At 69.7% G+C, this 57,671-nt stretch carries 44 protein-coding genes, 1 tRNA gene and 2 pseudogenes (1 of these 47 running past the window's edge); 23 read left to right on the forward strand and 24 right to left on the reverse strand.

The annotated features are described in order from the left end of the window. Positions 1-88: 88 nt before the first annotated feature. Entirely contained in the window at positions 89-2,605 is a 2,517-nt protein-coding gene (lon, locus tag ABH935_RS37410; RefSeq protein ID WP_370382710.1) for an endopeptidase La, read from the reverse strand. Between the two features lie 216 nt (positions 2,606-2,821). On the opposite strand from lon, the gene ABH935_RS37415 reads away from it, so the two are divergent. Beyond that, positions 2,822-3,514 (forward strand): class I SAM-dependent methyltransferase, encoded by a 693-nt coding sequence (locus ABH935_RS37415; RefSeq protein WP_370382711.1) that lies wholly within the window; start codon positions 2,822-2,824, stop codon positions 3,512-3,514. 9 nt (positions 3,515-3,523) lie between these two features. Here the strand turns inward: ABH935_RS37415 and ABH935_RS37420 are convergent, their stop codons facing one another. Then, positions 3,524-4,024, reverse strand: a complete 501-nt coding sequence (locus tag ABH935_RS37420; RefSeq protein ID WP_370382712.1) for a cupin domain-containing protein — start codon at positions 4,022-4,024, stop codon at positions 3,524-3,526. Positions 4,025-4,202: 178 nt separating this feature from the next. On the opposite strand from ABH935_RS37420, the gene ABH935_RS37425 reads away from it, so the two are divergent. Both ABH935_RS37425 and ABH935_RS37430 read left to right on the forward strand, forming a co-directional pair. After that, positions 4,203-4,289 carry a putative leader peptide gene (locus ABH935_RS37425; RefSeq protein ID WP_370353282.1) on the forward strand — a complete coding sequence of 29 codons (87 nt, stop codon included), beginning with the start codon at positions 4,203-4,205 and terminating at the stop codon, positions 4,287-4,289. Between the two features lie 118 nt (positions 4,290-4,407). Further along, entirely contained in the window at positions 4,408-5,787 is a 1,380-nt protein-coding gene (locus tag ABH935_RS37430; RefSeq protein WP_370382713.1) for an LLM class flavin-dependent oxidoreductase, read from the forward strand. Between the two features lie 195 nt (positions 5,788-5,982). On the opposite strand, the gene ABH935_RS37435 is transcribed toward ABH935_RS37430, so the two are convergent. Further along, complete coding sequence (locus tag ABH935_RS37435; RefSeq protein ID WP_370382714.1) at positions 5,983-6,606, reverse strand: LuxR C-terminal-related transcriptional regulator; 624 nt, start codon at positions 6,604-6,606, stop codon at positions 5,983-5,985. Positions 6,607-6,674: 68 nt separating this feature from the next. After that, complete coding sequence (locus ABH935_RS37440; protein WP_370382715.1) at positions 6,675-7,343, reverse strand: LuxR C-terminal-related transcriptional regulator; 669 nt, start codon at positions 7,341-7,343, stop codon at positions 6,675-6,677. A gap of 216 nt (positions 7,344-7,559) precedes the next feature. Here ABH935_RS37440 and ABH935_RS37445 point away from each other — a divergent pair, with 216 nt between their 5' ends. The 8 genes from ABH935_RS37445 (at position 7,560) to ABH935_RS37480 (ending at position 14,332) form a co-directional block, all read left to right on the forward strand. Then, positions 7,560-8,432, forward strand: a complete 873-nt coding sequence (locus ABH935_RS37445; RefSeq protein ID WP_370382716.1) for a choice-of-anchor P family protein — start codon at positions 7,560-7,562, stop codon at positions 8,430-8,432. Next, positions 8,429-9,109: a PIG-L deacetylase family protein gene (locus ABH935_RS37450; RefSeq protein ID WP_370382717.1), complete on the forward strand. Its 681-nt coding sequence runs from the start codon at positions 8,429-8,431 to the stop codon at positions 9,107-9,109. The genes ABH935_RS37445 and ABH935_RS37450 overlap by 4 nt, the downstream gene beginning before the upstream one ends. 85 nt (positions 9,110-9,194) lie before the next feature. After that, positions 9,195-10,523, forward strand: coding sequence for a glycosyltransferase family 2 protein (locus tag ABH935_RS37455; protein ID WP_370382718.1), 1,329 nt, complete (start codon positions 9,195-9,197; stop codon positions 10,521-10,523). After that, a complete protein-coding gene (locus tag ABH935_RS37460; RefSeq protein WP_370382719.1) occupies positions 10,520-11,074 on the forward strand; it encodes an exosortase/archaeosortase family protein in 555 nt (184 codons plus the stop codon). The genes ABH935_RS37455 and ABH935_RS37460 overlap by 4 nt, the downstream gene beginning before the upstream one ends. Then, entirely contained in the window at positions 11,064-11,474 is a 411-nt protein-coding gene (locus ABH935_RS37465; protein ID WP_370382720.1) for a hypothetical protein, read from the forward strand. Before ABH935_RS37460 ends, ABH935_RS37465 begins: the two co-directional genes overlap by 11 nt. A gap of 1 nt (position 11,475) precedes the next feature. Next, positions 11,476-12,411, forward strand: coding sequence for an ATP-grasp domain-containing protein (locus tag ABH935_RS37470; RefSeq protein ID WP_370382721.1), 936 nt, complete (start codon positions 11,476-11,478; stop codon positions 12,409-12,411). Continuing rightward, a complete protein-coding gene (gene wecB / locus ABH935_RS37475; RefSeq protein WP_370382722.1) occupies positions 12,408-13,583 on the forward strand; it encodes a non-hydrolyzing UDP-N-acetylglucosamine 2-epimerase in 1,176 nt (391 codons plus the stop codon). The genes ABH935_RS37470 and wecB overlap by 4 nt, the downstream gene beginning before the upstream one ends. Further along, positions 13,580-14,332, forward strand: coding sequence for an HAD family hydrolase (locus ABH935_RS37480; protein WP_370382813.1), 753 nt, complete (start codon positions 13,580-13,582; stop codon positions 14,330-14,332). The genes wecB and ABH935_RS37480 overlap by 4 nt, the downstream gene beginning before the upstream one ends. A 59-nt stretch (positions 14,333-14,391) precedes the next feature. On the opposite strand, the gene ABH935_RS37485 is transcribed toward ABH935_RS37480, so the two are convergent. The 4 genes from ABH935_RS37485 to coaE all read right to left on the reverse strand — a co-directional run bounded on the left by ABH935_RS37485 (position 14,392) and on the right by coaE (position 18,348). Beyond that, entirely contained in the window at positions 14,392-15,147 is a 756-nt protein-coding gene (locus ABH935_RS37485; protein WP_370382723.1) for a decaprenylphospho-beta-D-erythro-pentofuranosid-2-ulose 2-reductase, read from the reverse strand. A 103-nt stretch (positions 15,148-15,250) separates the two neighbouring features. Then, positions 15,251-16,645 carry an FAD-binding protein gene (locus ABH935_RS37490; protein ID WP_370382724.1) on the reverse strand — a complete coding sequence of 465 codons (1,395 nt, stop codon included), beginning with the start codon at positions 16,643-16,645 and terminating at the stop codon, positions 15,251-15,253. A gap of 53 nt (positions 16,646-16,698) precedes the next feature. Continuing rightward, entirely contained in the window at positions 16,699-17,673 is a 975-nt protein-coding gene (locus tag ABH935_RS37495; RefSeq protein WP_370382814.1) for a decaprenyl-phosphate phosphoribosyltransferase, read from the reverse strand. Between the two features lie 45 nt (positions 17,674-17,718). Beyond that, complete coding sequence (gene coaE, locus ABH935_RS37500; protein ID WP_370382725.1) at positions 17,719-18,348, reverse strand: dephospho-CoA kinase; 630 nt, start codon at positions 18,346-18,348, stop codon at positions 17,719-17,721. Positions 18,349-18,442: 94 nt separating this feature from the next. Between coaE and ABH935_RS37505 the strand changes: the two genes are divergently transcribed. Beyond that, the gene (locus tag ABH935_RS37505; RefSeq protein ID WP_370382726.1) at positions 18,443-20,197 is read left to right on the forward strand and encodes a N,N-dimethylformamidase beta subunit family domain-containing protein; all 1,755 of its coding nucleotides are present in this window, start codon (positions 18,443-18,445) and stop codon (positions 20,195-20,197) included. A gap of 562 nt (positions 20,198-20,759) precedes the next feature. Further along, entirely contained in the window at positions 20,760-22,259 is a 1,500-nt protein-coding gene (locus ABH935_RS37510) for a N,N-dimethylformamidase beta subunit family domain-containing protein (protein ID WP_370382727.1), read from the forward strand. 40 nt (positions 22,260-22,299) lie between these two features. Here ABH935_RS37510 and ABH935_RS37515 read toward each other — a convergent pair whose 3' ends face one another. The 4 genes from ABH935_RS37515 to rpsA all read right to left on the reverse strand — a co-directional run bounded on the left by ABH935_RS37515 (position 22,300) and on the right by rpsA (position 27,132). Continuing rightward, positions 22,300-23,196 (reverse strand): hypothetical protein, encoded by an 897-nt coding sequence (locus tag ABH935_RS37515; protein ID WP_370382728.1) that lies wholly within the window; start codon positions 23,194-23,196, stop codon positions 22,300-22,302. A gap of 61 nt (positions 23,197-23,257) precedes the next feature. Continuing rightward, entirely contained in the window at positions 23,258-24,319 is a 1,062-nt protein-coding gene (locus tag ABH935_RS37520) for a TolB family protein (protein ID WP_370382729.1), read from the reverse strand. Then, on the reverse strand, positions 24,312-25,574 hold the full coding sequence (locus ABH935_RS37525; protein ID WP_370382730.1) for an MFS transporter: 1,263 nt from the start codon (positions 25,572-25,574) through the stop codon (positions 24,312-24,314). Before ABH935_RS37525 ends, ABH935_RS37520 begins: the two co-directional genes overlap by 8 nt. A gap of 76 nt (positions 25,575-25,650) precedes the next feature. Continuing rightward, on the reverse strand, positions 25,651-27,132 hold the full coding sequence (gene rpsA / locus ABH935_RS37530) for a 30S ribosomal protein S1 (protein WP_370353253.1): 1,482 nt from the start codon (positions 27,130-27,132) through the stop codon (positions 25,651-25,653). A 321-nt stretch (positions 27,133-27,453) separates the two neighbouring features. Between rpsA and ABH935_RS37535 the strand changes: the two genes are divergently transcribed. Both ABH935_RS37535 and ABH935_RS37540 read left to right on the forward strand, forming a co-directional pair. Beyond that, on the forward strand, positions 27,454-28,356 hold the full coding sequence (locus ABH935_RS37535) for a class I SAM-dependent methyltransferase (protein WP_370382731.1): 903 nt from the start codon (positions 27,454-27,456) through the stop codon (positions 28,354-28,356). 1,022 nt (positions 28,357-29,378) lie between these two features. Further along, positions 29,379-29,732 (forward strand): annotated as a pseudogene (locus tag ABH935_RS37540) (class I SAM-dependent methyltransferase); the annotation flags it as partial. Positions 29,733-29,968: 236 nt separating this feature from the next. Here the strand turns inward: ABH935_RS37540 and ABH935_RS37545 are convergent. Beyond that, positions 29,969-31,147, reverse strand: coding sequence for a glycosyltransferase family 4 protein (locus ABH935_RS37545; protein ID WP_370382732.1), 1,179 nt, complete (start codon positions 31,145-31,147; stop codon positions 29,969-29,971). Positions 31,148-31,417: 270 nt separating this feature from the next. Between ABH935_RS37545 and ABH935_RS37550 the strand changes: the two genes are divergently transcribed. Next, the gene (locus ABH935_RS37550; RefSeq protein ID WP_370382733.1) at positions 31,418-32,917 is read left to right on the forward strand and encodes a hypothetical protein; all 1,500 of its coding nucleotides are present in this window, start codon (positions 31,418-31,420) and stop codon (positions 32,915-32,917) included. A gap of 449 nt (positions 32,918-33,366) precedes the next feature. Here the strand turns inward: ABH935_RS37550 and polA are convergent, their stop codons facing one another. After that, a complete protein-coding gene (gene polA, locus ABH935_RS37555) occupies positions 33,367-36,084 on the reverse strand; it encodes a DNA polymerase I (RefSeq protein WP_370382734.1) in 2,718 nt (905 codons plus the stop codon). Between the two features lie 136 nt (positions 36,085-36,220). Between polA and ABH935_RS37560 the strand changes: the two genes are divergently transcribed. The 3 genes from ABH935_RS37560 to ABH935_RS37570 all read left to right on the forward strand — a co-directional run bounded on the left by ABH935_RS37560 (position 36,221) and on the right by ABH935_RS37570 (position 38,551). After that, positions 36,221-36,652 carry a hotdog fold thioesterase gene (locus tag ABH935_RS37560; RefSeq protein WP_370382735.1) on the forward strand — a complete coding sequence of 144 codons (432 nt, stop codon included), beginning with the start codon at positions 36,221-36,223 and terminating at the stop codon, positions 36,650-36,652. A 51-nt stretch (positions 36,653-36,703) separates the two neighbouring features. Next, positions 36,704-37,810 carry a hypothetical protein gene (locus ABH935_RS37565; protein ID WP_370382736.1) on the forward strand — a complete coding sequence of 369 codons (1,107 nt, stop codon included), beginning with the start codon at positions 36,704-36,706 and terminating at the stop codon, positions 37,808-37,810. A 111-nt stretch (positions 37,811-37,921) separates the two neighbouring features. Next, on the forward strand, positions 37,922-38,551 hold the full coding sequence (locus ABH935_RS37570) for a hypothetical protein (RefSeq protein WP_370382737.1): 630 nt from the start codon (positions 37,922-37,924) through the stop codon (positions 38,549-38,551). Positions 38,552-38,761: 210 nt separating this feature from the next. Here ABH935_RS37570 and ABH935_RS37575 read toward each other — a convergent pair whose 3' ends face one another. The 6 genes and pseudogenes from ABH935_RS37575 to ABH935_RS37600 form a co-directional block, all read right to left on the reverse strand. Next, entirely contained in the window at positions 38,762-39,532 is a 771-nt protein-coding gene (locus ABH935_RS37575) for an ABC transporter ATP-binding protein (RefSeq protein ID WP_370382738.1), read from the reverse strand. 380 nt (positions 39,533-39,912) lie between these two features. After that, a pseudogene (locus tag ABH935_RS37580) lies at positions 39,913-40,830 on the reverse strand (ABC transporter ATP-binding protein); the annotation flags it as partial. Beyond that, positions 40,827-42,260 (reverse strand): branched-chain amino acid ABC transporter permease, encoded by a 1,434-nt coding sequence (locus ABH935_RS37585; RefSeq protein ID WP_370382739.1) that lies wholly within the window; start codon positions 42,258-42,260, stop codon positions 40,827-40,829. The gene ABH935_RS37585 and the pseudogene ABH935_RS37580, both read right to left, overlap by 4 nt. Further along, positions 42,257-43,207: a branched-chain amino acid ABC transporter permease gene (locus ABH935_RS37590; RefSeq protein ID WP_370382740.1), complete on the reverse strand. Its 951-nt coding sequence runs from the start codon at positions 43,205-43,207 to the stop codon at positions 42,257-42,259. The genes ABH935_RS37585 and ABH935_RS37590 overlap by 4 nt, the downstream gene beginning before the upstream one ends. Before the next feature lie 211 nt (positions 43,208-43,418). Beyond that, complete coding sequence (locus ABH935_RS37595; RefSeq protein ID WP_370382741.1) at positions 43,419-44,630, reverse strand: branched-chain amino acid ABC transporter substrate-binding protein; 1,212 nt, start codon at positions 44,628-44,630, stop codon at positions 43,419-43,421. A gap of 447 nt (positions 44,631-45,077) precedes the next feature. After that, entirely contained in the window at positions 45,078-45,713 is a 636-nt protein-coding gene (locus ABH935_RS37600; protein ID WP_370382742.1) for an ANTAR domain-containing response regulator, read from the reverse strand. A gap of 138 nt (positions 45,714-45,851) precedes the next feature. Between ABH935_RS37600 and ABH935_RS37605 the strand changes: the two genes are divergently transcribed. Beyond that, positions 45,852-45,926: transfer RNA gene (locus ABH935_RS37605), tRNA-Leu, on the forward strand. A 33-nt stretch (positions 45,927-45,959) separates the two neighbouring features. Further along, positions 45,960-46,799, forward strand: coding sequence for a helix-turn-helix domain-containing protein (locus ABH935_RS37610; RefSeq protein ID WP_370382743.1), 840 nt, complete (start codon positions 45,960-45,962; stop codon positions 46,797-46,799). Between the two features lie 134 nt (positions 46,800-46,933). On the opposite strand, the gene pyk is transcribed toward ABH935_RS37610, so the two are convergent. Next, complete coding sequence (gene pyk / locus ABH935_RS37615) at positions 46,934-48,415, reverse strand: pyruvate kinase (RefSeq protein WP_370382744.1); 1,482 nt, start codon at positions 48,413-48,415, stop codon at positions 46,934-46,936. A 138-nt stretch (positions 48,416-48,553) separates the two neighbouring features. Between pyk and ABH935_RS37620 the strand changes: the two genes are divergently transcribed. Then, positions 48,554-49,156, forward strand: a complete 603-nt coding sequence (locus ABH935_RS37620) for a DUF4190 domain-containing protein (protein WP_370382745.1) — start codon at positions 48,554-48,556, stop codon at positions 49,154-49,156. 103 nt (positions 49,157-49,259) lie between these two features. Here the strand turns inward: ABH935_RS37620 and ABH935_RS37625 are convergent, their stop codons facing one another. The 3 genes from ABH935_RS37625 to ABH935_RS37635 all read right to left on the reverse strand — a co-directional run bounded on the left by ABH935_RS37625 (position 49,260) and on the right by ABH935_RS37635 (position 56,281). Next, a complete protein-coding gene (locus ABH935_RS37625; RefSeq protein ID WP_370382746.1) occupies positions 49,260-50,720 on the reverse strand; it encodes a glutamate synthase subunit beta in 1,461 nt (486 codons plus the stop codon). Continuing rightward, positions 50,713-55,413 carry a glutamate synthase large subunit gene (gene gltB, locus ABH935_RS37630; RefSeq protein WP_370382747.1) on the reverse strand — a complete coding sequence of 1,567 codons (4,701 nt, stop codon included), beginning with the start codon at positions 55,411-55,413 and terminating at the stop codon, positions 50,713-50,715. Before gltB ends, ABH935_RS37625 begins: the two co-directional genes overlap by 8 nt. A gap of 325 nt (positions 55,414-55,738) precedes the next feature. After that, positions 55,739-56,281, reverse strand: coding sequence for a PadR family transcriptional regulator (locus ABH935_RS37635; RefSeq protein WP_370382748.1), 543 nt, complete (start codon positions 56,279-56,281; stop codon positions 55,739-55,741). A 124-nt stretch (positions 56,282-56,405) separates the two neighbouring features. On the opposite strand from ABH935_RS37635, the gene ABH935_RS37640 reads away from it, so the two are divergent. After that, positions 56,406-57,671, forward strand: partial view of an MATE family efflux transporter gene (locus tag ABH935_RS37640; protein ID WP_370382749.1) — the 5' portion only. It continues 429 nt past the right edge of the window; the window shows 1,266 of its 1,695 coding nt (coding positions 1-1,266); its start codon is at positions 56,406-56,408; its stop codon lies beyond the right edge, outside the window.

The following is a 57,671-nucleotide window of genomic DNA, read 5'->3' on the forward strand; positions in this document are numbered from 1 at the left end:
AGCTCACCGGTCCACTCACCCTGCATAGAAGCAGTCTGGCCCCGTCAACAAAACGACGAGGCCAGAACCAAACATCTTCAGCAGCCTTCTAGACGGCAGCCACAGCGACAGGGCGCTCCGCGGGCTCCAGGGCGAGGTCCAGGACCTCGCGCACGTCGCCGACCAGGTGCACGGTCAGCTTGTCCAGCACCTCGTCCGGGACGTCGTCCAGGTCCGGACCGTTGCGCTTGGGCAGCAGCACGGTCGTCGCACCGGCCTGGTGCGCGGCCAGCAGCTTCTGCTTCACGCCGCCGATCGGCAGGACCCGGCCGGTCAGGGACACCTCGCCGGTCATCGCCACGTCCTTGCGGACCAGGCGGCCGCTCAGGAGCGAGGCCAGGGCCGTGGTCATCGTGACGCCGGCGCTCGGACCGTCCTTGGGCTGGGCCCCGGCCGGCACGTGGACGTGCACCGCGCGCTTGCTGAGGTCCGCCACCGGCAGCTCCAGTTCGGCGCCGTGCGAGCGCAGGTAGCTCAGCGCGATCTGCGCCGACTCCTTCATCACGTCGCCCAGCTGGCCGGTCAGGGACAGGCCGGTGCCGCCGGTCTCCGGGTCGGACAGGGAGGCCTCGACGAAGAGCACCTCGCCGCCGGCGCCGGTCACCGCCAGGCCCGTCGCCACGCCGGGCACGGCCAGGCGGTCGGCGGTCTCCGGGGTGTGGCGGGGACGGCCCAGGTAGTCCTTCAGGTTCTCGACCGTGATGGTGAGCTCGGTCAGTGTACCCTTCGAACCCTCTGGGGTCGCCTCGGTGGTCACCTCGATGTCAGCCGCGTCCGCAACACGTGCGTCGTCGGATGCGACTTCAGCGTCCTGATCCAGAACCGTCGCCTGGCTTTTGGCCGCGGCTTCAGAATCCGCCAGGGCCGTCTTCGCAGCGACCTTGCGCAGCACCCGGGAGATGGCGCGCTCCAAATCACGCACACCGGCCTCCCGCGTGTACTGCTGAGCCAGCAGCCGCAGCGCCTCGTCGTCGAACGCCACCTCGTCGGTGGACAGCCCGGCGCGGTCGATCTGGCGCGGCAGCAGGTGGTCGCGGGCGATCAGGACCTTCTCGTCCTCGGTGTAGCCGTCGAGCCGCACCAGCTCCATGCGGTCCAGCAGCGGGCCCGGGATGGACTCCAGGACGTTGGCCGTGGCCAGGAACACCACGTCCGACAGGTCGAGCTCGACCTCCAGGTAGTGGTCGCGGAACGTGTGGTTCTGCGCCGGGTCCAGGACCTCCAGCAGAGCCGCCGTCGGGTCGCCGCGGTAGTCGGCGCCGACCTTGTCGATCTCGTCGAGCAGCACGACCGGGTTCATCGTTCCGGCGTCCTTGATCGCCCTCACGATCCGGCCGGGCAGCGCACCGACGTAGGTACGCCGGTGACCGCGGATCTCGGCCTCGTCCCGCACGCCGCCGAGGGCGACGCGCACGAACTTGCGACCCATGGCGCGCGCCACTGACTCGCCGAGGCTCGTCTTGCCGACGCCGGGCGGGCCGACCAGGGCCAGCACCGCGCCGGAACGACGTCCGCCGACCAGCTCCAGGCCCTTGTCCTGGCGCTTCTTCCGCACGGCCAGGTACTCGACGATCCGCTCCTTGACGTCGTCCAGACCCGCGTGGTCGGCGTCCAGGACGGCGCGCGCGCCGGCGATGTCGTAGGAGTCCTCGGAGCGCTCGCTCCACGGCATCTCCAGGACGGTGTCCAGCCAGGTGCGGATCCAGCCGGCCTCGGGGTTCTGGTCCCCGGAGCGCTCCAGCTTGTCCACTTCCTTCAGCGCCGCCTCGCGGACCTTGTCGGGAAGGTCAGCGGTCTCGACGCGGGACCGGTAGTCCTCCTCTTCGGAGGCCTCCTTGCCGTCGAGTTCAGCCAGTTCCTTACGGATGGCAGAAAGCTGGCGGCGCAGCAGAAACTCGCGCTGCTGCTTCTCCATCCCGTCCTCGACGTCCTTGCGGATAGACTCGTTGACGTCCAGCTCCACCAGGTGCTCGCGACCCCAGGTCAGCAGCTTCTCCAGCCGCTCGTCGACGCTCAGCGTCTCCAGCAGCTCGACCTTCTGCACGGCCTTCAGGTACGGCGCGTAGCCGGCGGAGTCCGCCAGCTGCGAGGGGTCGGAGATCTGCTGCACCATGTCGACGACCTGGAAGGCCTCGCGGTGCTGCAGGATCTCGATGGCCAGGTCCTTGTACTCCTTGGCCAACTCGCGGGTCTTGGAGGTGATCGGCGGCTCTTCGAGCACGATCGCCTCGACCCACAGGGCCGCGCCCGGACCGGTGGTCCCGACGCCGATGGTGGCCCGGTGCGTCCCGCGCACCACGGCGACCATGCGCCCGGAGCCGGCCATCCGGCCGGTCTGCTCGATGATGCCGACGACGCCGGACTTGGCGTAGTTGCCGTCCAGCCGCGGCACGAGCAGCACCTGCGGCTTGCCCCCGCGTGTGGGGCCGTTGGCGGCGGCGTCGACGGCCGCACGGGTCTCGGAGTCGGACAAATCCAGCGGCACGACCATGCCCGGCAGGACGACCGCGTCGTCCAGCGGGATGACCGGGAAGGCCTTGGTCGCGCCGGTCATGTTCTCACTCATTCGCTGTGGCTCCCTACAAGAAGTAAGTTGAGTCTGACTCACTCAATGTCTGAGGGCCGCGCGGTGTTCCCGAGGGATTGTTCGCTGTGAGCGATCGCATACCCAGTGGCGGAAGGCAGCGGGGTTTGCGCAGGTCGGCGTCTGCTGTGAGCAGATGAGTGATCGCTCGAAGAGAACCCGGGGACGGCGGGCCGGGCGGTAGGCAATGTGGAAGACATGCCGAACTCCACGCCTGCCCCGTACGACGCGATCGCCGACTGGTACGAGACGGAATTCCTCGCCGCGCAGGGCGATTCCGATCCGATCGGTGTCGATGCCGCCATCACCACGCTGCTCGGAACAGCACCCGAGGGAACGGGCCCCGCCTGTCTGGAGATCGGGTGCGGCACTGGAGCGCACGCCGCGACGGTCCGTGCGCTCGGCTGGACGCCGGTCGGCGTCGACCTCTCCTCGGGGATGCTGGCGTACGCCGCCGGCCGGCTTCCGGTCGCGCGCGCCGACGCCGAACACCTCCCGATCGGGACGGGGGCGCTCGACGCCGTGATCGCGGTGATGGTCCACACCGACATGCCGGGCTACGCGCGCGTCGTCGCCGAGGCCGCGCGGATCCTGCGGCCCGGCGGGAGGTTCGTGCACGTCGGCGTGCATCCGTGCTTCTGCGGCGGGTTCGCCGACCGCGGCGATCCGGCGGCGGCGGTCATCCGCCCCGGCTACCTCGACGCGGGGCGGTGGACGACGGACTCGTGGACGTCGAACGGCGTACGCGACAAGGTCGGGGCGACGCACTGGCCGCTACCCGACCTGCTGCACATGGTGACCGCCGCGGGCCTGGTCCTGGAACGCTTCACCGAGGGCGGGACGCCGGTGCCGATCACCTTCTCACTTCGGGCTTCCAAGCCAGATGCCTGATCTCCTCGATCAGGTCATGAACTGGTCGTGCCGCGCGTAGAGCTCGGTCCACTCCTCCGGCGACAACACCCGCCCCGCGTTCCGGATCTCCGCCAGTTCCTCGAAATACGGCTCGCGCGGCGCCCCCGGCGCGAACAGCACCAGCATCGAGGCCGCCTCCCCCGAGGTGTTCGCGAAGCTGTGCACGCCGCCCGGCGGCACGAACAGGTAGTCGCCGGCGTTCGCGTCGCGCCACGTCTCGCCGTCGTAGAGCGCGACGCTGCCGTCCAGGATGAAGAAGGCCTCGGAGAACGTGCGGTGGTAGTGCCCGCTCGGCGTCGTGCTCTGCGGCTTGCCCGGGAGCAGGTCCCAGCGGTACAGGCCGTACAGACCGCCCGTGGTCTCGCCGGTGGACAGCAGGCTGACGCGCGAGGCGACCCCGATGTTCAGCTCGGGCTCGGCGTCGGAGGTCCGGAACGTGGCGCTGACTTCGCCCTGCTCGGCGAAGTAGCGAGGTGAGGGGTAGGACATGCCCCGAACACTACGGCCGGGTGGTCGCGGGCCGGTAGAGCCGATCTTGGCTCGCTTGTCTGGGCCACTTGGCCGAACCGCGGCGATTCACCGCCGAATCACGCCGTATCGCGCCGAATACTGAGACGGATATCCCGCGATATTGACGTTCCCTGAGATTTGCTGTCATTCTCAGAACATGAGACGCGCCACTGTTCTCGTGGCTCGCCGTCACGTCGATCTGCGCCGGACCGCGAGCGCGATCTGTCCTGCGTGCGCATACTGACTCGACGCCCCTGAGCTGGGCCCCAGCCAGTCTCCAGGCACATTAGTTTCTGCCTCCGAAATATTCGGACCCCACTAATCTTCGGCCACCGAAGAATCCCATTCCGGGGAGCCACTTCATGCCCGCACGCAATGTCCGCCCGCTCCACCTGAACGCATTCCTGCACGCCCCCGGCCACCACGACGCCGCCTGGCGCCACCCGGCCAGCGGCGGCGACCGGACCCTGGACGTCGACTACCACATCGAGCTGGCCCGCACCGCCGAGCGCGGGCTGTTCGACGCGGTCTTCCTGGCCGACAGCCTGGCGGTCCGCAGCCGCCCCGACGCCACCGTCGCCGCCGGCCTGGAGCCGCTGACCCTGCTCACGGCGCTGGCCACGGCCACCGAGCACATCGGCCTGATCGCCACCGCCTCGACCACCTTCTACGAGCCCTACATCCTGGCGCGCACCCTGGCCTCGCTGGACCACATCTCGCACGGCCGCGCCGGCTGGAACGTGGCCACCGGCGGCGACCTGGCCGAGGCCGCCAACTTCAACCTGGACGAGCCGGTCGAGCACGCGGTGCGCTACGAGCGCGCGGCGGAGTTCCTGGACGTCGCCACGCAGCTGTGGGACAGCTGGGCCGACGACGCCGTGGTGCACGACCGCCGCGCTGGCCGCTACGCCGACCCGGACCGCATCCGCGAGGTCGAGCACACCGGCCTGTTCTTCAAGGTGCGTGGCCCGCTCAACGTGCAGCGCACACCGCAGGGCTGGCCGCTGCTCGTGCACACGGCCTCCTCCGCCGACGGCCAGGAGTTCGCGGCACGGTACGCCGAGGTCGTGCTCACGGCCCAGCAGAACATCGCCGACGCGACGGCATTCTCGCACGAGGTGAAGGCGCGCGCCGCCGCCTACGGCCGGGAAGCCCACGTCCCCGTCATCTTGCCGGGCATCGCGCCGGTGATCGGCTCCACGGAGGCCGAGGCCCGGCGGCTGGCGCGGGAGCTGACCGAGCTGCAGCTCGCGGAGCCGGGCGTGAGCCAGCTGTCCGACCTGCTGGACGTCGACGTGTCAGGGCTCGACCCCGACCGGCCGATCCCCGCCGGCCTGCTGCCGCGCGAGGAGGACCTGACCGACCACCGGTTCGCGCTGATTACCGACCTGGCGATCCGCGAACGCCTGACGGTGGGCCAGATCGTCGCGCGCCTGAGCGGCGGGCGCGGCCACCGCGCGGTGGTCGGCACGCCGGACCAGATCGCCGACTCGCTGCAGGAATGGTCGCAGGCCGGGGCGGCCGACGGCTTCACCGTGGCGCCGCCGATCCTGCCGGGCGGACTCACGGCGTTCGTGGACCACGTGGTGCCGGTCCTCCAGCGACGCGGACTGTTCCGCACCGAGTACGACGTCGGCACGCTGCGGGAACGCTTCAACGTGGCCCGCCCCGAGGACCATTTCCCGGAGCCGGCGCCGGCCGCCGTGCGACGAGCGGCGCGGCCGCCGCTGGCCCGCGTCTGAGCGTTCATCCAGAGGCCGACGGGCCGTGTGCAGACACCTCCAGACTCCGCGTCCTGATCGCTGCCGGTAGGACGCGGACCCGCCGGGGTGGCCGAGCTGTGGGAGGATCGGCTGCCCCGGCGCCTTTTGGGTGGCGCTTGGCGGTTCACGGTTGGTGTTGGTGCTGGTGCTCTGGTGCTGGTGTCTTGCGCCGCCTCACGCAGTCGGCTCCACAAGCCCGTAGCTCACCGCACAAGCCGCCGCCTGCAACCGCGAGTTCACTCCCAGCTTGTTCAGCACCGCCTGCGTGTGACTCCGCACCGTCGTCACCGAGATCCCCATCGCCGCGGCCATCCCGCCGGTCGAGGCCCCGCCGACCAGCTGCCGCAGCACCTCCAACTCCCGCGGAGTCAACGCCCCGGTCAGCCGCCGCGCCGCGGACTCCGTACCGGGCCGCCGCGTCGTCACCGCGTGCCGCACCAGAACCGGGTCGTAGTACCCGGCGCCGGCATGCAGTCGCTCTATCGCCGCCACGATCTCCTCCAGCGTGCGCCGCTTCGACATCAGCCCGTCCACGCCCGCAGTGATCAGCGCGTGCAACGGCGCGGCGTCCTGCTCGGTGGTCAACGCCAGGACCTTCGCGCCGCGGAGGTTCGCCGCGTCCGCCAACGCCGCCAGCTCGGGCGTCGGCGGCCCGAAGTCGACGACGCAGATGTCTGCTTCATGGCCACTGCTCGCCAAGGCACGCGGATCGAAGCTGACGTCGACCACGTCATGACCGCGCTGCCGCAACGCCGACGCGAACGCCTCAGCGAACAGCCGATACGCGTCGCAGAGCATGACTCTCACACCACGTCAACGAGGCCCCGGAACGTCCGGTCACTCGATGACACTAAAAGGTGAAGATCTCAAGTCCCGCCGCCCAGCCCCGCCTGCCGGCCGATGGCCGCCGCCTCCAGCATGCTGTGCGCGTCCAGCTTCTTCAGGATCCGCCTGACGTGGGTCCTGACCGTGTGCTCGGAGACGGCCATCCGCCGCGCGATGGCGCGCCGGTCCAGCCCCTCGACCAGGCATTCGAGCACGAGCTTCTCCCGCTCGCCGAGCGCCGCCACCCGCACATCCGAGTCCGTACTCTCCGGGCCTTCGCCACGCAGGTCGGAGAGGGTATAGGTGCGCAAGACCTCCGTCACCAGCTCAAAAGACACCCAGTACTCGCCGACCAGCGCGCCGCGGATCGCCCTCACCATCTCCGTACTCGACGACTCGGTCAGAATCCACCCCTGAACGCCGTCCTGCATCGCCTCCACCGCCTCGTCCACCGCCGTCGTCGGCCCGAGAATCAGGACCTTGGCATCTCCGACCCGCGCCAGGGACCTGATCAGACGTCCGGGATGGCTGCGGAAGACCGCGACGTCCACCAGCACCACCTCCGGCCGGTGTTCGGCGACCGCAGCGAGCAGTTCTTCCGACCCGGACACGGTCGCGACCACGGTCAGCCCCTCCCCCCGCAGGTAGGCAGCCAGCGCGTCGGCCACGGCGCGCAACGCGTCGCAGACCACGATCGTCCCCTCGGCCATGACCCGCTCCCCTGGTCACCTGATCAATCCTGATCAGTCAGTACTCCCGATGAATGAGACCGAAGTGACGGCGCCTGCACGATCTCATTCCCGCGCCGGAACACGAGACTACGGGTGATCAGGCCGACGCCACACGCGGTTCGGCCCATCCGCCACGAGCTTCGACCCGTTCGAGTCAGGCGATTTCGAGTCATGAGATGAGGAGCAGACCGCACTATGAGGGCACATCAACGAGGTCTGACCCCCCGGGGCTGGGGGATCGCCGCGGCGGGCACGGTCGTGTGCGCGGCGGGCCTGGCCTTGTGCCTGGGCGGCACCACGGCCGCCCAAGCCGCGCCGGCGGCGGTGGCCGGCGGCGCGTTCGGCGTGGCCGCGGACGTCAGCCTGGCCGGCGTCCACGTGCACGTCCCGGCCGCACCCGCGGTGACGCTGCCGTCGCCGGGCGGCAGCGCGACGACGATCACCGGGCACGCCGTCGGCCTCGGCGTCGGGGACCTGGCCACGCTCGGCGTCCTGGACGTCAGCACGGTTGGCACGCCGCCGGGCGGCAGCGTGCACAGCACCGCCGAGGTGCAGGGGCTGCGCGTGGACGCGGTGCTCGGCGGCGACGATTCGGCACTGCACGGCCAGGAGAACGCGATCAAGTCACAGTGCACTGCGACGGGCTCGGGCGCGTCGGCGAGCACTGATCTGGTCCACGTGATGATCGCCGGGCAGACCGTGGCCGCGAACCCCGCGCCGAACACGCACCTCACCGTCCCGGGCATCGCGGACGTCGTCCTCAACGAGCAGACCCAGACCGGCAGCGCCGGGTCTCCGGGCATCACGGTCAACGGCGTGCACATCCGCCTGCTGCCGGGCCTGGGCGCCCTGGGCGGCGGCGACATCTACCTCGCGCAGTCCCGCTGCTCGATCACCGGCGGGACCGGCATGCCGGTCGGCGCGGTCGGCGGCGTGGTGCTGACCGGGGTGCTCGGCGTGCTGTTCACCGGCTACCAGTTCCGCAAGCGGCGCTCGAACCGGGGTTCGTCCGGCGGCGGAAACGGTGATGGGCTCGGCGGCGGGATCGGCGACGGGGCCGGCGCGTGAAGGTGCTGGCCGTCGGGGCGCACCCGGACGACGTGGAGCTCGGGTGCGGCGCCGCCCTGCTGGCGCACCGCGCCCGGGGCGACAGTGTCGGGCTGCTCGTGCTCACCGGTGGTGAGCACGGGCCGCAGGGCCAGTCGTCGCGGGTGTCGGAGCAGGAGATCGCCGCGTCCATCCTCGGAGCCGACCTGTTCTGGGGCGGCTTCGAGGACGGCGCGGTGCCGGAGGGGCGCGCCGGGGTAGCGGTGGTCGAGGACGCGATCCGGGCCACCGGCGCGGACGTCGTCTACACGCACTCGCCGCGCGACAGCCACCAGGACCACCGCTCGGCGGCGGTGGCCACGCTCGCGGCCGGGCGGCTGGTCAGCAGGATCCTGATGTACGAGACGCCGTCGTCGCTCGGGTTCGCGCCGACGGTGTTCGTGGACGCCGGCGAGCACCTGCCCGGGAAACTGAAGGCGTTGCGGGCACACGTATCGCAGGTGTTGAAGAACCAGATGGTGGACCTGGACGCGGTCGCGGCGCAGGCGCGCTTCCGTGGGTTTCAGGCGCGGTTACGGCACGCTGAGGCGTTCGAAACCGAGCGATTTGCTTGGGATCTGAGCAGCGCGGGCCTTTCCGGTCCTCGTGTTGATCAGCACGTCTCAGGTATCGAATACGCACCGTCCGCGGGCCGGTGAACGCGTGAGCCGCGCCAGCCATCGCCGTGCCTCGGCCGTCCGGCTTCCGTCCGGATGGCCGAGACACGCGTTCATAGTCGGTGCGGTGCTCGTGCTGTGGTCAGTACTGGGCACTGCGGTCCTGACGGCGGGCGTCGTGTATCTGCTCGATGCCGTCTTCCTGTGCTTCTTCGTCCGACACACCGCTTTCGCGGTCTCCGCGCTACGACATGCGGACCCTGATTCGCTCGCGGCCGCGCGGTCCGATTCGCTGGTCTTCGGTGATCTGACGGGCTACCGGCCGGCGGTGTCGGTGCTGGTGTCGTGCAAGAACGAGCGGCTGGTCGTCGATCGGCTCGTTTCGGAGTTGCTGGCCTTGGACTACCCGGCTGAGCTGCTGCAGATCGTCATCGTCGACGACGGCTCCGACGACGGGACCGGCGAGATCCTCGATCGTCGGTCCGCTGCCGAATCGCGGTTGCTGGCGCTGCATCGGCCCGCGGGTTCCGGCCCTCCGGGCAAGTCCGCTGCCTTGAACTACGCGCTGCCCCGGCTGACCGGGGAGATCGTCGTGGTCTTCGACGCCGACCACCGGCCGCACCGCGACAGCCTGGCACTGCTGGTGCGGCACTTCGAGGATCCGAGCGTGGGCGCGGTGCAGGGCCGATGCCGGATCCGCAACGCCGCCGACGCGCCGCTGACTCGGCTGATCACCGTGGACTACCTGGCCGGCTACCTGGTCAACGAGTTCGGGCGGCAGTCGGTGTTCGGGTTGCCGGCCTACGGCGGGGCGAACTGCGCGATCCGGCTCGCGGCGCTGCGGGATCTGGGCGGGTGGAACGTGCACAGCGTCACGGAGGACACGGACGTGACGCTGCGGCTGCTGCTGTCGGGACTGCGTGTGCGGTACGAGCCGGGCGCCGTGGACGACGAGGAGGGCGTCACGACGGTGCAGCGGTTCTGGAAGCAGCGGTATCGGTGGGCTCGGGGGCATCAGCAGGTGTGCCGGGACTATCTGCGGCATGTGTGGCGGGCTTCGCACTTATCAGTGCTCGAACGTGTCGAGACGGTGATGTTCCTGCTGATCTACCACGTGCCGGTGGCTTCGTTGCTGGCGTTGGGATTGCTGGTGCTGTCGGCGGCTGGGCTGGTGCCGGCGGCGTCGGTGCCGGGCGGGTTCGTGTTGTGGACACTGCTGTTTCTGGGGCCGCTGCTGGAGATCGGCGGCGGGATGTTGTTGGCGCGGACGCGGCGTTCGGATGTGCTGGCCCTGGTGTGGTTTCTGCCGATGTTCCTGGTGTCGGCGGTGTTGTGCGGGAAGGCTTGGTTCGACGGGCTGTCAGGGTCCTCCTATACGTGGGTGCGGACGGATCGGTCGGAGGCGGGATCGGGGCCAGGGGCGTCGGGTTCTTCGGCGCCGCAGGTGGCGTCGTGAGGCCGGAGCCGTGGCGGGTGTTCGTGCGCATCGGGGTGCTGCTGGCCCTCACGATCGCCGGTTTCGTCCTGTTGCAGCAGTGGATGCGGGGCGTGGAGACCACGGCGACCGTGGACGTCTTCCACGCGCTCGGCGTCGACGACGTGTCCCGCGGTTATCAGGCTTCGATCATCGTCGACGCCCGGTCACGCGGATCGTTCGCCGCGATCCTGACACCGGCGTGCTCGTCGCTGGCCTCGCTGTTGGCGCTCGGCGGACTCGCGGTGCTGCGCCCGACAGGGGCTCGGGGTCGCCTGGCACTCGCTGTCGGATCCGCGATGGCGGTGGTGTTCGTGGGAAACATCGCACGGATCGCGGCATCGATCGGTGTCGGGCTGCTGACCGGGCCTTCGGCGCTGGTGCTGTTCCACGACTGGGTCGGATCTCTTTTCGCTTTCGCTTACACGCTCGGAGGGTTTGTGTTGATGATGTGGTTCCTGCTGCCCAGGGACGGGGTGGCTTTGGACGACCTCTGTCTTGCCACCGCGGATGGGGTACGCCATGAGTCCTGAACCGGTGGCATTGGCGATCGGCGGCTCACTGGTCGCCGCCGCGGCCGTCCGCAGCGCTGTGACCAGGATCGGAGTACGTCGGCAACTTCGCGTCGCCCTCGTCGCCCCGGACCCTGCGGCACGCGTCGCAGCGGTACAGACAGCCGGCGAGAACGGCGTGGGACGCAACGCTCGGCTGCTGCTGGAGATCGCCGAGGCCGAGGAGGACATCTGGGTCCGGCAGGCGTTGGCGCAGACGGTGATGCGGCATCGGTGGGAGCCGGCGTGCACAGTCGCTTTGGTGCGGCTGCGGGTGTGGGCCAAGCAGGAGTTGCTGTGGGGGCGGCTGGAGGTGCCCGCCGCGTCGGTGGTGGGTGAAGGTTCGCAGGCGTTGGTTTCGACCGGCTGGTGGGAGGAGTGACATGACGGAAACAGTGCTGGTCACAGGGGTCGGTGGGCCTGCCGGAGTCTCGGTCGTCAATGCGCTGCTGCGCGCTGGCGTGCGTACAGTCGCAGTGGACTGTGATGCTTCCGCTGCAGGGCTCTCGTTGGGTGACGTGTCAGGGATCGTGCCGATGGCAGGGGACCCCAAATTCATCGAGACTTTGTGCGATCTCGCAGTGTCCCAGGGTGCTGACGCGGTGGTCTCGACCGTCGCTGAAGAGCTCGTCGCGCTGGGAACACGCGCTGAAGACCTTGCCGGCAACGGGATCGCGGTGTGGGTTCCTTCACAGAAGGCCGTGGAGCAGTGCTCTGACAAGGCCGTCTTCGCGGGGGTCTTGGCCGAGGCCGGGATCGCGACGCCCGCGACCGGTTTCGCCGCGTCCGACGTGCCAGGGCCCTGGATCGTGAAGCCGCGGTTCGGGCGTGGTTCGCGTGACGTGTATCCGTGCGACTCGATGGACGAGGTGGCGTGGGCGCTGCGGCGCGTCGTGGATCCCATCGTGCAGACGCGGTTGTCGGGGCTGGAGTTCACGGTCGACGCGCTGGTCGACCGCGACGGACGGTTCGCCGGCGGCGTGCCGCGCTGGCGGTTGGAGACGCGCGGCGGGATCTCGACGAAGGGCGAGACGTTCGCGGATGACAGGGTGCTCATAGGGGCCGCGGCGGTGCTGGAGGCCGTCGGGTTGTGCGGGGTGGCGTGCGTCCAGGGTTTCGTGACGGACGCGGACGAGGTGGTGTTCGTCGAGTGCAATCCGCGCTTCTCCGGCGGGCTGCCCCTGTCCCTGGCCGCCGGCGCGGACCTGGTGGGCGAATACGTGCGGGGAATCAGGGGATTGCCGATCCGGAGCTCGCGTCTGGGGTATCGGCCGGGTGTGCGGATGTCGCGACTGTTCTGTGAGGTGTTCGAAGGGTGAGACTCACCATCCCGTTCGGCACCCGGCCGGAGATCGTGAAGCTGGCGCCGGTCGTCCGCGAGCTGCGCCGCCGCGAGTGGCCCACCCGCCTGGTCTTCACCGGCCAGCACTACGATCCGGCGCTCGGCGAGGAGTTCCTGCGCTCGCTGGATATGGAGCCTGATTCGCGCTGGGCCCTCCCGCCAGACCCCGCGGCGGCCCTCGGCGCACTGATGGAGCGCGCGGTCGAGGAGGTGTCGGCGTTCGCCGCAGACGCCGTGCTGCTGATGGGCGACACGATGACGGTGCCGACGTTCTGCCTGGCGGCACGGCGCGCCTGCATCCCGCTGGTGCACCTGGAGGCGGGGCTGCGCTCGTTCAACGAGACGTCGATGGAGGAGGTCAACCGGCGCATCGCGGCCACGACGGCTTCGCTGCACCTGGCACCGACGGCCCTGGCCGCACGCTTCCTGACCGCCGAGGGCGTCGACCCGGCCCGGATCCGCGTGGTCGGCAACACGGTGGTGGACGTGGTGCGCGAGTCGGGCGTCGGCCGCGTGCCGGTGGAGTCGCGCGCCGGCGTCCTGGTGACGGCGCACCGCGCATCGACGGTCGACTCCCCCGCGCGCCTGCGGACGCTGGTGGAGCTGCTGGTCCGCATCGCCGGCCTGGCCACCTCGGACCCCGCCTTCGGCCCGGTGCTGTTCCCCGCGCACCCCCGCACCCACGACCGTCTCGTCACGGCCGGGCTGCTCACCGCGCTGACGGACGCGGGCATCCGGGTCGTCGGGCCGCTGCCGTACCAGGAGATGCTGACAGCGCTCGCCGCGTCCCGCGTGGTGGTGACGGACTCCGGCGGCCTCCAGGAGGAGGCGTCGTGGTTCGGCATCCCGGCCGTGGTGCTCCGCCGCTCGACACCGCGTTGGGAAGGCGTGGCCGCCGGCGCATCGGAACTCGTCGGCCTCGACGGCGACGCGGCCCTGGCAGCCGTCGCCCGCTTCGGCCACCTGGCGGAGCTGAAGCGCGTGGACGCCTTGGAGTGCCCGTATGGGGACGGCTTCGCATCCGCACGCGCAGTGGACGCGCTCGCCGAGGCCGAGGCGGCCGGGCTGCTGCAACTCCGGGAGCCGGACTTCGTGGGCCGCGCGGCGCCGGGGAGCGAGGAGCGCGAGGTGGAAGTCTCGTGGAAATGAACGGCGGCGGCATGCATCGAAATCTCGCAAGTGGGGCCAGCTATCTGAGCACCGCTGGCACCACCCACGTCGAGGCAGTCCTATGCGATCTCGACGACACCCTCTACCCCCAAGCCTCCTGGCTCGACGGCGCCTGGCGCGCAGTAGCAGCGGAGGCCGCACGCCAAGGAATCGACGAGCCCGCATTCCTCGCCGCTCTCCAAGCCGACTCAGCACTCGGATCCGCCCGCGGCGGCATCATCGACCGCGCCCTGGCAGTCGTGGGGGTCGGGGTATCAACCGACCCCGACCTCATCGCCCGCCTGGTAGCAGTCTTCCGCGCTCATCGCCCGGGGCGGCTGGAGCCGTATCCGGGGGTGCGCGAGGCGCTGGCCCGGCTGCGGATGGCGGGGGTGCGGCTCGCGGTGGTCACTGATGGGGACGTTGATGTGCAGGCTTGGAAGGTGCGCGCGTTGGGGTTGTCTGCGTTCTTCGAGTGCGTCGTCGTCTCTGATGCGGTGGGGGGACGTGCGGTGCGCAAGCCCCATGCCGCGCCGTTTCTCTCCGCTCTGGAGGGGCTCGGTGTCGGGCCCGGGCGGTGCGTTGTTATCGGCGATCGTCCTGAGAAAGATGTTACGGGGGCTTTGGGGGTTGACATCAGGGCTATTCGGGTGAAAACCGGCGAATATCAGCGGGCTGCCGATGTCGCTGGGACCTGGCATACGGCTGCTGATTTTCCCGCCGCCGTCGACTGGCTGCTCCAGAAGTGAAGCGGCGCGCGCCGGGAAAGTTCCCGACGCGCGCCGCCCATGAAAACGCAGTCAAGCGCTTACAGCGGCAGCTTGCGGAACAGCGGGCGCGGCACGTGCCGCAGGCCCGACATCACGTAGCGGAACGCGCCCGGCGCCCACACTGTGTGCGAGCCACGGCGCAGGCCAGCGATGATCGCGTCGGCGACCGCGTCCGGGGTGGTGGACAGCGGCGCCTTCTCCAGGCCGTGCGTCATCTTCGTGTCCACGAAGCCGGGGCGTACCACCATCACGTGCACGCCGGTGCCGACCAGGCTGTCGCCGAGGCCCTGCGCGAAGGTGTCGAGGCCGGCCTTGGAGGAGCCGTAGATGAAGTTCGACCTGCGCGCGCGCTCGCCCGCGACCGAGGACAGCACTACGAGCGCGCCGTGCCCCTGCTTCTTCAGTGCCTGCGCGACCACGATGCCGCTGGACACCGCGCCGGTGTAGTTCACGTGCGCGACCGCGGACGCGCGCGCCGGGTCCTTCTCGTCCTCGGCCTGGTCGCCGAGGACGCCGAAGGCCATCAGCACCACGTCGACGTCGCCGGTGGCGAAGACCTGCGACAGGACCTTGTCGTGGTCGTCGGTGGCGGCGGCGTCGAAGGCGACGACGTCCACCGCGGCGCCGAGGCGGCGGAGTTCGGCGGCGTTGTCCTCCAGGCGCTGGGAGGGGCGGCCGGCCAGGTAGATCTTCTTGGTGCGCGCGGCGGCCATCTTGCGGGCCGTCGCCATGGCGATGTCCGAGGAGCCGCCCAGCACCAGCAGCGACTGGGCCGCGCCCAGGGAGTCCTTCATATCCGTTGTTCCAATCCGTTGTGGCTGCGGGGCCCTAGAAGAGCTAGAGGAGCTACTGCGAACTCTAGAGAAGCCTCTCTGCAGAGCTCCGTATAGCGGGCCTCTACAGGTGCAGGCGGCGCGCCTGGTCCGACATGAACACCTGGTGCGGGTCGATCTCCGCGCGAAGCTTGCGGAACGCCTCAAGGCGCGGGTACATGTCCGCCATCAGCTCGGGCCGCATACGGGAGTCTTTCGCCAAGTACAGGCGGCCGCCAGCCTCCAGCACCTTCTCGTCCATGTCGTCCAGCAGCTGCGCCAGGCCTGCGGTGTTGGTCGGGAAGTCCAGCGCCAGAGTCCAGCCCTTGGAGGGGAACGACAGGTAGCCGGGGCTGCCCTCGCCGAAGCGCTTGAGGACGGTCAGAGCCGCCGGAGCGCCGTGCGCGGAGATCTGCTCGACGATCTGACGGAGTGTGTCCTCAGCGCCGAACGGAATCACGAACTGCCACTGCAGGAACCCTGCGGGACCATAGACGCGGTTCCACTCCATAATCCCGTCCAGAGGGTGGAAGAACGCACCCACGCCCTGGATCACGCCCTCCTTACGGACCGGCGCCTTACGGAACCACATCTCATTGAACGCGCGGCCGGTCATCTTGTTCAGCAGACCGCTGACCGGTACCGGGGGAACCTTGCCCAGGGACAACGGAGCGAACTTGCGCGGGTCCTTGCGGACCTTCGCCGGGAGCTCGTCCAGCTTCGCGAAGTCGCCGCAGGTCAGCACCGAGCGGCCGAGGTTGCGCCCGGTGGACAGGCAGTCGATCCAGGCCACCGTGTAGGGGTACTTCTCGTCGGTGGCGGCGAGTTCGGCCAGGACGCCGTCCAGGTCCGGGGCGCGCCAGATGTCGGCCTTGATGCGGGCCGTCTCGACCTTCTTGAACGCGATGGTGGCCTGGGTGACGATCCCGGTCAGGCCCATGCCGCCGGCCGTGGCCCAGAACAGCTCCGGCTCGGTGGCCGGGGTCAGCGTGCGGATCTGGCCGTCCGCGCCGAGCAGGTCCATCGACAGCACGTGCTGGGCGAAGGTGCCGGCGCTGTGGTGGTTCTTGCCGTGGATGTCCGCGCCGATCGCGCCACCGACGGTGACGTAGCGGGTGCCCGGGGTGACCGGCACGAACCAGCCCAGCGGCAGCATGGTGTTCATCAGCTGGTGCAGGCTGACGCCGGACTGCGCGGTGACGATCCCGTTCTCGATGTCGATGTTGAGGATCTTGTTGAGCGAGGTGGTGCGCACCACCCGGCCGCCGCCGTTCTGCGCCGGGTCGCCGTAGGAGCGGCCCAGGCCCCGGGCGATGACGCCGCGCGGGCCTGCGCCGGCGACCAGTTCGGCGAGCTGGTCGATCGCCGTGGGGTCGGCGACGTCGGCGACCGAGGGGCTGGTCATGCCCCAGCCGTAGAGGCGCTCGGAGTGCACCTCGCCGCCGGTTGAACTCTGCTGTGGCACAGCCACGTCTCTCACGTCCCTATATTCATTTCGACTTCAATACTGCCGCCCCCGAGCGGCGGGGCGGCTCAGCCGCGCGCGCCGACCAGGATCACGCCGGTGGCGAACACCGCGAGCCACACGGCGCCGATACCCATGATGACGCGGTCCTTCAGGACGACGTCCTCGGGCTCTCCGGCGCGGCCGGAGTCGATGAACATCGAGTAGCGCAGGAAGATGAAGACCCAGGGGATGACCGAGATCTCCAGCCACGGCTTCGCCGACTTGTGGGCCACGACGCCGTTGGCGGTGGTGGCCAGCTGGAAGGCCCACAGCGAGTAGGTGATCATGGTGACCGTGGCCGCGGCCTGCCACACGAACCGCAAGTACGTCTGGGAGTACTCCGAGAGCGACTTGCGGGAGGCGGCGGCGTCCTCCCCCATCAGCACCATCTCCGAGTAGCGCTTGCCGGCCACCATGAACAGCGAGCCGAAGCCGGTGGTCAGCAGGAACCACTGCGACAGCTCCAGGTTGGCCGCCACGCCGCCGACGATGGCGCGGAGCAGGAAGCCGGAGGCCACCATCGCCAGGTCCAGGACCGGCACGTGCTTGAACCACATCGAGTACACGATGTGCAGCGCCATGTAGACGGCGACCACCAGGACCGTGGTCCAGTTCGCCGTGGCCGCGACCGCCAGGCCCGCGACGCCGCAGACCGCGCCGGAGACCAGGGCCAGCGGGATCGGGACCCAGCCGGCCGCGATCGGGCGGAAGCGCTTCTTGGGGTGGCGCCGGTCGGACTCGACGTCCATGACGTCGTTGATGAAGTAGATGCAGGACGCGGCGAAGCAGAACGCGACGAAGGCGATCGCGGAGGTACGCAGCACATCGGCGTGGCCGAGCTTGGCCGCCGACAGCGGAGCGGCCAGGACCAGGACGTTCTTGACCCACTGCCGCGGCCGCGCGGCGAGCAGCAGAGCGACCGGCATGGGGGGACGCTTGCGCAGGTCAGCCGGGGCATTGACGGTGCTGGAGGAACCCGTCGCGGGCTGGGGCTCGGACACCTGCGGCTCAGCAGACTGCGTGGGAAGGGATGTCACCGGGCAAACCTATCGGATGGTTGAATCGCGGAGGGTGAGCAGCTCGGACCAGACTCGATCCGTTTCCTGATCGAGGTCTTCGAGCGACCCGTTGTTTGCGATGACGTAATCCGCCGCCGCCAGTCGGTCCTCCCGCGACGCCTGCGCCGCCATCCGCGCGGCGGCGTCCGCACGGGACATACCACGGTTGGCAAGCAGTCGCGCATAACGGACTTCCTCATCGGCGTCGACCACGATCACGGCCGCATACCCGCGGTCCGCCCCACCCTCGACCAATAGCGGAATATCGTAGACGACAATGCCGCCTTCCGGGGCGGCATCGGCCCATTCGGCCATCAGCGCGCCGACCCGCGGATGCACGATGGCGTTGAGCGCGGCCAGCCGCTCGGGGTCGGCGAACACGATGGCGCCCAGCTTGGCACGATCCAGCGCCCCGTCGGGCCCGACCACCTCGGAACCGAACTCTTTGACAACCGCGTCATAGCCGTCGGTGCCGGGTTCCACGACCCGGCGCGCGGCCAGGTCGGCGTCGACGACGGTGGCGCCCCGGGCCTTGAGCCTGTTGAGCACCTCGCTCTTGCCCGAGCCGATGCCACCGGTGAGGCCGACGCTTAGCGTGGTCGGCTTGTCCTTCTCCATGGGGCTCCGTTCGGCTGGGGACGTTCGCGATCGCCGTCTCCAGAAGGCTAACGTGGCGCTGCACTCTTTAGGTCACTGTCTGGGACGGGAGCGAATGGACAAGCGGGATTCCGCGGCGGGAAACGCTATGGGGACGGCGCGCTGGAAGGCCGTCACCGGTTCCGCCGCCTTCGCCGCCGCGGTGTTCGCCCTCGGGTACGGCTGCACCGGCAACTCGGCCCCGGCCGCGGTCAGCGCCGGTCCCCCGGTGAAGGTGACCTCGCAGACCCCGGAACCGGCGAACCCCACCGGCAAGCTTCCCGCGGACCGCACCAAGCCGTCCTCCGCACCGTGCGCAACCGTGGCCCGGCCGGCCGGCTGGTCCAAGATCGAGAATGCCAAGCCCGGCGACGCCTCGTGGCGCGCCAGCTTCGACTCGGAGACGTCCGAGGTCGCCGGGTACGTGAACCAGGTGAGTGCGGCCTGTGGGGCCACTCTGGATCTGCACCTGTCGGGGTACGTGTCCTCCGCGTCCGTGACCGCGTACCGGATGGGCTGGTACGGCGGGGCCGGCGGGCGCGAGGTCTGGAGCACGTCGCACGTGCCGGTGAGCGCGAGTCCTGTGAAGAACTCCGGCGCGCCGACGTACACGGTCGAGGCCTCGTGGCCGGTCGCCACGCGCATCCCGATCACGTCGGCCTGGACCCCGGGCTTCTACCTGCTGATCGTGCGCGCCAAGCCGCATGACGCCGGAGACGCTATTCCTCTGATCATCCGGGATGACAGCGCCGGCAATGGAACGCCGGGTAGTGGGAGCTCGCCTCTGCTACTCCAGGCGTCTGTATTGACGTACCAGGCGTATAACAACTACGGACGGTACAGCCTCTATTACGGCCCTAAGGACCTGTCCTCTAAGCGCTCGGATCGCTCTAGGGTGGCGTCCTTCGACCGTCCTTATAACGGGAGCGGGTACCAGGCGCCCTTCCTGTACGACATCCCCTTGGCGGAGGAAGCGGAGAAGCTGGGGCTGGACGTCGACTACACCACGGATATAGACGTCGACCAGCGTCCCAGCCAGGTCGCTGCGCATAAGGCGCTCCTTATCGGCGGCCACTCCGAGTACTGGACGCGGCGGATGTATGACGCGGCCCTTTACGCGCGCAGCAAGGGAACCAACATCGGTTTCTTCGGCGCGAATGAGATCTATTGGCACGCACGCCTGGAACCCTCTCCCTCGGGCCAGGACCGGCGCATGGTCGTCTACCGCTATGCGAACGAGGACCCATTGGCGAAGTCCGACCCGTCGCAGGCGACGGTGTTCTGGGATTCTCCCCAGCTGCAGATGCCGGAGGCCCAGATCGTGGGGCCGGCCTATGGGGAGCTCGGTGCGGACGGCGGCGCGTTCCGGGTGCTCCAGCCGGACTCGTGGATCTTCGCCGGCACCGGGGCCGCTAAGGACCAGGTCCTGAAGAACTCTCTGGGCGGCGAGTACGACACGGTGAAGAACAACTACGCGACCCCTCCGGACATCGACGTGATCGCCGCCGCGCCGATCGTGTTCAGCGGGCAGTCCACGATGGCGACGATGTCGTACTACACCGATCCGTCGGGGGCCGGGATCTTCGCCGGGGGGATGACGTACTGGGACTGCCAGATGGCGCGGATGTGCGGGAACCGGCCGGTGGACGCCGGGACGTCGAAGCTGCTGGCGGCGATGACGGACAACGTGCTGCGGACGTTCGTGCAGGGACCGGCCGGGAAGAAGTACCCGTCGGTGCACCGGCCGGCTCCGAGCCCGCAGGCGCTGATCTCCACGGCGGTCTCGCAGAGCGACGTCGGTATCGGGCCGCCCAAGACGACGGAGGGGTGACGCGGGAGCACGGGGTCGGCGCGCGAACCCGCTGCGCGTGCCTGCCGGGCTGACGGCCGGTGGCTGGTCCAAGATGGCACCAGCCCGGCGCTCGGCGGGCGCGGAGAACCGGGAGTAGGGACGGTAGGCGCGTGCGGACTGGTGTGGTGGCGGGGGCTGGGGTCGGTCGGGTTCCGGTCGCGTGACCGCCGAGGCTGCCTTAGCGGGGTCTGGTGAGGATCCTGGGGCGTTCCTGCGGTCGGCGTCTGTACGGCTGCCGGTTTATGTCGAGCCGCTGGGGAGCGGGGCGGCGGCTTCTACTCCTGAGGCTGCCGTAGGTCCTACGGATCCCGCGGACGGGCTGAACTTGTGGCGGGGCGTTCCGCTTCCCGCGCGGTTGTTGCGGTTGGGGTTGGCTGCGGCGGTCGCTGTGGCGTGTGCGGCGGACCTGCCGATGCGGCACGGCGCGGCGGGCGGTTTCGGGGTCAGTGCCGGGTTCGGTTCTGACTTCGGCTCTGACTTCGGCTCTGACTCTGGCTCTACCTCCGGTGACGAAATCGGTGTGTCTTTGGCCGGAACCGCTGTGGGCGGTGCACGTGCCGCGGTCGGGTGCCCGAGGGGACTGGCTCGGGGCTGGCTGCGTGCGGAGAACACGCGGGCCGGGACGACGGCGTGGCAGGACGCTAAGCGCACCCGTGCCGGGAGCGTGAACGGCTACCTGGACCGGGCCAGCGCGCGCTGTGGGGACACCGTGACGGCGTACCTGAGTTCGCTGGCGCCGGCTTCGGGAGCGTCGCTGTCGGCGTACCGGATGGGGTACTACGGGGGCGCGGAGGGGCGACTGATCTGGCAGATCAGGGACGTCGCGTTGGAGCCGCAGCCGAAGGCCGCGGTGACCGGGGCAAGCCTGTTGACCGTGGCTCCGTGGCGGCCGACGCTGACATTCCGGATCACCGCGCAGTGGACGCCGGGGTACTACCTGCTGGTGGTGCGCGCGCCGGGGCAGAGCGCGTCTTCGATTCCGTTGGTGGTGCGGGCCGACGGGGACCGCGCGCCGCTGGGGTTCCAGGCCAGTGTGCTGACGTACCAGGCGTACAACACGTTCGGCGGGCACTCGGCGTACGCGAACTCGCCGCGGAAGGCCGTGGCCAGTACCGAGGTGAGCTTCGACCGGCCCTACGAGGACGGCGGGTACTACTCGCCGTACCAGTACGAGCTGCCGCTGGTGCGGGAGATCGAGAAGCTCGGGATCGACACGGACTACTTCACGGACATCGACGCCGACTCCGATCCCGCGCAGCTGCGGCTGCACAAAGGGGTGATCACCGGCGGGCACTCGGAGTACTGGACGAAGCGGATGTACGACGGCGCGGTCGCCGCGCGCCAGGCCGGTGTGAACATCGCATTCTTCGGCGCCAACGCTGTCTATACAGCCGCTCGCCTGACCGGTTCCCCGCTGGGCCGGGACCGCCGCGTGGTGATCCGCCGCTCGCTGACCGGCGACCCGCTGGCCGCGCGCGACCCCTCTCTGGCGACGGTGAACTGGTCGGCGCCGCCGCTGAACCGCCCGGAAGCAGCGCTGATCGGCGAGGGCTACGGATACCTGGGGGCCAGCGGCTCGCTGCGGGTGCTGCACCCCGCCTCGTGGATCTTCGCCGGCACCGGCGTCACCGCGGGGCAGGTGCTGCGCAACACGGTCGGCGGCGAGTACGACCAGGTGGACGTGAACGAGCCGACGACCCCGCCGGACGTGGACGTGCTGGCCGCGATGCCGATCAGGTTCCTGAGCGGCCGGGCCGGCATGGCGACGACGACGTACTACGTGGCGCCCTCGCAGGCGGGCGTCTTCGACGCGGGCACGACGTACTGGCCCTGCGTGATGAGCGGCGACTGCCTGCACCTGGCCCCGACCCCGCCCGCGGTGCGCGCGGTGGTGACGCGCGCGACGGACAACGTGCTGGCCGCGTTCGCGGGCGGGCCGGCGGGACTGGAGCACGCTTCGACGCCGAACTGGCCTCCGTCGGCGGAAGGGTTGGTGGGGTCGGCTCGGGAGGTGGGGGATGTGGCGGTGCGGGCTTATTGAGGTGCCCGCACCTTAAGGTGCCCCCGCACTGAAGCGGACCTCAGTCCGAAGCCGCCGAGCTCGGCGCCCCCGACTTCGCCCCCGACGAGGGGGTGCCCGGTGCGGAGCCGCTCGGCGAGCTCGACGCCCCGGAGGAGGGCGTGCCGCCGGACGACGAGCCGGTCGGCGTTCCGCTGCCGCCGGCGGTTCCGCCGGTGGGCGGCGAGGTCGGGGCGTTCGGGGTCGTGTGCTTGTACAGGGCCTCGGCGATCTTGAGGATGAAGGTCTTCGCGTCGTCGCCCTTCACCAGCGCCTCTTGGGTGGTGATCAGGTACGTGCGGTTGCCGTCGTACATCACCAGGATGGCGTCCTTGCCCGTCTCGGTGACGTAGGTGGCCGGGTGGCCGGAGACCGAGATCGGGGCGTACTGGTCGCCCTGGCCGGCGAAGGTGCCGACGGTGCTGGCGCCGTGGCTTTGGGCGGTCGCCGCGTCCGCGTAGATCGCCAGCTGGATCTCCACCTGGTCGCCGGTGACCTTGCCGGTGGAGTCCTGGACCACGCCGTACTGGCAGCGGACGCGGCCGAGCTGCTTGGCAGCGGTGGGCTGGAAGGCCGTGAAGAAGTCACCGCCGTTGAGCGGGTTGCCCAGGGCCAGCTGCATGTCGGCGTCGGTGACCAGGCCGCTGCAGCTCTTCGGCAGCTGCGCCGCTGTCAGCGTCGGGCCTGCCGCCGGGTCGAAGCTGGGCGACGGGGTCGGCGAGCTGGACGTCTGCGCGCCGGGGAAGGAGCCGGTGCCGGTGGTGCTCGACGAGCCCTTGTGCACCGAACCGCTGCCGCCGCACGCGGTCAGCGCCAAGGCCGCCGCGCAGGCGACGCCGAGCGCGGCGACGCGCGTGCCGGATATGCGTGTCAGAGGCCGGCGGGCCGCAGCCGGGGCCGGGGTCGTAAGGGTCCGCATGCTTGGCAACCTATCGAATCGGTGTGGCGGGCGAGAAGGTTTCGGATCAGCTCCGCGACCCTCACCCCGAGGTGACCGACGGGGACATCCCGTTGGCGGCGAGCAGGCGCGGCGCGCCGCTGCCATCAGCGGGCACAGCGTACAGGTCGCTGCCGGGGTCGTCGTCGTGCGGGACCGCGTACATGACCGTGCTGTTGTTCAGCCACGCGGCCTGGTCGTCGACGCTGCGGGTCTCGGCCAGCGGCGTCTCCCGCATGGTGGCCAGGTTCAGGACGGTGAAACGCCAGGGGTGCCGGATGTCGTCGGACACGCGCTTCTTGAACACCAGGCGCGTCCCGTCGGGGGACAGCGAGGGGCATTCCACGTTCTCCCGCAGCGAGGTCAGCTTCCGCGCCTTGAAGTCACCCTTCATCAGCCACGTCTTACCGTTGCTGCCCATAGTCGCGTAGAACGTATTGTCGTCGGCGGTAAAGGTGACGCCCCAGAAGTTGACGTCGACGGCCTTATAGACACTGCCGTCTACGTAGGCGTTGAAGTTCTCCAGAGAGTCGACGTACTGCCCCGTCTTAAGGTCCAGGATCGAGGCGCGGGTCGATGCGCCGGGCGTCGTATAAGAGTCGCCGTATACGAACGTCGTCCACGCCGCCATCCGGCCGTCCGTGGACAGTCGCGCGCGGTTCGGCGTACCGGCGATGGCCACCTTCTTGATCTGCTTAAGAGAACTGTCGTAGACCTCCGCATAGGCCTGGCTCATGAGGCTTCCCTCGGATTGCAGGCAGAGGAGTACGCCAGAGGCCGTGTAGGACCGTTCGCACGGAATGGTGGAGACCGTGGGCACCGCGGTAGACGCCGCACCGACGGGAGACTCCACCAGCTTGCCGAAGTCCGGGCCCTGCACCATCGAGCGGTACGTCAACTCCCCCGCGGCAACTGTGAAGCCCCCGCTGATGCCGGCCCGCTTAGTGGAACGTCCCAGGAAGGCCGTCAGTCCGGCCACGACAGCGACCACGACCAATACGACGATCGACGAGATGAGGATCTTGGCACGGTTGTCGCGAGGCGCCTCAGAACCGCTGAGCTCGCCGGGAGTGGTCTCCTGTTCCACGTCCTCTAGGTCAGCCATCGGCATGTTCCTTCCACGGCGACACCAGCAGCGTCGAAATGGTGATCGCCACAGCCATGGCGCCAGCGAACCAGAGCATGACCGTCTTGGGATCGGTGTGCGACCACGCCACCCCGAACGCGACAGACGACGCGAACCCGGCGACGGCCCCGATCGACTGCATCACCGCGAGCCCGGAGGTACGCAGTGCGGAAGGGATGCGCGGCCCGCAGTACGCCATGAGAACGCCGTCAGTGGCCGCGTAGGCGATGCCGGGAAGGAGGAGTGCAGACACCAAAAGGACGCCGTTAGGGACGTTCGTAGCCAGGAGCGCATAGGCGATGACCAACAGAAGGTGCCCTGCGACGAACACCTTCCAGCGCCCCACGCGGTCCGACAGGCGACCCACCGGGATAGCCATCAGGACGAACATCCCCATGGTCCCGGTAGCGAGCAACGCGTACTCCGAAGCGCTAAGAGCCATCCGATGCGCAAGCGTCAGGTAGACGAAGGTGTCACTGACCCAGGCGAGCCCCAGCAGCGCCACAGCGATACCCGTACGGACGAACCACGCCTGCCGCAACAACCCCACGGCCGCACGCACAGACGCCTCAGAACGCTCCTGCAGCTCCTTCTTGTGGTCCGTCACGTAAAGGCAGAACACCACCAGACCGATGGCTGCAACGCAGAAGGCGATGATGAACAGCGCGTCGAACGCTTTACGTTCCGTCCCGAACTTCGTCGTCCACAGCAGGACGAACGACGCGATGAGCGGACCCGTGGCGGCCCCGATGTTGTCGAGCATGCGGTGCACACCGAACGAGCGCCCCAGGATCCGCGGCGGAGACGACAGCGAGATCAGCGCGTCACGCGGAGCCGAGCGCATCCCCTTACCGAAGCGGTCCGCGCTGAGCAGTCCGCTCAGGCCGCCGAAGGAGGGCCCGACGAGGGGGAACCCCAGTTTGGTCACCGCGGAGGCGCCGTAGCCGATGCCGGCCAGGAGCTTGCGACGCTGCCATCGGTCCGACAGATACGCGGCCGGGATCGCCAGTAGCGCGGGGATGCCGTTGTAGAGCCCGTCCAGGAACCCGATGGCCGTCGGCGTCTCGTGGAGCACGTTGAGCAAGTAGTAGCCGACCACCGCGACCAGCATCTCCGAGGAGACGTCCGTCAAGAGGCTCACCGTGCCGAGCATCTTGACGTTGAAGGGGACCCGCTCCCGCGTGCTCCTGGTTTCCTGGATGCGCTTGGCGGTTCTCGATCCCGTCAAATACACGTCGAAACAATAGCGAAAGCCCCGTCCGCTCCACGCGGACGGGGCCTTTCAGCTACGAACTGTTACGCGGGGAGCCTCAGCTCTGGCCGCCCGACAGCTTCTCGCGCAGCGCCGCCAGGGCCTCGTCGGAGGCCAGAGCGCCGCCGGCGCTCTCCTCGGCCGCACCCGAGGAGTACGACGAGGGGGCACCCTCGGCGTTCTCCTGGACACCGGCCTCGGCGTCGGCCTTGCGGGCCTCGGCGATCTGCTTCTGGTGCGACTCGTAGCGGGCGTGGGCCTCGGCGTACTGGCCCTCCCACACCTCGCGCTGAGCGTCGTAGCCCTCAAGCCACTCGCCCGTCTCCGGGTCGAAGCCCTCGGGGTAGATGTAGTTGCCCTGGTCGTCGTAGGTGGCGGCCATGCCGTACAGCGCCGGGTCGAACTGGTCGGTCTCGATGTCGCCGGTCAGGCCCTCGTTGGCCTGCTTCAGGGACAGCGAGATGCGACGGCGGTCCAGGTCGATGTCGATGACCTTGACGAAGATCTCGTCGCCCACGTTGACGACCTGCTCCGGGACCTCCACGTGGCGCTCGGCCAGCTCGGAGATGTGGACCAGGCCCTCGATGCCCTCGTCCACCCGGACGAACGCGCCGAACGGCACCAGCTTGGTGACCTTGCCGGGCACGACCTGGCCGATGGCGTGGGTGCGGGCGAAGGTCTGCCACGGGTCCTCCATGGTCGCCTTCAGGGACAGCGAGACGCGCTCGCGGTCCATGTCGACGTCCAGGACCTCGACCGTGACCTCCTGGCCGACCTCGACGACCTCGGAGGGGTGGTCGATGTGCTTCCAGGACAGCTCCGAGACGTGCACCAGGCCGTCCACGCCACCCAGGTCCACGAAGGCGCCGAAGTTCACGATCGACGACACGACGCCGGAGCGGACCTGGCCCTTCTGCAGGGTGGTGAGGAAGTTCTGGCGGACCTCGGACTGGGTCTGCTCCAGCCAGGCGCGACGGGACAGGACCACGTTGTTGCGGTTCTTGTCCAGCTCGATGATCTTGGCCTCGAGCTCCTTGCCGACGTACGGCTGCAGGTCGCGCACGCGGCGCATCTCGACCAGGGAGGCGGGCAGGAAGCCGCGCAGACCGATGTCCAGGATCAGGCCGCCCTTGACGACCTCGATGACGGTACCGGTGACGATGCCGTCCTTCTCCTTGATCTCCTCGATCGTGCCCCAGGCGCGCTCGTACTGCGCGCGCTTCTTGGACAGGATGAGACGGCCTTCCTTGTCCTCCTTCTGGAGGACCAGGGCCTCGATGTGGTCGCCCACGGCGACGACCTCGTTGGGGTCGACGTCGTGCTTGATCGAGAGCTCCCGCGACGGGATCACGCCCTCGGTCTTGTAACCGATGTCGAGCAGGACTTCGTCCCGGTCGACCTTGACGATGACACCCTCGACGATGTCGCCGTCGTTGAAGTACTTGATGGTCTGGTCGATCGCGGCGAGGAATTCCTCCGCCGAACCGATGTCGTTGATGGCGACCTGAGGCGTTCGGGCGGTCTCGGTGCTGCTCGTCATGGGGAAGGGGGCTCCGGATACGGACACATTGTGGGCGACGGCCTCCACCGGTCGGGGATGCCGACGCTGGGATAAGTCCATCACCAGTCAAGAGCCGAACGGTCGACGAGGATCGGGTGTCCAACGAAGAAGATTCAGAACCTGCCCGCAGCGCATCGCCCAGAATACGGGTCGTACGCATGCGTGGTCAATCCGATACCCGCCCCCACCGGGGACGCCGACACGGCCCACGGCGCAACCGGGCACAACAGGCGGGCGCCCGGCTAACATCTCCACCTGCGTGATCGTCTAGCGACCCGCTGGTGAAAGGATGCCCGCACTGTGACCGACGTGACGGAAGAGCCGCCGGAATTCCCCGGTGACCCCGGAATCGAAGATAACGATACGGTCCGCGTGGCCCGCCGTCACCTGTCAGATTCCGCCACGATCCGGGCGAACCGGGGCTGGTGGGACGCCAACGCCGACGATTACCAGGCCGAACACGGTGCGTTCCTGGGCGACGACCGCTTCATCTGGTGCCCGGAAGGCCTGGACGAAGCCGACGCGCGACTGCTCGGGACCGACCTCGCGGGAAAGCGCGTCCTGGAGGTCGGCGCCGGCGCGGCACAGTGCTCCCGGTGGCTGGCGGCGCAGGGGGCTTATGCGGTGGCCTCCGATCTTTCGTTCGGTCAGCTGGCCCATGCCCTGCGGATCGACGCGGGGTCGGCGCTGGCGGGAGCGGGGGTCGGGGCGGCGGCCGAGACCGAGACCGTCGCGGGAGTGCCGCTGATCCAGGCGGACGCGACGCGCCTGCCGTTCGCGGACGAGTCGTTCGACATCGTGTGCTCGGCCTACGGCGCGGTCCCATTCGTAGCGGACTCGGCAGCGGTGATGCGCGAGGCGGCACGGGTCCTGAAGCCAGGCGGCCGCTGGGTGTTCTCGGTGTCGCACCCGATCCGGTGGTCGTTCCCGGACGACCCGACCGAAGCGGGGCTGACAGCTCGGGACTCGTACTTCGACCGGCGGCCGTACGTCGAGTTCGACGAACGCGGACTGGCGACGTACGCAGAGCACCACCGGACGCTGGGCGACCGGGTACGGGAGATCGCGGCAGCGGGGCTGCGGCTGGTGGACGTCGTGGAGCCGGAATGGCCGGCGGGGCTGACCGAGGTATGGGGCGGCTGGTCGCCGCTGCGGGGGCGCATCATCCCGGGGACGGCGGTGTTCGTGACGGTGAAGGGTTAGGCGGAGGCGGCCAACTTGGTGGGCAGCCTGGCCGACCACGTGGTTCGCCGGATCCTCCGGACCACGCGGGGTGTTGGTTCTGGGTCCCTCGCCGCGTCGGCGGGCTCTGCCAACCTGCCCGGGCCGGTGGTGTCCAGCCGAACGAAGCAGCACCACAGCAGCAGCGATGCGGCTGGACACCACCGGACCGGGCTGGTTCCGTTCACGGCGACGACGCGGCGAGGGACCCAGAACCTGGCGACCACAAGCAGCGACCGCCAGCAGACAGCGCGGCGCACCACGAGCGTAAAGGGAGCCGAGCAGTCGCGGGCCGCCGCCGAAGCGCCAGACGCGCGGGTCGCCCCCTCGCTGTAGAGCGCCCGCCGGAGGCCTCAAGGTGCCCACCACGCACGACGATTGCCGCCTACGACATGCGCAGTGACTCGGACCGACGCGCGGTTGTGGACACGGAAACCGGCAGCCGCCAACGCACCGCCGCAGCGACTCGCAGCGCCGCGCGGTCGTGTCCACGAAAACCGGCAGCCGCCAGCGCAACCAGCGGGGCACAACCGAACTGCGTCCCCCTGCGAGGTCATCAAACCCTGCGCGAAGCCGTAAAAATCGCCTGTAAACCCACGAGCACACCGCCGCCTGCTGACAAACCGCAGTGGCGCATGACCCGCAGTGTGTGAGTCGCGTGGCGGCATTTTGTTAGGGAATTATCGCCCCTTATACACAGATATAGCACGCGCCACCGACACAGCCACCGGCACAGCCACCGACACCGACTCCGATACCGGCGCCGACGCCGACGCCGACGCCGACGCCTCCACAGCCACCCACACCCACACCAGCGCATCAACCCCAACCGCCAGCCCCCCGCCCCAAAACCCCCAAAGGGGTAGCCAAGGGTGGCGCAAAGCAACATTGCGGCGTGGCGCCATCGCAACGCACCCCCACATGACAACAGTGCTGCCGTGGTTGGCGTGGGTGGCGATCAGACCAGGCGGCGGTTCTTCGGAGTACGGCGCACCCTCCGGCTGGTGCGAGCTTGCCGGGGCGAGCAGACAGACCCAGCGTCCTTCTACGAGCCCCTGGCAGCCGACTCCGTCGCGCTGGTAAGCCACCACCTACCGGTGCGCGACCTCCGCGTACTAGACGTCGGCGGCGGCCCCGGCTTCTTCGCCGCTGCATTCCGTGCGGCGGGGGCACAGTACGTGTCGGTAGATCTGCGTCCGATCGGCGACATCTGCGGCGACGCGCAAGCGCTCCCCGTGCGAGACAGCTCAGTAGACGTCTGCTTCTCCTCCAACGTCCTCGAACACGTCGCGGACCCGCAGCGCATGCTCTCGGAGATACTGCGCGTGACGCGCCCCGGCGGCCTCGTCTTCCTCTGCTTCACCAACTGGCTCGGACCCCTGGGCGGCCACGAAACCTCCCCCTGGCACTACCTCGGCGGCGAACGGGCCGCGCGTCGCTACGAGCGCCGGCGTGGCACTCCCCCGACCAATCGCTACGGCGTGTCGCTCTTCCCACTCTCAGTCGGCAGGGTCCTGCGCTGGGTGCGTGAGGCAGAGCGAGAAGGCGTCGCGGAGCGGCTCGCCGTCTTCCCGCGCTACCACCCCGCCTGGGCTCACCCGATCGTGTTCGTACCGGGGGCACGCGAGTTCCTGACCGCCAACTGCGCCATCGCGCTGCGCGTGCGCTCCCAGTCGAACTCGTTGGCCCACGCCACGCACGCCGCGCTCACCCCGGAGGCGCGCGCCGGGTCAGCGTCGAGTTCCGTCAGAGCCCCGGAGACCGTCTCGGCCAGGGTGGCACCCGGGGCGACGAGCCAGCCGGTGACGCCATCGCGGATGGCGTCGCGCAGGCCGTCGACGTCGTAGGCGACGGTCGGCACGCCCAGCGCCGCAGCCTCCAGCACCGACAGGCCCCAGCCTTCGCCCTGGGAGGCGGACAGGTGCAGCCAGGCGGTGCGAAGGAGGAGGTTCTTGGCGTCGTCGGGGAGGTGGCCGTGCAGGTGGACGTGGTCAGAGTGTCGCATGCGTGACACTGTGTCTCGAATACGCTGCTCGTCCGGGCCGCGGCCCACGATGTGCACTTCGAAGCCAGGCCACGTCTCGGCGAGGTCGTCGGCGAGTTGGACCACGCGTTCCAGGCGCTTGTGGCGCACCAGACGGCCGACGGCCACCAACCGAGGCGCTGCCCCGCCTTCGGCTCCCGGAGTTACGGCTAGTCGTAGTACCGGGTCAAGAACCGCTTCCCCGGCAACGCTGACGCCGTTGTGGATCAGTTCGATCGGCCCGGTCCAACGCAGCCGGGTCCGCATCGCCGCGATGGTGGACTCTGATACCGCCACCGCCAGGCAGCGCCGATAGACCCATCGCGCAGCCGGACCCTCCAGCCACCGTCCGAGGGCGGCCATCGGACGACTGAAGTGGGTCGCGAACTGCTCGTCGTGCACGTGATGCACGACGATCGCGACGCCCGTGCGCCGACGTGACAGCACGAGCGGGGAGAAGAACGGGATGCCGTTCTGGCAGTCGATCACGAAGTCGGGCGCACGACCCGACAGCCGAGCCCTGATCAGGTGTGCGAGGACGCCGGGGTAGACGGACCAGGTACCGCCGCGTCGCAGCCATCTGATGCCGTCCCGCGTCTCACGGCGGGGCTGGCCGGGCTCGCGGGAGGTGAGGAAGTCGACGGTGTCGCCCCGCGCCACGAATCCGCGGGCGATCTCGTGGGCGAACGCCTCCGCGCCGCCCGCAGTCTGCTGCCAGGGGTCGCGCCAGTTGAGGATGGCTAAGTGCACTGCGATACAACGATGCGCGGCGCTCTGCGACACGTCTGGTAGAGCTCTTCGGGCGGATCACTTGCGGATCTCAGGCGGATCTCAGGCGGATCTTCGATCGTACGGGGCGTCGGCAGCGGTTACGGTGTTCTCCAGGGCAGGCGCGCCGCTGGCAGGCTTTCGGGGTCGAAGTTCACTCGGACGGGGGTTGCTCGACTGTCCTTCAGCTACGCCGACGTCTAGCGTGACCGCTCAAGAGACACGCGCGGCACCGCACCGGAGGGACTCTCGATGCTCCGCAAGGCCAGGAACGAGCGGACCAGGAACGAGCGGACCGGGGATGACCGGGCCGGGGAGGCTTCGCGGCGCGGGAGCGGACGGGCCGCGTCCGCCGGGCTGGTGGTGGCGGTCGGGACCGGGCTCGGGAACGTGCTGGCGTACGGGTTCAACCTCGTGCTGTCCCGTGGGCTCGGACCCGGCGGGTACGCGGAGTTGGGGACGCTGCTGTCGGTGTTCCTGATCGGGACCGTGCCGGGGCTGGCGGTGCAGGCGATCAACGCGCGGCGGCTGGCGGTGGTCGCGGAGGCTTCGCCGGCGGCGCGTGCCGCGTTGGTGCGCGGGCTGCGGCGGCGGGGGTTGGCGGTCGGTGGCGCGGTGGCTGCGGTGTTCGTGGCGCTGGCGCCGGCGATCGCGGCACTGCTGCCGTCGGTGACGGTGGGGGGTGTGGCGTGGACGGGGGTGTCGCTGGCGGCGAACACGGTCTTCGCGTCGTACCTCGGGATCGCGCAGGGGACATCGCGATTCATGACGATGACGGTGCTGTATTTGGCAGCGCAGGGGTCGCGGTTGACGATCGGGGCGGTGGCGGCTTCGGCGCAGGTGGCGCCTACGACGGTGATGGCGGCGCAGACGGCGGGTTGGGCGTTCGCGGCGGTGGCGGGGCGGTGGTTGCTGCGGGACGTCGTGGACGCGGGGTCCGCCGCTGGGCCGGAGTCGGCGGCAGCGTGGCAGGACACAGGGCTGAAAACAGGGCTGAAAACAGGGCTGAAAACAGGGCTGAAAACAGGGCTGAACACAGAGCCGCACGCAGAACCCCACACAGAGCCGCACACCCCGCACCACGGCTACGTGAGCGAAGTCCTCCGCGCGACCGGCGGCCTCGGCGGCATCCTGCTCCTGACGGTGCTCGACACCCTGCTGGCCAGCCGCTACCTGGCCGACGGCGGCCTCGGGCGCTACAACACCGGCGCGCTGTTGGCGCGTGCGGCGTTCTTCGCACCGAGCTTCGTGGCGCTGCTGGCGTACCCGCGGTTGGCGCGGCCCTCGGAGCGTCGCCGAGCGCTGCTGACAGCGCTGACGCTGACCGGCGGGATCGGCGCGGTGGGGGTGGCGATCGCGGCCGTGGGCCGCGATCCGCTGATCCGGGTGGCGTTCGGGGCGAAGTACGCCACGCCCGGAGGCTTCGACCTCGGCGCCGACGGCTGGGTGTTCACCAGCGTCGGCGCGCTGCTGGCGCTGGTGAACCTGGCGCTGCTTGACGGCGTGGCGCGCCGCTCCCACGCGGTATCGGCGGTGGTGCTCGGCGGCATCGTGCTGGAGACCACGGTGATCGTGGGCTTCGCGCACGGCTCGGCGGCGGCGATCGTGACGGCCGCCGCGGCGTGCTCGCTGGCGACCGCAACAGTGTCGGTGACGGTGTGCCTGACGGCGCGCCCGGCGGTCGAGGCCGTGGCGGCGGCGCCGGAAGTCGAGGACGCGCAGGCGGTCGGGGCTGTGGCACAGGGTACGTAGGCGATATCCGGGGGCGGGACGGCGATCGGCACGCGATGATCGGCCGCCGCCAAAACAAAACCTGGCGGCAATCGCGCGCCACCGAAGCTCAGCGACAATCGCACGCGAGCCACCCAACCGCCATGACTCTGCGACAATCGCACGCGAGCCACCCAACCGCCATGACTCTGCGGCAATTACGCGCGAGCCAGCGCTGCCACCGCAGCTCAGCAGCGATCAAACGCGAGCCATCGCAGCCACCGCAACCGTCACAACTCAGCGGCAATTGCGCGCGGGCCAGCGCAGCTCGGCGGCGATCGCATGCGAGCCACCGCAGCCGCCGCACCTCAGCAGCAAACGCGCGAGCCACCGCAGCCGCCGAAACTCACGCGAGCCAGCCCACCCCGAAGGGCGACCCGGCCCGCTCCAGCCGGCCTACCCCTGCCGCCTACCCCTCAACGCCCAGCGCGCTAGTGCGCCGCATCCGCCCAGTTCGCCGCGACCCCGACCGACACGTCCAGCGGCACCCGCAGCTCCGCCGCGGCGGCCATCTCGCGCCGCACCAGCGCCTCGACCTGCTCCCGCTCGCCGGCGGCGATCTCCAGCACCAGTTCGTCGTGGACCTGGAGCAGCATCCGGGACTGGAGCTGCTCCTTCACCAGCGCGTCGCGGACGCGGATCATCGCGACCTTGATGATGTCCGCGGCCGAGCCCTGGATGGGGGCGTTCAGGGCCATGCGCTCGGCCATCTCGCGGCGCTGGCGGTTGTCGCTGGCCAGGTCCGGGAGGTAGCGGCGGCGGCCGAACATGGTCTCGGTGTAGCCGGTGGCGCGGGCTTGGACCACGATCTCGTGCAGGTAGTCGCGGACGCCGCCGAAGCGCTGGAAGTAGTCCTCCATCATCTTCGCGGCCTCGCCGGTCTCGATGCCCAGCTGCTGGGAGAGGCCGAACGCCGACAGGCCGTAGGCCAGGCCGTAGCTCATGGCCTTGATGCGGCGGCGGTGTTCGGGGTCGACGGCGGTGGCGTCGACTTCGAACACCTTCGAGGCGACCGTGTTGTGCAGGTCCTCGCCGGAGGTGAAGGCGTCGATCAGGCCCTGGTCCTCGGACAGGTGCGCCATGATGCGCATCTCGATCTGGCTGTAGTCCGCGGTCATCAGGGACTCGTAGCCGGGCCCGGCGATGAAGGCCTTGCGGATCTGCTGCCCCTCCAGGGTGCGGATGGGGATGTTCTGCAGGTTCGGGTCCACCGACGACAGGCGGCCGGTGGCGGCGATCATCTGGTTGTAGGTGGTGTGGATGCGGGTGTCCGCCGACACCGACTTCGACAGCCCCTCGACCACGGTCTTCAGCCGGTTCACCTCGCGCCAGCGCAGCAGGTGGTCCAGGAAGGGGTGCTGGGTCTGGGCCTGGAGCCAGGCCAGGGCGTCGGCGTCGGTGGTGTAGCCGGTCTTGATCTTCTTGGTCTTGGGCATGCCCAGGGTCTCGAAGATGACTTCCTGCAGCTGCTTGGGCGAGCCCAGGTTCAGGGTCTCGACGCCGGCCTCGGCGCGGGCCGCGTCGACCTCCTTGGACGCCTCGCTGGAGAAGCCCTTCTCCAACTCCTGGAACAGCCGGTCGTCGATGGCGATGCCGACCTGCTCCATCGCCGCCAGCACGCCGACCAGCGGCAGCTCGATGTCGGTCAGCAGCTGCTCGGCGCCGGTGTCGCCGAGCTTCTCGCGCAGCGCGTCGGCCAGGTCCAGGACCGCGTGCGCGGCCGCCATCTGGCGCTCGGCCTCGGCGTCCTCGTCGGCGAACAGCGTGCCCTGGTTCGTGTCGGCGTCGGCCGGCGACAGGCGGCGGCCCAGCACCTCCTCGGCCAGCGGCTCCAGCTCGAAGGAGCGGCGGCCGGACTGGGCCAGGTAGGCCTCCAGCGCGGTGTCGGCGACCACGCCGTTCAGGGTGAGGCCGCGGGCGGCCAGGGCCAGGATCGGACCCTTGGCGTCGTGCAGCACCTTCGGGCGCGCCGGGTCGGCCAGCCAGGCAGCCAGCGCGGTCTCGTCGGACGGGTCCAGCTGCGTGACGTCGATGTACGCGGCGGTGCCGTCGGCGCCGGCGAAAGCCAGGCCGCTGACATCCCCGGTCCCGCGGCCCCAGGTGCCGTTCACCGCGACGCCGGTCGCGGCCTCGCCGGTGGCGTTCGCGGCCAGCCAGTCGGCCAGCTGCCCGACCTCCAGCACCTGTCCCTGAAGCTGCACCGCCTCGCCGACGGCGGCCTCGTCGGCCCCGGAGGCCAGCAGCGGCGCCACGCGGTCGCGCATCGACCGGGAGAACTCCAGCGTGTCGAACAGCTGGTACACCGACTCCGGGTCGCCCTCGGAGGTCCAGGCCAGATCCGCGGGGCCGGCCTGCAGCGGCACGTCCTTGATCAGCTCGGTCAGCTCGCGGTTGAGCCGCACCTGCTCCAGGTGCGCCCGCAGCGTCTCCCCCGCCTTGCCCTTCACCTCGTCGGCGCGCGCCACCAGCTCGGCCAGCGAGCCGAACTCGCGGATCCACTTCGCGGCGGTCTTCTCGCCGACGCCGGGGATGTTCGGCAGGTTGTCCGAGGGGTCGCCGCGCAGCGCGGCGAAGTCGGGGTACTGCTGCGGGGTGAGCTCGTACTTCTCCTCCACCGCCGCCGGGGTGAAGCGGGACAGGTCCGAGACGCCGCGCTTGGGGTACAGGACGGTCACGTCGTCGTTCACCAGCTGGAGCGAGTCGCGGTCGCCGGTGAGGATGCGGACCTCGAAGCCGTCGGAGGCGGCCTGGGTGGTCAGGGTGGCGATGACGTCGTCCGCCTCGAAGCCCTCCTTGCGGATCACCGTGATGCCCAGGCCCGCGAGCAGCTCGTCGATCAGGCCGACCTGGCTCTTGAAGTCGTCCGGCGAGGCCGAGCGGTTGGCCTTGTACTCGGGAAACTTCTCGGTGCGGAAGGTCTGGCGCGAGACGTCGAAGGCCACCGCGACGTGCGTCGGCCGCTCGTCGCGCAGCGTGTTGATCAGCATCGACGTGAACCCCTGCACCGCGCCGGTGGGCTGGCCCGTGGTGGTGCGCAGGTCGGCCTCCTTCAGCGCGTAATACGCCCGGTACGCCAGGGAATGGCCGTCCAGCAGGAGCAGGACGGGGCGGCTTGCGGTGGACTCGGAGGTCTTCTTGGCGGGGCTCACGGTATGGATCCTATTGCGCGGTACCGACAGGCCGGGGCAACTCGGCGGTGGTTAGGCTGACTGCAACACGTTGCAGTTAATGTGGTGTAGTTTTCCGCGGCCGTTCCGCGCCCCGCCCCCCGAAAGAGGCTCCGCGATGTCGATAGACCAGAACAACCAGGTGTCCGAGGCCGAACAGATCGCCGCGATGTTCAACGAGATCGGCGCCGGCCACCTGACCGAGCGCATGGACATCGTGATCGCCTCCGCGACCAAGGAGGAGATCGTCGCGACCATGCCGGTCGCCGGCAACACCCAGGTCTACGGCCTGCTGCACGGCGGCGCGTCGGTGGTGCTGGCCGAGACTCTGGGCTCGCTGATGGCCGCGCTGCACGCAGGTGCGGACAAGCAGGTGGTCGGGGTGGACATCAACGCCACGCACCACCGCTCGGCCAAGGAGGGCCGGGTCACCGGCACCTGCCGGGTGCTGCACGCCGGTCGTACGCTGGTGGTCAGCGAGATCGTGGTCACCGACGAGGCCGGGCGCCGGGTCTGCACCAGCAGGATCACGTGCCTGGTCAAGGAATGACGCGTCCTTGATCCCCTGGCGCACCGTCCGCCACGGATCGACAATGCCCCCATGGGATCAGGGTGGGGTGACTTCGGCGGCGAGGCGTCCGAGGCCGACCAGGCCGGGGATCCGGACCCCGACGAGCTTGAGATCGTCGTCGAGCTCGTCGACGACGATCCGCTGCCGGGCGAGGGGCCGAACTCGGCCCGCAGCGAGCGCGAGACCATCGACGGCAGTGCCTACGCGGGTTTGCGCTTCGGCCGGCTCCCCCGCCCGGTCCGCATCCTCGGCGTGCTCGCCGCAGCCGGCGCGCTGACCGTCGCGGCGTGGCCGACGTCGGGCCGGCGCGAGGCGGCGCCGCAGCCGATCCCGACGCCCTCGCAGGTGAACGTCGATCTCTACAAGGTCCGGCTCGGCTCCACCACGCTGGAGGCCTCCGACGGCGCCGACCACGCGGTACTGGGCCTGGAGCTGACCAACAACGCCACGGCGCCGCTGGAGGTGGTCAGCGCCGAGATCTGGGACGCGGTGGGGACGCGGATCGGATCGGCCTCGGTGTGGCCGGCCGAGGGCATGAACGCCGGGAGCACGGTGTCTGTGCCGGTAACGCTTCCGTACGCGTGCGACGACTTGACGTATCTTCCGGTGCTGCCGCTGACGATCCGGTACAGCGTCAGCACGCCGCAGAATCCGGACGCCGGGCACGACTACGCCTATCCGCTGACCGGCGGGCTGTGGGACACGTACATGCGGCAGCGGGCCGCGCAGTGTGCCGGGCCCGGCAGCCAGATCGCCGCGACGGCGATCGACACCACGCAGCCGATCGGCGCGCCGAGTGATCCGCAGGGGTTCGACCTGGCGTTCACGATCGAGGCGGCCGGGACGACGGAGTGGATCGTGGACAAGGTCGCCTCGACCGCGTCCGACGTGGTCATCACCGGCGACGGGCTGCCGGCGGTGGTGGACCCCGGGCAGACCACGCACGTCAGTACGCACTGGCATCTCGACGACTGCGCGCGGATGCCGCAATGGGACGAGAGCATCATCGGTGTGGAGTTCACGGCGCATCTGAAGAACGCGGCTCCGGGACACGGTACGTCGACGCAGCAGGTGTTCATCGCGCAGCTGCGGCCGGGGCTGGTGACCGAGATGCTTCAGGTGGCTTGCGGGGGTTGAGGCTGCGCCTGCTGTGTCTGCCGAGGGTCGGGCTGCGCCTCCCGAGGGGGAGGTTCGCAGTGCTATGCAAAAGGGCTATACAACGGCCGAGCCTCGGCGTATCCAGGTAGCGTGACGTTTCGCCCCGCCCGCCGCGACAGCGTTGTCGCCCTCGCCGGTGTGCTGGCCGGCGCCGCCGTGGCCACCGCGATCGCCGTCGCGGCCTGGCCCGCCGCGGCCGATGCCTGCTCGGCCGAGACCGCCCAGGGATCCTCGAAGACCGCGTCCGCGACCGGACCGACGCTCGCGCCGGATCCGGTGAACGAGACGCTGCGGCCGAAGGAGGTCGTGCTGCCGTCGGAGGGGCCGTACACCAGCGGCAAGATCGTGCTGGTGCCGCTGCGGCTGACCTGCGGCATGTCGACGATCATCGGCACGCACGGCGAGGAGCAGGCGAACGGCCAGTACTGCATGATCCGGGTCGCACTGACCGACGACGACACCTTCACGCACACCTTCGACGTCCGCAAGACGGCGCTGACCACCACCGCCGGGGCGTCGATCCCGGTCTCGTACCAGGCGCAGGAGGTGGAGCGGCAGCCGCTGCAGCTCCCGGAGGTCGGCAGGAGCGACCGGTACGAGTTCGACATCTACTACGACGTGCCGCGCGACGCGACGGTGAACGGGTTCACGTTCAACGACGGCGAGGGCGGGGCTACGGCGCGGGCGCCGCTGCCGGTGCGGAGTTGGCCGTTTTCATGAGGGTGTGGCGCGCCGGCAAGCGAGTGGTACAACCACGACGGTGTTGTCGCGCGCTGCTACCACTGCGAGGTCGGGGAGCGTTCATGGCCGGCCGAGGCGAAGCTGGAGGTAGACAGAAGCCGTGATCCCCTTGCCGGTGAAGGCGTTGGGGATCACGGCCGCTGATCTCAGTGCTCGAACTGCTCCCTGACCAACTGCTCCCTGCTCGGACTACTCCGCGGTCTCGCCGAGGTAGGCCTCGCGGACGCGCGGGTCGTTCAGCAGTTCGGCGGCGGGGGCGCTCATTCTGACCTCGCCGGTTTCCAGGACGTAGCCTCGGTTGGCGAGCTTCAGGGCCTGGGCCGCGTTCTGTTCGACCAGCAGGATGGTGGTGCCCAGGGCGTTGATGCGCTCGATGATCTCGAAGATCTGGGCCACGATCAGTGGCGCCAGGCCCATCGAGGGTTCGTCGAGGAGCAGCAGGGTGGGCTGGCCCATCATGGCGCGGCCGATGGCGAGCATCTGCTGCTCGCCGCCGGACAGGTTGCCGCCGAGCTGGGTGCGACGTTCGTGCAGCCGCGGGAAGAGCTCGAAGACCTGGTCCAGGTCCTTCTGGGACACCGCCTTGAAGCGGTAGGCGCCCATCTGGAGGTTCTCCAGGACGGTCATCCGCGGGAAGATGCGGCGGCCTTCCGGGGAGTGGCCGATGCCCAGTTGGACGATCTTGTGCGCCGGGATGCCCGACAGGGGCTCGCCGGCGTACAGGACCTGGCCGGAGCGCGGCTGGAGGAGCCCTGAGACGGTGCGCAGGGTCGTGGTCTTGCCGGCTCCGTTGGCGCCGAGCAAGGCCACGATCTCGCCCTGGTGGACCTCCAGGTCGATGCCCTTCAGGGCCACGATGCCGCCGTAGGCCACCTCGACCGAGCGGAGCTCCAGGAGCGCGGCGTCGGTGCGGTGGTTCTCGGTGCGCGGGGCGGGGATGGTCGTCGCCTGGTCGCTCACGCGGACCCCTCCTCGTTGGTGTCGCGGGCCGGGGATCCGGCGGCCGGGGACTCCTGGGAAGAAGATTCCCGGGCCCGGGATACCTGGGCCTCGGCCTGGGACTCAGCCTCGGACGCAGCCTCCGGCTCGGCGGCCTGCTCGGCGGCTTCGGGGGACGCCGGGGACTCGGCCGCGGCCGCGCTCTCGGACTCCGCTTCAGCCTGGAGCTCGGTCTCGGTCTCAGCCCCGGTTTCAGCCTCGGTCGAGGTCTCAGCCTCAGCAGCTGGCTCCTCGACTGTCTCGGCCGGAGACGCTTCCGCCTCCGCCGCCGGCTCAGCGTCCTCGGCAGCCGCAGCCGCGACCACAGGCGACGGTACGTCGGCGACAGCAGCCTCAGACGGCTGCGCGTCAGCGGCCGCCTCAGCTCCAGCCTCAGCCTCAGCCTCAGCCACCGCCTCCTCGGCCGCCTCGCTGCCGAGGTAAGCCTCGATCACCGCGGGGTTCTGCTGCACCTCGGAAGGCAGCCCGGAGGCGATCACCTTCCCGAAGTTCAGCACCGTGATCCGGTGCGCCACCGACATCACCAGCCGCATGTCGTGCTCGATCAGCAGGATGCTGATGCCCAGCTCGGTGTTGATGCGGGTGATCAGCTGCGCCAGGCCCAGCTTCTCCGAGGGGTTGGTACCGGCCGCCGGCTCGTCCAGCAGCAGCACCTTCGGGTCGCTGGCCAGCGCCCGGGCGATCTCCAGACGCCGCTGGTCGCCGTAGGACAGCGAGCCGGCGATGTCGCTCTCCTTGCCGCGCAGGCCCACGAACTCCAGCATCTCGCGGGAGTGCTGGCGCGCGGCCCGCTCGTTGCGGCGGTTGCGGGGCAGGCCCAGCATCACGCCGATCGGGCCGGAGGCGCTGCGCGTCTCGGCCGCGATCTGCACGTTCTCCAGCACCGTCAGCGCGTTGAACAGCCGGATGTTCTGGAACGTGCGCGAGATGCCCACGCGGTTCACCAGGTGCGGCTTGCGGTTGGTGCGGCGGCGGGTCAGGGGGTTGGTGTGCACCAGCGGCACCTCCGAGCCCACGCCTGCCGGCACGAACTCGATCATGCCCTCCTGCGGCAGGTAGACCCCGGTCAGGCTGTTGAACAGCGAGGTCTTCCCGGCGCCGTTCGGCCCGATCACGGCCAGGATCTCGCCGCGGTGCAGCGTCAGGCCGACGTGGTCCAGGCTGGTCAGACCGCCGAACCGGAGGGTGACGCCCTCGGCGCGCAGGACCGGCTCGCCGGCCGCCGTGCTCTGCCCGGCGGTCTCAGTGCTCGTACTCACGGGGCCACTCCTTCCGCCGGCTCGGTCATCGCGTCCGCGTCGCCGACGCCGTGCTCGGCCTGTGCCAGTTCCTGGGCCCGGCGTTTGGACGGGATCAGGCCCTGGGGCCGGAAGATCATCATGGTCAGCAGCACCGCGCCCACCCACATCGGGATGTCCTTCGGGTCCACGACCGGGTGGCCGCCGTTGAACCACGAGGGTGGCCCCTGCAGGAAGTACGGCAGGAAGGTCATCAGCGAGGCGCCCACGATGACACCGGTCAACGAGCCCATACCGCCGAAGATGACGTACGCCAACACGAAGATGGACAACGGTAGTGGGAAGTTGTCCGGTGTGATCGCGGTGATCTTCGCCGTCGACAACACGCCGGCGAACCCGGAGGTGGAGGCGCCGATCGCGAAGGCCATCAGCTTGTACTTCACCGTCGGCACGCCCGAGGCGGCCGCGGCCACCTCGTCCTCGCGGATCGCCGTCCAGGTCCGGCCGACCTTGGAGTGCTCCAGCCTTCGGAAGGCGAAGACCACGACGATGATCAACCCGATCGCCAGATACCAGTACGGTTTGGAATCGTTGGTGTTCCAGTCGTAGTGGATGCCGAACAGGTTGAACCGGAACGTCGAGATCCCGGTCGCGCCCAGCGCGCCGCCGGTGATGTTCTTCGGGTTGTTCCGGGCGATGTTCAGCACGATCTCGTGGAAGCCCAGCGTCACGATCGCCAGGTAGTCGCCCCGCAGCCGCAGCGTCGGAGCACCCAGGATGAGGCCGGCCGCCATGGTCAGCAGGACCGCGATCGGGAACGCGAAGAACAGGTTCAGGTGGATCGGCGGGTGCGCCTCGGGGTTGCCGTCGGCGCCGATCGGGAGCTTGCCGGACAAGATGGCGGTGGTGTAGGCGCCGATCGCGAAGAACGCGATGTAGCCCAGGTCCAGCAGGCCGGCCCAGCCGACCACCACGTTCAGCCCGACCGCGGCCAGCACGTACACGCCGACCTGGTCGGAGAGCACGGACTGGAAGTACGGCAGGGTGAACAGGCCCACGTTCGGCAGCAGGATCGCCACGACCACGAGCAGCACCAGGCCGCCGCGCTTGACCCACAGGTTCTTCAGCGCCCGGGCGTCCTTGACCTGCCGTACCGGCGCCACCGCCTGCGAGGCGATGCGGCCCAGTCCGCGGATCCGCCACAGCTCGGCGATCAGCCAGACCACGACCGCGCCGACGAGGTACTCGGCGCCGCGTGCGGAGAACCAGCTGTCCTTGACCACCAGCGTGTAGTTGCTGGAAGAGCCCTGCGTCTGGTTCGTCAGGATGCTGAGCACCATGAACAGCGCGATGATGCCGAACAGCCGCGCGAACAGCGGGTTGCGCCACCACGTCTCATGGCTGCGCAGCTGTCGGACTTGCGCCGACAGCTCAGAGATCGAGGCCGTCACGCCGCCCTCCCCGTCCGCTCGCCCAGGATGCCGGTCGGGCGGATCAGCAGGACCCCGACCAGGACCACGAAGGAGACCACGTCAACCCACTCCAGAGAGAAGATGCCCTGGCTGAAGCTCTCCACGATGCCCAGCAGCAGACCGCCGAGCATGGCGCCGCGGACGTTGCCGATGCCGCCGAGCACCGCGGCGGTGAACGCCTTGATGCCCGGGACGAAGCCCATCGTGTACGTCACCGCGTGGAACATCGCGTACAGCACGCCCCCGACGCCGGCCAGCAGACCGCCGATGATGAACGTCCGGGAGATCACCTTGGACACGTCCACGCCCATGAGCTGAGCGGTCTCGGCGTCCTGCGCCACGGCCCGGATGCCGGCGCCCAGCTTGGTGCGGGAGATCAGCAGGTCCAGCAGGATCATCATGATCACGGCGGTCGCGATGATCAGTACGTCCAGAGTCTTGACCGTGCGCGGCCCGGCGGCCCCGCTACCGGGCAGGACGAAAACCTTTCCGGAGTGGAAGGACTCCGGGACCTGCAGGTTGTTGCGGCCGAACAGCTTGCCGGCGAGGTTGTACAGGAAGATCGAGGCGCCGATCGCGGTGATCAGGTACACCAGTTTGGGCGCGTGGCGTTTTCTCAGCGGCCTGTAGGCCACCCGCTCCAGGGAGAACGCGATGGCCGCGCCCACCGCGGCGCCGGCCAGCAGGGCCAGGGCGGTGTACTCGAAGGCCGCGAAGCCGCTGGGGATCTTGCCGCCGGTGCCGACCAGCGCGGTGAGCATGAACACGCCGCCCAGGGCGCCGGACATGAACACCTCGCTGTGCGCGAAGTTGATCAGCTGGAGCACGCCGTAGACCATGGTGTAGCCGATGGCGATCAGGGCGTAGAGGGAGCCGAGCCTGATCCCTTGGAACAGTAGCTCCCAAAAGTGTTGGGTGATGTACATAAAGGGCTTCCTGTGCAGGAGGCGTCAGGGTTGCGGGGGTGGCCCGATGCCACACGAAAGCCGCGGCCCGCTGTGGAACCAAGCGGGCCACGGCTCGCGGGAGGGTCTCGTCTTTGCGACGCTGTCGGGCCTGGCTGACCCGGGCGCCTAGAAACAGGAACCGTGCCGGTGCCCGCCGATCGAGATCGCCGGGCACCGGCCCTGCCTCAGATCAGCTGCCGATACCCGGCATCTTGGAGATGTCGCCGAGCAGTGTGATCACGCCGCTCTGGATCTTGTACGCGTAGATCGCGGTTCCGGAGATGTCACCGGTGGGAGTGAACTTGATCTCCTTGGACAGACCCTGGTAGTCCACCGTGGCCACGCCCGCGGCCACCGCGGCCCGGGTCGGGCTGGCGGTGTTCAGGGTCTTCAGAACACTGATGATGACGTTCGCCGCGTCGTAGCCCTCGATCGAGTACGTACCGGGGGCGGCGTTGGACAGCCCCTTGTAGGCGGTCACGAACGAGGCGTACTTCGGGTCGCTGCCGGCGTCCAGGCAGGGGCAGGTGAACTGCCAGCCCTCGGCCGCGTCCTGCCCGGCGGTGGTGATGAAGTTCGGGTCCTTCGACCCGTCGCCGGAGAGCATGGTGCCGGTGTACCCGGCGGCCTTCAGCGCCTTGGCGAACACGCCGCCGTCGGCGTAGTAGCCCGCGTAGTACATGGCCTTGGCACCCGAGGAGGCGACCTTGGAAGCCAGCTGCGAGTAGTCCTGCGTGCCCTGCGGCGCGCTGTCGGTCTCGACCGTGGCGCTGTCCTTGTGCAGCTCGGCCACGATCGCGGTGGACAGGCCCTGGCCGTACTGGGTCTTGTCGTCGACCACGTAGACGTTGGTGGCCTTGAGCACCTTGACCATGTAGTCGGCGGCCGCCGGACCCTGCACGCTGTCGTTGGCCACGACGCGGTAGAAGGTCTTGTAGCCGGAGGAGGTCAGGGACGGACGGGTCGCCGAGGGGCTGACGGCCACGAGGTTGGCGCCGGAGTACAGCGCGCCGGAGGCCGCGGTCGGACCGGAGAAGGCCGGGCCGACGACGCCGACCACCTTCGGGTCCTGGATCAGCAGCTGCGCGGCGGTCGCGCCCTTGGACTGGTCGCCCTGGTCGTCGGAGTCCTTGACGACCAGGTTGAACGGCAGGTCGCCCTTGTCGTTCGCCTGCTTCACGGCGAGCTTGACGCCCCAGTCGATGTTCAGGCCCAGGGCCTGGTTCTGGCCCGACAGCGGGCCCTGCACGCCGATCTCCAGCGTGGGCTTATTATTCGCGGCCGACGTGGAGCTTCCGCTCCCGGTCGAACTCGACGACGAGCCGCTACCGGACTTCGTCGAGCTTCCCGCACAAGCCGAAAGCGCGAGCACGCCCGCCACGATGACAGCGCCAGCCCGCATTCGGTTGATGGTCCGCACTTCCAGATCCTCCCTGATCGTCGGACGAGCATCGGCGCCTATTGGGCTTTGGTGCTCGTCCGAATTCACGCGGTCACCACATGGGTGATGGGAAGGCTAGTGCCGAACGTCAGCCGTGGGGAGGGGGTCCGAGATCGCGTGATGCTCTCGTTACCAACCGGGAGGAGGCTCCGACCAGAGCCAAAACCCCGCAAGTGGCCCGGTTCCCGGCGCCGGAGAGTTTTGAGGTCCGTTGATCTTCTCGACCTGCCGTGTCGGGGTCATCGCAGGGCCGGTAATCAGTGCCCCTGGCGCTGGGATGTTACGGATGCCGTGGTGCGCGCGGGGCCCCCGGCACGCCTGCGGCGCGGGGGACGACACCGGCCGGCGGCGTGACCACCGTCACAACCACCGGCCGGATCGTAAGATCGTTATACCGTCGAGCCGCGCTCACTCCGCCTTGGCGGCGGTGCTGTGCCCGGCGGTGGGCGAGCCGACCGCCGTCGACCCGCTGATGACCACCTCGGCGACCTCCTTCATGGTCATCCGCCGGTCCATCGAGGTCTTCTGGATCCAGCGGAAGGCCTCCGGCTCGGTCATGCCGTGCGCGGTCTGCAGGATCCCCTTGGCCCGGTCCACCAGCTTGCGCGTCTCCAGCCGGCTGGCCAGGTCCGCGACCTCGCCCTCCAACGCCTTCAGCTGGGTGTGCCGGGACACCGCGATCTCGATCGCGGGCACCAGCTTGTCCTTGGTGAACGGCTTGACCAGGTAGTTCATCACCCCGGCCTCGGCAGCCCGCTCCACCAGATCGCGCTGGGAGAAGGCGGTGAGGATCAGCACCGGCGCGATCCGCGCCTCGATCACCCGCTCGGCGGCGGTGATCCCGTCCAGCACCGGCATCTTCACATCGAAGATGCACAGGTCCGGCCGGAACTCCTCGGCCAGCCGCACCGCGGCCGCCCCGTCGGAGGCCTCGGCGACGACCTCGTAACCCTCCTCCTGAAGCATCTCCTTCAGGTCCAGGCGGATCAGCGCCTCGTCCTCGGCGATGATCACTCGGCGGGCGGGGGTGGACTCGGTGGCCATGGGATCCTCACTGGGCGGCGTGCCGGTGTTCTGTTTCGGTACGAGCCTACCTGCGGGGAAGGCGGTTGCGGGGGCCGGTGCCCAGTCCGGTATGCTGTGAAACGCTCGATGACCCCGAGCACAAGAAACAGATAATGCGCCCCAATAGCCCAACTGGCAGTAGGCAATGGTCTCAAACACCATACAGTGCGGGTTCGAATCCCGCTTGGGGCACGAAAAGGGAAATACCGCCCGTTCGCTTCGAGATTGAGCGAACGGGTTTTGGTTTTCCTGCGCGGCGCGCCCGCGCCGGACAGTCTGGGCATCATGCACAACCCCGACATCAGGGCGCGCAGTATCGCGATGTGTCGTGCCGGAGTCCCCAACGCCGAGATCGCCCGAAGCCTTGACGTGCCCAAAGGCACAGTCGGGTCCTGGAAGTTCGACGACCGGACCAGGAACCCCGACCTGTACCCGAAGACCAGAGCAGAGACGCCCTACTGCCCGCGGTGCGACGGCGCCGAGCTCGACCGGACTGCCTACTCGTACCTGCTCGGCCTCTACCTTGGTGACGGCTGCATTACCAAGGCTCCACAGCACCGGGTCCATACCCTCACCATCGCGTGCGGCGATGCTTGGCCCGGCCTCATCGAAGCGGCGTCCGAAGCACTGCGGGCGGTCGCGCCGCCGTGCGGCGTGACCAGGCTCCAACGCGTCGGCATGACCGAAGTGAAAATGTACTCCAGCCATTGGGTGTGCATGTTCCCGCAGCATGGTCCGGGCATGAAGCACACCCGCAAGATCGAGCTCGCTGATTGGCAGAGTGAGATCGTCGAGTCCCATCCCTGGGAGTTCATCCGCGGCTTGATCCACTCCGACGGGTGTCGCATCACCAACTGGACCGAGAAGGTCATCGCCGGAGAGCGCAAGCGCTACGAGTACACCCGCTACTTCTTCAGCAACGTCTCATCCGATATCCGCGATCTCTACTGCTGGGCGCTCGACGTGGTCGGCGTCGAGTGGCGTTACGCGAACTGGCGCAACATCTCCGTGGCCAAGAAGAACTCCATAGCCCTCATGGACCTTCACGTCGGTCCCAAGTTCTGACCATTGTCGCGGGCCCGACCGGCGAAAACGGCGTCGATCCGGATCCGGATCGACGCCGCAGCGCGCGAGAGTCAGTGCCCGACCAGTCCTCGTGAGACGGTCACGGCGATGAGAACCGCCTTACCGCCTGAGCCTTACCGCAGCTCGCGGTAAGCCGGTGCGGCGCCGCCGATGGCGTCGCCGACCCGGTGCACCCGCACCGCGTTCGTGGAGCCGGGGATGCCGGGGGGCGATCCGGCAATGATGACGACCGTGTCACCGGCCTTGCAGAGTTCCAGCTGCAGGAGCTCGGTGTCGACCTGGCGCACCATCTCGTCGGTGTGCTCGACCTCGGGGCTGCAGAAGGTGCGGATGCCCCAGCTCAGTGCGAGCTGGTTGCGGATCTCGTTGTGCGGGGTGAAGGCGATCAGCGGTGTCGGCGGGCGGTAGCGGGACAGCCGGCGCGCCGTGTCGCCGCTTTCGGTGAAGGCGATCAGGTACTTGGCGTACAGGTTCTCGCCGAGCTCGGCCGCCGCGCGGGCGACCGCGCCGCCCTTGGTGCGCGGCTTGCTCAGGGCCGGCTTCAGGCCGGCGGCCAGGGTCTCCTCCTCGGCCGCGGTGATGATCTTGGCCATGGTCTCCACGGTCTGCACCGCGTAGGCGCCGACCGAGGTCTCGGCGGAGAGCATCACCGCGTCGGTGCCGTCCAGGACCGCGTTGGCCACGTCGGAGACCTCGGCGCGGGTGGGCCGGGAGTTGGTGATCATCGAGTCCAGCATCTGGGTGGCCACGATGACCGGCTTGGCGTTGCGGCGGGACAGCGTGATGCAGCGCTTCTGCACCATCGGGACCTGCTCCAGCGGGAGCTCCACCCCCAGGTCGCCGCGGGCCACCATGATCGCGTCGAAGGCGTCGACGATGGCGTCCAGGTTGGCCACCGCCTGCGGCTTCTCGATCTTGGCGATCACCGGCACCCGGTGGCCGACCTCGTCCATGATCTCGTGGACGCGCTCGATGTCGACGGCGTCCCGGACGAAGGACAGCGCGATCATGTCGGCGCGCACACCCGGGTTGCCGTGCCCGGGCGCCGGCTTGCCCAGCGCCCAGCGCAGGTCCAGCTCGTCCTTCTCGGACAGCGCCGGGACCGACACGGACACGCCCGGCAGGTTGATGCCCTTGCTGTTGGAGATCGGGCCGCCCTCGATGACCCGGGTCACCACGTCGGTGTCGCTGACGCTCTCCACCTCAAGGCAGAGCTTGCCGTCGTCGACGAGGATCCGGTCCCCGGGCTTGCAGTCGCCGGGCAGCCCCTTGTAGGTGGTGCCGCAAATGGAGGCGTCCCCGGCGACGTCGCGCGTGGTGATGGTGAACTGCGCGCCGTTGGCCAGGACCTCCTTGCCGTTGGCGAAGGTGCCGAGCCGGATCTTGGGGCCCTGCAGGTCGACAAGGATGCCGATGGCCTGACCGCTGGTGGTCGCGACCTGCCGGACGTTGCGATATCGCTCTTCGTGGTCCTCATAGGAACCATGCGAGAGATTCAGACGGGCCACATTCATGCCGGCCGCCACCAGAGCGGTGAGCTGCTCCAGGGTTCCGGCAGACGGGCCCAGGGTACAAACGATTTTCGCGCGGCGCATGCCTACTACCTTATGTCCTACTCGTTAGTAGCTTTTTCGGGTCTGACAAGTTCCCACGGATCCGAACACAACTTTCGACCCCCGTTCACCGTGTGTCTGTATGGAATGAACCAGGTGTAACGGAGACAATTGGCCTCCATGACGACACCTCCTCCCCCGGAGCCCTCCGAGCCCGCGGAGACGGGGCCGGTACCGGGGCCGGACCGGTCGCCGGAAGAGCCGGCTCAGCCTCCTTCCTCGCCGATCGAGCCTCCCGTTTCGGCGGTGCACCTCGGCCGCGAGGGCCGCGAAGGACTCGAAGGCCACGAACCGGAGCGGGCGACGGAGCCCGGGACGGGACCTGGGCCGAGGCCGGAGCCGGAGCCAGGACCTGAGCCGCGCCCGGAGCCGCAGTACCCGGCTCCGGACCAGCAGTTCCCGCAGTACCCGGCCCCGCCGCCGCTCCCGCCGGAGGCCTATCCGACCTACAGCGGCGGCAGCGGCTACGAGTACGGCGGCTACGGCGCTCCCCCGGTCCGGCGCCGCAACGGCATGGGCGTCGCGGCGCTGGTGCTGGGGCTCGTCGGCTTCCTGATCGGCCCGTGCAGCATCCTGGCGATCGTCTTCGGGCGGATCGGGCTGAACCGCGTGGCCCGCGGCGAGGCCACCAACCGCGGCGTGGCGCAGGCCGGGTTCGTGCTCGGCATCGTCACGCTGCTGCTGTGGATCATGGGGATCATCCTGCTGGCGAATCAGCACTGAGTCATCTCGCCAGTTGCCGGGCCGAGGACGCCGGGGCCGACACCGACACCGACACGGCGCGGCCACCCGCAAAGCACTGCGATGCGGGTGGCCGCGCCGTCTCTCACACCGTCACCGGCCTGGCCGTCGGCGGGATCGGCTTGGGCAGCGTGGTCGAGCCGGACAGGTAGGCGTCCACCGAGCTGGCCGCCGAGCGGCCCTCGGCGATCGCCCACACGATCAGCGACTGCCCGCGGCCGGCGTCCCCGGCCACGAACACGCCCGGCACGTTGGTGGCGTACTCGCTGTCGCGCGCGATGTTGCCGCGCTCGTCCAGGGCCAGGCCGAGCTGGTCGATCAGGCCGTTGCCGCGCTCGGGGCCGACGAAGCCCATGGCCAGCAGCACCAGGTCCGCGGGGATCTCGCGCTCGGTGCCGGCCACCGGGACCGGACGCCCGCCCTCGAACCGCACCTCGACCAGGCGCAGGGCCCTGACCCGGCCGTTGTCGTCGCCCACGAACTCGGTGGTGGACACCGCGTAGACGCGCTCGCCGTTCTCCTCGTGCGCCGAGGAGACCCGGAAGATCATCGGATAGGTCGGCCACGGCTGGTTCGCCGGCCGCTCCTCGCCGGGCTGCGGCATGATCTCCAGCTGCGTGACCGACTCGGCGCCCTGGCGCGTGGCCGTGCCCAGGCAGTCCGCGCCGGTGTCGCCGCCGCCGATGACCACCACGTGCTTGCCGAACGCGTCGATCGGCGCGGTCAGGTAGTCGCCCTCGCAGGTCTTGTTCGCGTAGGGCAGGTAGTCCATCGCCTGGTGGATCCCGGCCAGGTCGCGGCCGGGCACGTCCAGCTCGCGCGCCTTGGTCGAGCCGACCGCGAGCACGATCGCGTCGTACCGGGCCAGCAGCGCGTCGCCCGTGAGGTCCACGCCGATGTGCATGCCGGGACGGAACTTGGTGCCTTCCGCGCGCATCTGCTCGATCCGCCGGTTCAGGTGGCGCTTCTCCATCTTGAACTCGGGGATGCCGTAGCGCAGCAGGCCGCCGATGCGGTCGGCGCGCTCGTAGACCGCGACGGTGTGCCCGGCCCGCGTGAGCTGCTGCGCGGCGGCCAGACCCGAAGGACCGGAGCCGATCACCGCGACCGTCCGGCCGGACAGGCGCTCGGGCGGCAGGGGCTTGACGGTCCCGTCCTCCCAGGCCCGGTCGATGATGGAGACCTCGACGTTCTTGATGGTCACCGGCGGCTGGTTGATCCCCAGCACACACGCGGTCTCGCACGGCGCCGGGCACAGCCGCCCGGTGAACTCCGGGAAGTTGTTGGTCGCGTGCAGCCGGTCGGAGGCACCCTCCCAGTCGCCCTTCCACACCAGGTCGTTCCACTCCGGGATGATGTTCCCGAGCGGACAGCCGTTGTGGCAGAAGGGGATGCCGCAGTCCATGCAGCGGCCGGCCTGCTTGCTGACGATCGGCAGCAGGCCCCCGGGCTTGTAGACCTCTTTCCAGTCCTGGACGCGCTCGGTGACCGGGCGGCGCTCCGGGTGCTGCTGCGGGGTGGTGAGGAAACCACGAGGGTCAGCCACGGGTGGCCTCCATGATCTTGTCGAGGGTCTGCTCTTCGTTCAGCCCGGCGGCCTGTGCCGCGGCACGGGCGGTGAGCACCCGCTTGTAGTCGACCGGCATGATCTTGGCGAAGCGCCCTACAGCACTGCCGCTCCAGTCGGCGAGCAGCGCCGCCGCGACGGCCGAGCCGGTCTCCTCCTGGTGGTCCTGGACCAGGGTGTGGAGCAGGGCTCGGTCCTCGGCGTCCAGGGCTTCGACGTTGACCATCTCGGAGTTCACCCGGGAGACCTTCAGGTCCAGGACGTAGGCGGTGCCGCCGCTCATGCCGGCGGCCAGGTTGCGGCCGTGCTCGCCGAGGATGACCACGGTGCCGCCGGTCATGTACTCGCAGGCGTGGTCGCCGACGCCCTCCACGACGGCGGTGGCGCCGGAGTTGCGGACGCAGAAGCGCTCGCCGACGGTACCGCGCAGGTGGATGCGGCCGCTGGTGGCGCCGTAGGCGATGACGTTGCCGGCGATCACGTTGCGCTCGGCGGCGTCGTTGATCGTCGCGGCGTCGCGGTGCGGGCGGACCACGATCCGGCCGCCGGACAGGCCCTTGCCGACGTAGTCGTTGGCGTCGCCCTCCAGGCGCAGGGTGATGCCGGGGGCCAGGAAGGCGCCGAAGGAGTTGCCGGCCGAGCCCACGAAGGTCAGGTCGATGGTGCCCTCGGCCAGGCCCTCGCCGCGGTGCACCTTCACCACCTCGTGCGAGAGCATCGTGCCGACGGTGCGGTTGACGTTGCGGATCTCGAACTGCGCGCGCACCGGCTCGCCGTCGCGGATCGCCGGCTGCGCGACCTCGATCAGCCGGTGGTCCAGGGCCTTGTCCAGGCCGTGGTCCTGCTGGCGGGTCTGGTGCAGCGGGGTGCCCTCGGGCAGCTCGGGGACGTGGAACAGCGGCGCCAGGTCCAGGCCGGAGGCCTTCCAGTGCGCCACGGCCGCGGCGGTGTCGAGCAGTTCGGCGTGGCCGACCGCCTCCTCCAGCGACCGGAAGCCGAGCGCGGCCAGGTGCTCGCGCACCTCCTCGGCCAGGTACTCGAAGAAGGTGACCACGAACTCGGGCCGGCCGCTGAACCGGGCGCGCAGCTCAGGGTTCTGCGTCGCGACGCCCACCGGGCAGGTGTCCAGGTGGCACACGCGCATCATGACGCAGCCGGAGACGACCAGCGGCGCGGTGGCGAAGCCGTACTCCTCGGCGCCGAGCAGCGCCGCGATGACCACGTCGCGGCCGGTCTTGAGCTGGCCGTCGGTCTGCACCACGATGCGGTCACGCAGGCCGTTGAGCAGCAGCGTCTGCTGGGTCTCGGCCAGGCCCAGCTCCCACGGCGCGCCGGCGTGCTTGAGCGAGGTCAGCGGGCTGGCGCCGGTGCCGCCGTCGTGCCCGGAGATCAGGACCACGTCGGCGTGCGCCTTGGACACCCCGGCCGCCACCGTGCCGACGCCGACCTCGGCGACCAGCTTGACGTGCACGCGCGCGTCGCGGTTGGCGTTCTTCAGGTCGTGGATCAGCTGCGCCAGGTCCTCGATCGAGTAGATGTCGTGGTGCGGCGGCGGGGAGATCAGGCCGACGCCCGGCGTGGAGTGCCGGGTCTTGGCCACCCACGGGTACACCTTGTGGCCGGGCAGCTGGCCGCCCTCGCCGGGCTTGGCGCCCTGGGCCATCTTGATCTGGATGTCCTCGGCCGCGGCCAGGTACTCGGCGGTGACGCCGAACCGGCCGGAGGCGACCTGCTTGATCTTGCTGCGGCGCTCCGGGTCGCGCAGCCGCTCGACGTCCTCGCCGCCCTCGCCGGTGTTGGACTTGGCGCCCAGCTGGTTCATGGCGATCGCGAGCGTCTGGTGCGCCTCATAAGAGATGGAGCCGTAAGACATGGCCCCGGTCGAGAAGCGCTTGACGATCTCGGAGACGGGCTCGACCTCTTCGATCGGGATGGAGGGACGCTCCCCGTCCTTGATCTTGAACAGGCCGCGCAGCGTCATCAGCCGCTCGGACTGCTCGTCGACGCGCGAGGTGTACTGCTTGAAGATGTCGTACCGCTTCTCACGCGTGGAGTGCTGGAGCCGGAAGACGGTGTCCGGGTCGAACAGGTGCGGCTCGCCCTCGCGGCGCCACTGGTACTCCCCGCCGATCTCCAGCCGGCGGTGCGCCAGGCGGGAGGTGCCGGACTGCTTGGGGTAGGCGCGGGCGTGCCGGCGCGCGGTCTCCTCGGCCAGCGTCTCCAGGCCCACGCCGCCGAGCTTGCTGGTCGTGCCGACGAAGTACTCGTCGACGACGTCCTGCGCCAGGCCGACGGCCTCGAAGATCTGCGCGCCGCGGTAGGAGGCGACCGTGGAGATGCCCATCTTGGACATCACCTTCAGCACGCCCTTGCCGAGGGCCTTGATCAGGTTCCTGATCGCCTGCTCGGGCTCGATCAGGCCGAGGTGGCCCGAGCCGGCCATCTCCTCGACCGACTCCATCGCCAGGTAGGGGTTCACCACCGCGGCGCCGTAGCCGATCAGCAGCGCGACGTGGTGCACCTCGCGCACGTCGCCGGCCTCGACGACCAGGCCGACGTGGGTGCGGGTCTTCTCGCGGATCAGGTGGTGGTGCACCGCCGAGGTGAGCAGCAGCGAGGGGATCGGGGCGTTCTCGGCGTCGGAGTGCCGGTCGGAGAGCACGATGATGCGCGCGCCGCCGGCGATGGCCTTGGAGACCTCCTCGCGGATCTCCTCCAGCCGGGCCCGCAGCGCCAGGCCGCCGCCGGCGACCCGGTAGAGCCCTGAGACGGTGACCGCGCGCAGGCCCGGTAGGTCGCCGTCGGCGTTGATGTGGATGAGCTTGGCCAGCTCGTCGTTGTCGATGACCGGGAAGGTCACCTCGACCTGGCGGCAGGCCGCGGCCGAGGGCTCCAGCAGGTTGGTCTCCGGGCCGATGGTGGTGGCCAGGCTGGTGACCAGCTCTTCCCGGATGGCGTCCAGCGGCGGGTTGGTGACCTGTGCGAACAGCTGGGAGAAGTAGTCGAAGACCAGGCGCGGCTTCTCGGAGAGCACCGCGACCGGGGAGTCCGAGCCCATGGAACCCAGCGGCTCGCCGCCGGTGCGGGCCATCGGGGCCAGCAGGACCCGCAGTTCCTCCTCGGTGTAGCCGAAGGTCTGCTGGCGGCGGGTGACCGAGGCCCGGGTGTGCACGATGTGCTCGCGCTCGGGGAGCTTGTCGAGCTTGATCCGGCCGGCGTGCAGCCATTCGGCGTACGGCTCGGCGGCGGCCAGCGCGGACTTGATCTCCTCGTCCTCGACGATGCGGCCGGCCGCGGTGTCGACCAGGAACATCTTGCCGGGCTGCAGGCGGCCCTTGCGGACCACGGTCGCCGGGTCGATGTCCAGGACGCCGAACTCGCTGGCCAGGACCACCAGGCCGTCGTCGGTGACCCAGTAGCGGGAGGGGCGCAGGCCGTTGCGGTCCAGGACCGCGCCGATCAGGGTGCCGTCGGAGAAGACCATGTCGGCCGGGCCGTCCCAGGGCTCCATGAAGGAGGAGTGGAACTGGTAGAAGGCGCGCCGGGCGGCGTCCATCTCGCCGTGGTTCTCCCACGCCTCGGGGATCATCATCAGCACGGCGTGCGGCAGGCTGCGGCCGGCCAGGTGCAGCAGCTCCAGGGCCTCGTCGAAGGAGGCGGAGTCGGAGGCGCCGGGCGTACAGATCGGGAACAGCCGGTTCAGGTCGCCGTGGATCAGGTCGGTGGCCAGGTCGGACTCGCGGGCCCGCATCCAGTTGCGGTTCCCGATGACCGTGTTGATCTCGCCGTTGTGCGCGACGAACCGGTAGGGGTGGGCCAGCGGCCAGGCCGGGAAGGTGTTGGTGCTGAAGCGGGAGTGCACCAGGCCGATGGCGCTGGCGAAGCGCTCGTCGAGCAGGTCCGGGAAGAAGGTCTCCAGCTGCGCGGTGGTGAGCATGCCCTTGTAGACCAGGGTGCGCGAGCTGAGCGAGGGGAAGTACACCTCGGCGTCGCGCTCGGCGCGCTTGCGCAGGGCGAAGGCCAGCCGGTCCAGCTCGATGCCGGCCTGCCCGGCGGTGCCGGTGACGAACAGCTGGCGGAACCGGGGCATGACAGAAAGCGCGCCGTTGCCCAGCCCTTCAGGGTTGGTGGGCAGGTCGCGCCAGCCGAGGACGGCCAGGTGCTCCTCGGCCGCGATGGCCTCGACGCGGGCCTCGGCCTCCCGTGCGGCGTCGTCGTCGGTGGGGAGGAAGGCCACTCCGACGGCGTAGTGCCCGGACGGCGGGAGGTCGAAACGTCCGTTCGGGTTTGCGTGTTCGGCCAGCACGGCGCGCAGGAACGCGTCCGGAACCTGCACCAGGATGCCGGCGCCGTCGCCGGTCGAGGGCTCGGCGCCGGAGGCTCCGCGGTGCTCCATGTTGACCAGCGCCTGCAGGGCCTGGTCGACGATGGAGTGGCTGGGCACGCCGGTGAGCGTCGCGACGAACGCGACGCCGCAGGAGTCCTTCTCCGCGCGCGGGTCGTACAGGCCCTGCGCCGGGGGCAGCGCCGAGAACAGCGGGGCGGCGCTGGTGGTGGCCGCGGCGGGCGCGGTCAGTGCGGCAGGTGTGGCGGGCGTGCTGGGCTCGGCCACGGCGTGGCTTTCGAGGCGGGAGGATCCGGGGCGACCGGTCGGTATGGCTGGGAATGCCATGAGGGCTGTCCTTCCGTCGTGTCAGTCTGGCACGGCGGGACGTCTTTGGCCCTTGCGCAATCCGATCAGGTGTAAGCAGAGGTTACAACATGGTGGGGCGGGTGGGGAGTGGACTATCTCACAGTGCGGGACGGACGATCCCGAGATGTGTTCCGGATGATGAGACTGGCGAAATTGATGTCGATCTTGAGCCGGGCGGAGTGCGCCGCAGGGGTCTGACGGGATGCCTCCCATCGCGGACGGTGCCGCTACAGGGGCGGTGACGAGCGGTGACGAACTCCGGCGCGGGACTTCGGCGGCTCGCACGCGATGCTTGTCCTTGTCCCTATTCCCCCGATGCGCCGTCCAACTCGGCGATGGCGGTGTGCAACCACTCACGTTCGGCCCGCGCCGTCGCGCGCGCGATCTGGCCCATGCCGCGCTGGAAGAGGGTCGGGGCGTCCTCGGCCTTGACCGGCTTGCCGTCCGCGCCGAAGAAGAACCCGGCCCCGGGCGCGTCGAGGAAGGCCAGGCGGCGGCGCAGGACGGCGGCCTGCGCGGCGGGGTCTTCGAGTCGGTGCAGGAACGCCAAGATCGTGAAGTAGCGGTTCCGGTCGGTGATCTCCACCTCGGTGGGCTCGCGCAGCCGCCGGGCCAACTCGGCGCGGCCGGCGTCGGTGAGGCCGAGGACCTGGCGGGTGGCGGCGCCGGCGCCGGGCTCGGGCCAGCGCTCCAGGCGGCCCTGCGACTCCAGGCGGCTGATGGCCGGGTAGAGGGCGCCGTCGCTGACCGGCTTGACGTGCCCGGTGAGGGCGGTGATGCGCTCCTTGAGCTGGTAGCCGTGGAGGGGGCCTTCGGCCAGGAAGCCGAGGATCGCCAGGGGGAGCATCGGGACTCCTGCATGGTCGGGCGGTTGCCAGAGCGGCGCGGCTCATGCTACCTCTTTTCGTGTTACCTCGATTCGAGGTACAGCGAAACGAGGTACGAGGGCGAGTCGGATGGGGGTGGGTCGCATGAGCATCGGAACAGCGGGGCATCGGCGCGCGATCGTGGCACTGGCGTGGCCGGTGTACGTGGAACTGCTGGCGGGAGTGGTCGCCGGCATCATCGACGTGGCCTGGGTCGCGCACCTGGGCCCGGCGCCCACGGCGGCGGTGGCGCTGGCCACGAACCTGGAGAACCTGGTCCTGGGCCTGCTGTACATCGCCGGCGCGGGCACGACGGTGCTGGTGGCGGCGCGTGCGACGGCGCAGGGACGGCACGCGGCGATCCGTGGCGGCGCGGCGCTGTCGGCGGTGATCACAGCGGTGGTGGTCGGCGGCGGGCTGGCGTTCCGGGGGCAGGTGGTGGGGCTGTTCTTCGGCGCCGGCGAGGGCGACGCGCGCCGGGCGGCGTTGAGCTACCTGGCGATCTCGATCCCGGGGCTGGCGGTGTACTTCGGCCAGATCACGGTGGACGCGGTGTTCAAAGGGCTCGGCGACACGCGCACCCCGATGCGGCTGGCGATGGGGACCAACGCACTGATCCTGGTGCTCGATCCGACGCTGATCTACGGGCTCGGGCTCGGTGTGCACGGCGCCGCGATCGCGACGGTGACGGGGCGCGGGGCGATGCTGGCGGTCGCGGCGGTGCTGGTTCGGCGGCGGGCTGTGGAGGACCGGCCCGCGCAAACTCCGAACACCAGCACAGTAAACACACCGCCCAGCCATGACTTCGCCAGCGCAGCAAGCAAGACCACGGTAGGCACCGCGCTCGAAGCCGCCGACCCGGCAGCCAAGCGCGCGCAGGTCACGCTCCGGCAAGCCGCCGACCCGGTACTCGCCACCTCAGCGAAGGCACCGCGAGCCAGCGGCCTCGCCAGCTCGGCAGCCGAGCTCCCGCAAGTCGCGCTGCTCGAAGCCGCCGCGCCCACCTCAGCGAAGGCACCGCTAGCCCCCGACGTCGCCGGCTCAGCAGGCAAGCTCGCGCCGGTCGTGCTGCTCGAAGCAGGTGATCGCGAATCGGCATCGCCGATCGGCAGCCCGGCCATCGCACCGAGCCAGCCCCCTGCCACCGTGCTCTCCCGCCCCGCCAGCGTCCGCGACCTCGCCCACTCAGCCCTCGAAGTCGCCCGAGCCGGCGCCCCGCTCGGCACCGACTTCATCGTCCGCATGGCCGGTGCGACCGCGCTCGCCGGTGTCGTCGCCACCTTCGGCGTCGCCGCCGTGGCCGCCTATGGCATCGGCACCAAGGCGATGTACTTCGCCTCCATGGCCTTCTACGCCGTCCGCCAGGCCGCG

The organism is Catenulispora sp. GAS73, from assembly GCF_041262085.1.
Lineage (GTDB): Bacteria > Actinomycetota > Actinomycetes > Streptomycetales > Catenulisporaceae > Catenulispora.

What these genes read in the sequence shown, in the direction of transcription:
- ABH935_RS37565 (WP_370382736.1), top strand. Translation starts at nt 36,704, where the DNA reads ATGGGATCAGGGTGGGGTGACTTCGGCGGCGAGGCGTCCGAGGCCGAC.
- ABH935_RS37480 (WP_370382813.1), top strand. Translation starts at nt 13,580, where the DNA reads ATGAACGGCGGCGGCATGCATCGAAATCTCGCAAGTGGGGCCAGCTAT.
- ABH935_RS37505 (WP_370382726.1), top strand. Translation starts at nt 18,443, where the DNA reads ATGGACAAGCGGGATTCCGCGGCGGGAAACGCTATGGGGACGGCGCGC.
- ABH935_RS37550 (WP_370382733.1), top strand. Translation starts at nt 31,418, where the DNA reads ATGCTCCGCAAGGCCAGGAACGAGCGGACCAGGAACGAGCGGACCGGG.
- ABH935_RS37590 (WP_370382740.1), bottom strand. Translation starts at nt 43,207, where the DNA reads ATGTACATCACCCAACACTTTTGGGAGCTACTGTTCCAAGGGATCAGG.
- lon (WP_370382710.1), bottom strand. Translation starts at nt 2,605, where the DNA reads ATGAGTGAGAACATGACCGGCGCGACCAAGGCCTTCCCGGTCATCCCG.
- ABH935_RS37600 (WP_370382742.1), bottom strand. Translation starts at nt 45,713, where the DNA reads ATGGCCACCGAGTCCACCCCCGCCCGCCGAGTGATCATCGCCGAGGAC.
- ABH935_RS37620 (WP_370382745.1), top strand. Translation starts at nt 48,554, where the DNA reads ATGACGACACCTCCTCCCCCGGAGCCCTCCGAGCCCGCGGAGACGGGG.
- coaE (WP_370382725.1), bottom strand. Translation starts at nt 18,348, where the DNA reads ATGGAGAAGGACAAGCCGACCACGCTAAGCGTCGGCCTCACCGGTGGC.
- ABH935_RS37430 (WP_370382713.1), top strand. Translation starts at nt 4,408, where the DNA reads ATGCCCGCACGCAATGTCCGCCCGCTCCACCTGAACGCATTCCTGCAC.
- ABH935_RS37485 (WP_370382723.1), bottom strand. Translation starts at nt 15,147, where the DNA reads ATGAAGGACTCCCTGGGCGCGGCCCAGTCGCTGCTGGTGCTGGGCGGC.
- ABH935_RS37470 (WP_370382721.1), top strand. Translation starts at nt 11,476, where the DNA reads ATGACGGAAACAGTGCTGGTCACAGGGGTCGGTGGGCCTGCCGGAGTC.
- ABH935_RS37415 (WP_370382711.1), top strand. Translation starts at nt 2,822, where the DNA reads ATGCCGAACTCCACGCCTGCCCCGTACGACGCGATCGCCGACTGGTAC.
- ABH935_RS37635 (WP_370382748.1), bottom strand. Translation starts at nt 56,281, where the DNA reads ATGCTCCCCCTGGCGATCCTCGGCTTCCTGGCCGAAGGCCCCCTCCAC.
- ABH935_RS37420 (WP_370382712.1), bottom strand. Translation starts at nt 4,024, where the DNA reads ATGTCCTACCCCTCACCTCGCTACTTCGCCGAGCAGGGCGAAGTCAGC.
- ABH935_RS37515 (WP_370382728.1), bottom strand. Translation starts at nt 23,196, where the DNA reads ATGCGGACCCTTACGACCCCGGCCCCGGCTGCGGCCCGCCGGCCTCTG.
- ABH935_RS37445 (WP_370382716.1), top strand. Translation starts at nt 7,560, where the DNA reads ATGAGGGCACATCAACGAGGTCTGACCCCCCGGGGCTGGGGGATCGCC.
- ABH935_RS37425 (WP_370353282.1), top strand. Translation starts at nt 4,203, where the DNA reads ATGAGACGCGCCACTGTTCTCGTGGCTCGCCGTCACGTCGATCTGCGC.
- rpsA (WP_370353253.1), bottom strand. Translation starts at nt 27,132, where the DNA reads ATGACGAGCAGCACCGAGACCGCCCGAACGCCTCAGGTCGCCATCAAC.
- gltB (WP_370382747.1), bottom strand. Translation starts at nt 55,413, where the DNA reads ATGGCATTCCCAGCCATACCGACCGGTCGCCCCGGATCCTCCCGCCTC.
- ABH935_RS37465 (WP_370382720.1), top strand. Translation starts at nt 11,064, where the DNA reads ATGAGTCCTGAACCGGTGGCATTGGCGATCGGCGGCTCACTGGTCGCC.
- ABH935_RS37595 (WP_370382741.1), bottom strand. Translation starts at nt 44,630, where the DNA reads ATGCGGGCTGGCGCTGTCATCGTGGCGGGCGTGCTCGCGCTTTCGGCT.
- pyk (WP_370382744.1), bottom strand. Translation starts at nt 48,415, where the DNA reads ATGCGCCGCGCGAAAATCGTTTGTACCCTGGGCCCGTCTGCCGGAACC.
- ABH935_RS37440 (WP_370382715.1), bottom strand. Translation starts at nt 7,343, where the DNA reads ATGGCCGAGGGGACGATCGTGGTCTGCGACGCGTTGCGCGCCGTGGCC.
- ABH935_RS37435 (WP_370382714.1), bottom strand. Translation starts at nt 6,606, where the DNA reads ATGCTCTGCGACGCGTATCGGCTGTTCGCTGAGGCGTTCGCGTCGGCG.
- ABH935_RS37520 (WP_370382729.1), bottom strand. Translation starts at nt 24,319, where the DNA reads ATGGCTGACCTAGAGGACGTGGAACAGGAGACCACTCCCGGCGAGCTC.
- ABH935_RS37560 (WP_370382735.1), top strand. Translation starts at nt 36,221, where the DNA reads ATGTCGATAGACCAGAACAACCAGGTGTCCGAGGCCGAACAGATCGCC.